Origin of the sequence: Kosakonia sp. S42 (assembly GCF_016624785.1) — a bacterium.
GTDB lineage: Bacteria > Pseudomonadota > Gammaproteobacteria > Enterobacterales > Enterobacteriaceae > Kosakonia > Kosakonia cowanii.
This window is the reverse complement of record NZ_JACVTW010000030.1, coordinates 1-42874: the sequence shown is the minus strand read 5'-3', so window position 1 is coordinate 42874 and position 42874 is coordinate 1. Positions and strand designations below refer to the sequence as shown.

Below are 42874 nucleotides of genomic sequence, written 5' to 3'. Positions count from 1 at the left end.
ACCGGGTGCCTTACAGCCAGACGCTCTACTTTCTCGACGGCGACAACCGCGGGCAGGTGGCCTGGATGAAGCAGCAGCTGGACAGCGCGACGGATTTCAAAATCATCCTGGTGAAGGGAAACATCAAGGAAACCAGCGATGCCCTGAACGAGCGCATCTACTTCGATCAGGCCGGTGTCCTGACCACGAAGTTCGGTTTTGAGCACACCCCGGCGCGTATCACGCGTGACGGGCGGGTACTGAAAATTGAAGAAATACCTTTACCGGAGGTGAGTCAATGAATGGCACTTATTTTCTTATAGCTTACACAGTGTTGTTGACACCGCTGCAGGTATGGCTCATTGCCCGTATGGTCAGGGAAGAGGACCGTCGGCTGTCGATATGTGCCTCAGTGATTACGTTTCTTATCCAGTGTGTTGCTATTGCGATTCTCTGGAAAGACATCACAGCAGAACCCGTTCTCTTTATGTTGTCGTATATGTTTTGTCAGACACAGGTCATTTTCCAGATGAATACAGTGAGGGGATGGGGACCAAAAGATGTGTCCAGGCGTCCGCAACCTGGACTGTTCTCAGTCGTTAAGAATTCTCTGGTGTACGTCGTACCCTGGTGGCTTATGACCGGTTTAATGTTCAGGCAGCTACCCTGATAACCAAAAATCCAGCGCTCCTGTAAGCCCTCTTTTATTTCTGCCCGTGGTGACAACATGAATGTAACTCACTCGAACAGCAGTACCGGTCCGGTACCTGCCAAGCCGCTGCGTGTCAGCGGCAATCAACTGAAAGAGATTTACCCCGAACTTGATGGCTGGGCCAGTCATCTCGTGACCAAAGCCTTTGTGGGCTGGCAGCGCGCCACCGGCGTGATCGTCAAGGAAGCAGAGAAGCGCGATGAGCGGTTCACGGACTTTCTGATCAACGCCTTTCTCGATAAACAGCGGGAGAGCCGCGCATGAGAATTCTTTTCCTTACCGGCATGACCGTGATTCCATTTATTTACCTTTTACGCCTGCAGGCAGGAGGTGCTGATGTGAACTTTCAGCGCCTCCTGATTATGTGTGGGATATTCATCGCGGGTTATTCAGTGCTTTATTATTTTTGTGTAATAAAGGAAAAAAAAGTAAAGCAATGGCGCTATGGCACCCCTGTTGAAGCGTCGAAAAACGAGACGCTGACCGATCTCAGCACGGCCATTTATCTCTGGCAGGAAGGTGGTCTCAGTTCGATGCTCCGGATGCTGGAAAGTCTGGAGCGCGCACTTAATGACGCCGGTTATGCACTGACGAGTGAGACCGGGCAGCTGCCCGGAACGCTGTCGATGCGAGCCATGCCCTTCGCAGACCGGCAGCAGATTGCAGCCGCCCTTATCCGTGCCAGGGAACAATACTGGGCACCGGCGCAGACGGAGGAGATGGTGACGGACATTGTCCGGCAGAGCCAGAAAACCGGCTACGGCGAGAGGATGCTGGAAGAGCTGCTCGAAAGCCTGCGCAAGCGTGGCTGGCGCTTACAGCGGGTTGCGACACCGGAAAAACCCACCGCGCCGATGTTCTGGCAGCTGATTCTGGACGTGGAGGCCGATGAAGGCATCCCGTATGCCAGTATCTCCCGGGCGCTGGGCCGTATCGGCAGCACCTGGCGGGAAGACCGCTCACTCTTTTCGGTGGAAGCACAGACGGTCCGCGGCGAGTTTGAGCACAGTGGTATCGCCGGCAATGACGCCTCACCCGTCCGGTGGTCTGTCACTACCCGGCTCTGTACCGACGGCGCGGGCTTCTTCCCGCAGACCGGCATGATGGCACTCCCCCCGGCGCTGCAGGAAATAAAGGACGCCGCGCCAGCTCCGGGGCGTTTTGTTGCCCGGATCATCGTCCAGGGGACGGCTCAGGATGACCGGGGCACTATGGCAAACCTGCTGCAGAAGGCGGTTTTCAAAATAAACTGCGGGAGCGCGGAGGACGTTGAAGTTAACGGTGATGCCGGTTACGGATTCACGGCGCACGTTCCTGAAACCATGTACAAAACAGCCTGAAAAGGTGGACCCATGCTTAAAGACCCTGAACGGAGCGGGGCACACAGATTGATCATCTCTTCCGTCAGACATAACGCTGATTCCGATGCCTGCCTGAAAGAGATCCTCGGCGAAAACCCGCTCTACAAAACCTCTGTAGTCATCCGTGCCGCCATTGTCGGGCTGCGCCGGATGGACAAGACCGCGCGTGAGCAGCTGATTATCGAAGCCGCGCCAAACGACTGATTTCTCCTTTTATCCGCCCTCCCGCCGTCCGGTGGCCGTGGCATACCCCGCTGAGGCATAACATGAACCTTCCTGAATCTGTCGGGCCGGTGCCGGTTGTCCGCACACCTGACGGCTACTGGTGCCACCCCGCACTGACTGCATTTTACCGTGACCGGGACTGTGTCCCGCAGGCCGAATATGACCACTGGCTGGCGGACAACGGCCTGGAGGACACGCTGGTCTGTCTGGATACCGATGATGACACGCCGGCGGCGCAGGCATATGCCCGCAACGCCGATATTTCATACTGGACGCCGCCCGTCCCGCCCGGTGAGGGCTGGTTTACCGGCGCGATATTCGACAGCGAGGATGAGGGTCCCGCCTGTATCTGGCTGCGCCGCCGGGAGGTGCCATGCGACGCAGGCTGAGGGCGGTCTTCTTTCTGCTCGGTATTGTCCTGGCCGGCACGGCACTGCCCGTGTCGTCCGCCAGTAATGCCGGGGAAGGGCGCTGGGTGAACCCCATCACGGACGTGTGCTGGAAGTGTCTGTTTCCCATGACGCTCGGCAATATCAAGCTGGCCTCCGGGCCACAGCCTGACACCAGTAACCCGTCCAGTCCGCTGCAGATATGCCCGGTCGGGGTGCTGTACCGCGTCGGGCTGGCCATTGGCTTCTGGGAGCCGATGGCCATGACGGACGTCACCCGCGAGCCGGGCGTGATGGTCAACATGGGCGGATTTAAAATCGATCTGGGGCGTACCGGGACCGGCACGGCCGGACAGAGCGACAGACCCGCTGCCGGCGCGTTCTACCATGTTCACTGGTACAAATACCCGCTGATATGGTGGCTGAATATCATCACCAGTATCGGCTGCCTGCAGACCGGGGACATGGATATCGCCTACCTCTCCGAGGTCGATCCCCTCTGGAATGACAGTACGCTCTCGATGCTGATTAACCCGGAGGCCGCGCTCTTCGGTAACCTGGTGGCACAGGCCGCCTGTTCGGCAGATGCCGCTGCCGCGTCCGCCGGCCTGCCACTGTCGCCGCTGTTCTGGTGCGCCGGGGCACAGGGGTCGATGTATCCCCTGACCGGGTATACCTCCGGGGAATTTTCACCGCTGGAGACGTCAGTTCTGGTGACCGAGCGCATGGCGTTCAAAATGCACCGGGAAGGACTGGTCTGGAACTCGATCGGTGCCAACAACGCCGTCTGTAACCAGTACCCGTCCCCCATTATTCCCAAAGAGCGCTGGCGCTATCAGATGGTGAACATGCTGCCGGAGGCGTCCAACTGCCACCCGTTCGGGGCCAGTACGCAGCTCTGGGGCACGTCCCACAACTCCCCGTCGTCGAAGAAAAACTTCGGTTATCTCCTCTGGCGTAAACGTAACTGCGTCTTTCTCTGAGGTCTTCCATGAAAAATACTCTTTTCCGGGCGCTGCTTGCCGGCAGCCTGGTGCTCTGCCATTACGCCGCAGCCAGTGAGCAGGCTGACGTTTCCGCCCGTGACCGGGCGTGGATGAAACAGCAGCAGGATAATTTACAGGCTTTCAAGGACACGCTGTCCGGGCAGACGATGACGCTGCCGGCGCAGCAGCAGGACCTGATGTCGCGTCTTCAGCAGGGGATCGCGGCAGAACATCCTGACGGTGAGAAAAAGACCTTTCCGGCCATTTACTTTGTCAGCCTGGGGCTGCCGCGCGAAGGCCTGGTGCCGATGCTGAAGGATGCTAACCGCTTTAACATTCCGGCCACCCTGCGCGGGCTTCGCAACAATGATTTCCGCCAGACCGCGGCGGCCATGTTTGAGCTGGCCAGAGAGGACAAGGACATCGGCGTTCAGATAGATCCGACGCTGTACAGCGACTATCACATTACCGCTGTACCGGCGCTGGTTGTCACCTGTCCGGGGCATTACGACGTCATTCGCGGCAGTCTCCCGCTGCAGCAGGCACTGGAGAAGGTGGCGTCTGACGGCGACTGTGCCGCCACGGCACGCCAGCTGCTGGAGGCCGCCCGATGAAACCGGTCATTTTTCTTCTGGCGCTGTTTGCCAGTGGCCTGGTCCGTGCGGATGCGAATCAGGATGCATGGAGTGCCGGGGCCGGCTTTGGTAAGGGGCAGGCCTCACAGGGCACCTCGTCCCTGAAAAATCCCGGCACGGTGCAGGGCAGCATTCCGGGCTATACCGCCAGCCCGCCCGAAACGGGCTACTACGGCGGCGTGTCAGGCGGCGACGGTGGCCTGAACAGTAAAGGCCAGCAGGCGCTGCAGAACAGCGGGGCCGGGCAGGCCGTCATCGATGCCGGCACGAAAAACCCGCTGCCGGTGATTGACCCGAAAGCCCCCTTCATCACCGCCGGCAAGAACGCGGAAGGCGCTGCCGACAACATCGTCAACGGCACCGGTAATCCGCAGCAGTGTCAGCCGGGCACGGTCACGAAATCCGTGTTCGACAAATACACCTGCGAGCGGGATGTGTGGGTTAACCAGAGCTGTAAACGCAGCGCGACCGTTGAGGTGGATGGCAGCGGCACCACCTGGGAAACGAAGACGGTGGAGTATGAAATGAGTCAGCAGCCGGTGCAGGAGATCAACGGCATGAATATCGCCACTATTGTGCCGACCGTCAGTGGCGAGATTGTCCGCGCCACATACACCTGGTCAGACCGGTTAGGGAACAAGCCGCGCTTTTACATGACCATTTATGTCCTCGGGGCGGAAATTCCCTGGCACAACAAGGGCAGCGCGCAGGATGTGGCGTTCACTCCGGTTCCTGCCACGCTGACGGCCGGCGTGGCATTCACCTCAAAACATCAGCACAGCATTCACTCCGGGTCAGGCAGCCAGACCTTCAAGAACCGGCATGTGCAGCTGAAAATTTCCCTGGTCATCAGGGTGAAAAAAACCAGCAGCGTACCGAAAGTGGTCTGGCGTGAAACCTGCGGCTTCGACAAGAACGGTGCCGTGCCGGTTTCCAGCGTCTGCACCGTGCCCGGCGGTAACCGCCCCGTGGTAATCGACGGCGAGACGCAGCAGGTTTACAGCGACTGCTGGGAGTATGAAGACCAGTACCTGCAGAAAACCGGCTCAAACGGCACCTGCGCTTCGCTGATGAATAACCCGGCCTGCACCGTCACAGGAACGCAGTGCCAGACCGGCACCGGCGCTTACTGTGAGCATGAGGTGGTGAACTACGAGTGCCAGCGCAACTTCTCCTCCACCGGGCTTATCTGCGGCGGGACGTACTTCTGCCAGTCCGGGAACTGCAGTGACACCGATGGCGCGGGTGACAGCGGGTTTGATACCGCCGTGGCCAAACTGGCCGGTCTCGCCTCAGCCGCCGCCGATGTGAAGGACGATCAGATAAATGTCAAAGCCTTTACCGGCAAGGCGATGAGCTGTCGTAAGGCGTTTGCGGGCTTCTCCAACTGCTGTAAGGACAGCGGCTGGGGACAGGATGCCGGGCTGTCCGCCTGTAATGACGATGAGCTGGCGCTGGGGAAAGCAAAAGCGAAGAAAATCACCGTCAGCGTGGGCGAACGCTGTGACCATGAAGTCCTCGGCCAGTGCGTGCAGAAAAGCAAAGTGTACTGCGTCTTTGACGGCAAGCTGGCGCGCATCATTCAGGAGCAGGGACGACGCGATCAGCTGGGTGTCGGTTTCGGCAGCGGCAGCAGCCCCAACTGCGGCGGCATCACCGTTCCCCAGCTGCAGGGCATCGATTTCGACCGTATCAACTTCGCTGACTTCTACGAGGACCTGATGGCTAACCAGAAAGTCCCCAACTCGTCGGTGATGGTGCAGCAGGTGAAAGACCGCATCGCCGCGCAGGTGAAACAGACAGGAGGCACAAAATGATGCGCCGCTGTATTTCCCTGTTGCTGATGCTGATGGTACTCCCGGCATTCGCTGAGGAGATTGTCACGCCGGCACCGCCGTTCACGGGCTGGTCCTGGTACAACGAGCCGAAAAAAGCCCCCGCGCCGCCGCCGGTTCAGCCTCAGCCTCAGAAGCCGCGCGTGCCGGACCTGAGCAACATGACGGCGCAGGAGCAGGCGAAGGTGCTGCGTCAGTACACAATGGAGGCGCTTAACCGCGCCATCCTGTACCCGACGCGGGAGAACACGGCCACGTACCTCAAGTGGCAGAAGTTCTGGACCGACCGCAGCAGCATGTTCAGTCAGTCGTTTGCCGCCGCGCAGCTGACGCACCCGGAGCTGGACTACAACCTGGAGTACCCGCATTACAACAGCATGGCACCGCTGGTACAGTCCCGCGATCAGGCGCAGCGTCAGGAGGCGATTGCGAAGATGGGGCAGCAGTACGGGCTGTTTTACTTCTACCGGGGCAGTGACCCGATCGATGCGCAGATGGCCGGTGTGGTGGCCGATTTTGCGAAGATAAACCATCTGTCCCTTATTCCGGTCTCGGTTGACGGGCAGGTGGCACCGTCGCTCCCGGACAGTCGCCCGGACAACGGGCAGATACAGGCCATGCGCATCACGCACTTCCCGGCACTGTTTCTGGTTGACCCGCGCAGCCGCAACTTCCAGCCGCTGGTCTACGGCTTCATGACCCAGGATGACCTGGCGAAGCGCTTCCTGAATGTGTCCACCGGCTTTAAACCCAACTTCTGAGGAGTCTCCCGTGAATAAAATCCGGATCGCCGGAAACGTGTTGTCGGGGCTTCAGGCGGTGTTTTTCTGCTTTATCACTGCCCCCGGCATCTTACTGCTGGCACTGATGCTGTCCGTTCCGTCGCCGTCGGCGTTTTTCGTCAGCGCGGCGAGAACGTTCAGCGAGACAGTGCCCGTGACACCCGCACACCCTGTCAGCCATGACTGCGCGGTGGTGCCACTGGATGACCCGTGGCCGCGACCGTGTCTGCAGCCCGTCACGCCTGAGTCAGATTTCATCCTGAAGGGCGATCGGTTCCTGGTGAAATTTTACCTGCTTATCGCGCTACTGAATTTTCCCGTGTGGTGCCTGTTAAACATGCCTTCATCTGTTAACCGGCGTGAAGGTCACTGACCCTTTCTTCTGAGGATTACCCATGAGTACATACCGCGCTGCCCGGAGCCTGCGCGCCTGCTGGCGTGCTGCCTGGTTCAGTTTAGTCACCGCGCCGTCACTGGTTCTGTTCTTCCTCTTTATGCTGCTTACGTTCAATAACTCTGTTACCGGTACGTTTCTGGATGCCGCCCGCGATATGGTCGTGGACGCCCCGCCCGGAAAAATATGGGACTGTGCGCCGCCCCTCAGCGCGCCCGTTGAAAAGGTTATGCCACAGGGGAACGGTATCGCTGCAGCGCCGCCGGACGTCAGGTGTGAGCGCGCGGCCGTTGATGCCATTGCCTGGCAGAAAAATGTGGATCGTCTGATACGCAATTTGTATGTGACCGTTGCGTTTGCCGGCGCGTTTTTCTGGTGGTTTTTGGGCAGTAAGCCTGGCGTTCCGGAGGCCGCTGAGTGGGCAGGCCGGAAGGTGAAATCATTGCGTAAGACTTTGCAGGAGAAGGAATAGCACCATGAAACCATTGTCCCTCTGAGATTCAACTTTCAGCTGACACCGCTCTGCATGCACTGAGTGCCGGTCGGTGTGCTGTCTGTTTCTCCTGTTCAACACTCATTTCGTTACCTGCTAAACGAGGCATTTCATGAAACTTCCTCAATGGTTTTCCTGGATACTGGAAAACTCGCTCCTGTTTTTCTTCCTTTATCCTGCCGGACTGATGCTCAGTATCTGGCTGTCTGAATACGTTTCATATGCACTGACCGATACAGCCACTCTCTGGCAAGTGCGTGATGCCTACGCTGAGATGTGCCCTGTCAGCCATTCGGGGTGTCTTGCTCCCGAAGTGGTCGTGCCCGTCACCGTGTCAGAAAATATCAGTGCCGTCCTCATTACAGTGAAAGAACAGCGCCTGTGGGTGCCGTTATGCGTCATCGAAGCACTGCTGCTTGCCGGCGGCCTCATTCATCTTCTGATGGCAAAGAAGAATAAAAAAACGGCAGAGGTGAAATGATGAAAGCCCTGTCCCTGTCTGAGATTGTCGTCATTTTCTTTGCCGGCATCATGTTCAAGTGCCTCAGCGATATCACCGGGGCATACCCCTGGCTTACCCAGTTAATGTGCCTGTGGGGAGGCTATCTCCTGATGGCGCTCTCTGCGCTGCTTCTGGCCGGTAACAGGTGGTGGCACTGGCGACACCGCCATGATGTTATCCCGGAGGTGCAGGATGAAAAGTAATGCCCTGACCGCGCTTTTACTGCTGTTTCCCCTGCTGGCCAGCGCCGGTGCGCGGGATGAAATTGCCGCCCTCGATGCGGCGAAAATCACACAGCAGCAACCCGCGACGGAGACGCCGGCAAAACCGGCCGACCCGCAGAGCCTGATGCAGCTGCCTGACGGTCGTCGCGTCAACATGGCGGATTACGCAGTGGTTGTCTTTATGCAGGCGCACTGCCAGTACAGCGCGAAGTTTGACCCTGACCTGAAGCACTGGGCTGACCAGCACAATATCCGGGTGTATCCCTACACGCTGGATGGTGGTGGCGATGCGTCGTTTCCGGTGCCGCTGATCCCCCGCAAAAGCGATCCGGCATCGCCCCTGGCGGACGAAATCATGACGTTCTTTGGTAACGGGCTGCCCATTGCCACGCCGACCGCGTTCATGGTTAACGTCCACACCCTGCGGGCCTACCCGCTGACACAGGGGGTGATGGACATCACCTCGCTGGAAAGCCGCTACGCCAGCCTGATTCAGGCTGATATGGACCAGATTGATCCACAGTCACTTCCCCCGCTGCCGGCAAACGCGCAGGTAACGCCTCAGTAATACAGACGGAAAACAGAATGATCACAACTATGTATGCACCGCATAAGGCGGACTGCTGTCCGCTCCCTGCCGGGCAGGAGGGCGTCCATGCTTAAGACACTGATAACGGCCGGATGCGTGTTTATCGCAGGGTGTTGTGCGCTGCCGGCACAGGCTGACGTAAACGGCGATCTCAACGGCTTCTTTGGCAGCCTCGGCTACAGCGGCAACGTCACCCAGGCGCAGGCGTGGCAGGGGCAGGCCGCCGGGTACTTCACCGGCGGGTCGGTTTACCTGCGTAACCCGGTCAAGAATGTCCAGCTTATCTCGATGCAGGTGCCCTCCCTGAACGCCGGCTGCGGCGGTATCGATGCCTATCTCGGCTCCTTCTCCATGATCAGCGGTGAAGAAATTCAGCGCTTCGTGAAGCAAATCATGAGCAACGCCCAGGGCTACGCCTTCGATCTCGCGCTGCAGACGATGGTGCCGGAGCTGAAGCAGGCGAAGGACTTCCTGCAGAAGCTGGCCAACGACGTCAACTCCATGAACATGAGTTCGTGTCAGGCCGCGCAGGGCATCATCGGCGGTCTGTGGCCGGTCACCCAGGTCTCCCAGCAGAAAATCTGCCAGGACATTGCCGGCGAAAGCAACATGTTCGCGGACTGGGCAGCCTCCCGTCAGGGATGCACCGTGGGCGGCAAGAGTGACAGTGTGACGAGCCGTGCCAGCGACAAGGACAAGGATCAGGTCCTGAAAAACAAAAACCTTATCTGGGATGCGCTCAGCCGCAACCGGCTTTTTGACAACAACCGCCAGCTGAAAGAGCTGGTCATGAGCGCTGTCGGCTCCATCATCTTCAACAAGGAAGGGCAGGTGACCATCCTGACGCCGCTGGTTGATAACCGCGACCTGGTCAAGGTGCTGATGCGGGGCGGCACGGCGAAGGTGTATGGCTGCGACGAAGAGTCGGTATGCCTGACGCCGGTGGTGGTGGATATCACTGTTCAGGAGCAGAACGGGCTGGTCACGCTGGTGAAAAACCTGATGCTTTCGATGCAGTCGAAACTGGTCAATGACACCCCGCTGTCGGATCAGGAAAAGGGGTTTGTGAACACCACCTCCGTGCCGGTGCTGAAGTATCTCACCAACGCCCAGAGTATGGGCCAGAGCGCGACGTATCTGCTGCAGGTCAGTGACTTCATTGCCCAGGACCTGATGATTCAGTACCTCCAGGAGCTGGTCAAGCAGGCCTCGCTCTCGATGGCCGGGAAAAACTGGCCGGAAGAAGCGGCCTCAAAACTGCGCGACAACGTACTCCATGCGCAGGGACTTCTGGCTGACATGAAACTCCAGTCAGCAGCTGACCAGAATGCGCTGGACGGCATCGACCGCAACATGCAGTACCTGCAGCAGCAGGTCTCAACCATCGTTTCCGGCTCATACCAGAGCAACTACAAGTGGGGGAACCCCTGATGCTTGAAATCTATACAATCTACGGTGGCGGGATGTGGAAGTCTGCGTTTGACGCGGTCGTCGGCATCCTCGGCACCGGGACGTGGAGCACCCTACTGCGTATCGCAGGCACTTTCTCGGTGCTCGGCGTACTGGCAACGTTCACCAGAAGCCGTAACCCGATGGTGTTCGTGCAGTGGCTGGCGATATTCATGCTGATCACCTCTGTGCTGCTTGTGCCGAAACGCTCGGTTCAGATTATTGATATCACCGACCCGGCGGCCGTGTGGGTGACCGATAATGTGCCGGTGGGCCTGGCCGGCATTGCCTCAGTGACAACCGGGATCGGGTACCGGGTTGCGCAGCTTTACGACTACATGATGGCGCGCCCGGACTCGGTGACCTACACCAAAACCGGCATGCTGTTCGGGTCCGGTATCGTGGCGGAAAGCAGCGACATCCAGACGCAGAACCCGGAGCTGGCGCAGATGCTGCCTGACTACGTGGAAAACTGCGTCATCGGCGATATCCTGCTGAACCACAAATACACTGTGAACCAGCTGCTGAACACCACTGACCCGCTGGGGCTTATTACCAGTAACCCCAGCCCGCTGCGGGGAATTTTCAAAACAACGTCGACGAACCGCGAGTTTCTGACCTGTCAGCAGGCCGCGTCGCAGATCCAGACGCTCGCAGGCCAGGACAGTCAGCTGACCAGCCCGACCTTCTCCATGCTCACGCAGCGCATCTTCGGAAACCGGATGAACGGGTCGGTGATGCTGGCCAACGCGATGAATGAAAGTTACGGCTTCTTCTACGCTGGCGGGATGAGTGCGGCGCAGATCATGAAAAACAACGTGACCAACTCTGCCATCCGTCAGGGTATCCGCGGCTTTGCGGCCCGCTCATCGGACACCGCGAACCTGCTGAATCTGGCCACCGAAAGTGCGGCCACGAAGCAGCGCCTCAGCTGGGCGGCAGGGAGCACACTGGCCACGCGGCAGTTACCGTTCCTGCAGTCACTCATGATGCTGATCCTGGTCTGCCTGTTCCCGCTGGTCATCGCGCTGGCAGCGGCAAACCACAGTCTCTTCGGGCTGAACACCCTGAAGCTGTATATCGGCGGGTTTCTGTACTTCCAGATGTGGCCGGTGATGTTCGCCATCCTCAACTACGCCGCGACATTCTGGCTGCAGACAAAAACAGGGGGAACCCCCCTGGTGCTGTCCAACCGGGATGCGGTCGCGCTCCAGCACTCCGATGTCGCCAACCTGGCCGGGTACTGCGCGATGTCGATTCCGGTGCTCTCGTTTTTCCTGACCAAAGGGGCGGCGGCAATGGGATCGCAGCTGGCAGGCAGCGTGATGAGCTCGATGGCGTTTGGCTCTGCCGGCGTGGCCTCCACCACGGCAGACGGCAACTGGTCGTTCAATAATATGTCGATGGACAACCTGAACCAGAACAAGATGGACACCAATATGGTGCAGCGTCTGGGACAGCAGACCTGGCAGGCCGATAACGGCTCAAGCCATACCCTGACCTCCAGTGGGCAGAATGTCATAGATGGCTCCGGTGCCATGTCCAACCTGCCGGTGAACATGCGTCTCAGCCAGCTGGCCAGCTCCGGCTTCCAGGAGCAGGCGCGCATGTCGCAGGTGCAGGCGCAGACGGCACTCGATGGCTACAACCACAGCGTCACCAGTGGCTGGTCACAGCTGGAGCAGGTGACTAAGCAGTCGGGCAGCACGGAAAGTCTCAGCAATGGCAGTGAAAACAGCCAGGCCGTGAATGCCACTCGCGGGGCGAATATGATGTTGTCAGCCGCAGAAAGCTATGCGAAGGCAAACAACATCTCCACACAGCAAGCCTATAACGATCTTATGTCGAAATCACTTGAAGGTAGTGTGAATGCAGGCGCAAGTATGAAAGTCAACAGTGGCGATCAGGCTCTCGGTATGGTTGGAAAATGGACCACGGGAGTCAGTGTTGAAGGGCATGCTGGAGCTGAGGTTAAAGGTACTAAAGGTAGTTCACATGGAACCCAGAACAGTAATTCCAATACGTCAGATATGCGTCATGATAAGAACGGGCAAATGGTTAATGACTTCAAACAGGGCATGGATATGGTGGCCAGCAGCCGTGTTAACGAGTCTGCGAGCCATTCCGAAAGTGCCGGCACCAGTAACGTACAGCAGCTTGCTGCCACGCTTAACGATGCGCAAAGCCAGTACCATCAGTTCACGACCAGTTCGACAAACAGCAACGAGTTCAGCCGTATGGCCACACTTGCTCAGAACGAGAGTGCATCGCTTGATACCAACTACACGCAGGAATTCGTGGACTGGGCTTCCAACCGCTACGGTGACAAGGCGCAGTCCATGCTGACCAGCGCCCCGACTGCGCGGGAGGCCGCGATGGAGTTTGTTAATGAACGCCTCAAGCCTGAAATTATGGGCGACTATGGGCAGGGGCGCAGCGATCTGCAGAGCGGCAATGAGCACGCCGCCTTCAGCGGTGAGCACATCGTCCGCACTGCCGGAGAACCGCAGCCGCTTAATGCCGCAATGTCTTCGCACGGTGGACAGTCTGAAGGCGGTACCTACAGCCCTGCATCCTCCGGCAATCAGCACTTTGCCAGCGAAAGCGGTAATCATTCTGTAATCGGTGGTAATCATGAGGCAGGCAGCGAAACGGGTGGCAGCCAGACCTATCGCAATGAAAGTGGCAGTGCTCCGTTAACAACCGGGCCGCAAGCTGCAGGTTCTGAAATCAGCGGTTACGGGAATACTGAGCATCGCAGTGTGTCAGGTGTTACCACTCCGGGGAGCCATGCACGCGCGAATGGTTCTGAAGAGCCGGTTACGAACAATTATTCAGGCAGATTCAGTGAGTCAGGCAGCAATGAGATACAACGTGGGGGCGGCAATAATACACAGCATCATAATACTGAGCAGCAGACGGGGCACAGCCAGTTAACGTCTCAGAAAACAGGGGGCAATCTTGAAAGCTCAGGCCATCAGGTACGCGGCAGCAAGGTGCCTGGTGAGGATATGCAGACAGCATTCCAGCAAAATCAGTCACGGCTTCAGGAGCAGGCAGGACAGGGCTTTGCGCCACAGGAAGAGATGCAGCAGCGCGTGGCAGCACAAAGATCTGCCAACGAGCAAAATATCAACAAATCTTCCGGGGAAATAGGCAAAAAACAATCCACTGTTCAGGCATCCAGTGATATATTAAAAGGAGAAGAATACAACGCGCAGAGTAAATTTGCTGATGGTTATGAAGGAGAAAAGGCACGTCAGAAATTTATTCCACAGCAGGCTGATTCAGATGATGTTAAAACCAAGCTTGAAGAAATGCGTAAGCAGGCTGGTAATGGAGATTAGCTATGGTAATTACTCAAAGTGATGTAAATGAAGATCTTCGTATGCTGATGCAGGATATAGAAGATGATTCCAGGCCTTTGGTTCGTCCTGTGAAAGCGTTAAAACTCAGCATGGCGTGGCCCTTAAGTTGTGCGCTTTGCTATGCAGTAGTAATTATTCTCGTCGCAATTAAATTCGAGCCATATGTTAATCATTTTGATAACAAAGTGAACGTTATCAATGAATATGGCTTCGCGTTCTTATTCGGTGGAATGAGTATTTTTTTTGCATTATTTATAAGTGCAATGTTATACGGGCCCATGCTGGCTTATCTCACTCTGAGCCAAAGCGTGCGAAAAAAATCCATTATTATTAATAGGTTTAAGCCTCTAGTAATTAAACTTGGACGTTTTTTCTTCATCTGCAATTTGAGCTTGGCAGTTATATGCATTTGGATACCAGACCTTCTGGTTGCTTCTCCTTTTGTATTCATGTTTTCCTTTTTGATTATGCAAGGCATAGTGAGTGCGGAAGCTACTCGCTATGGAGTTGGCTCATTTATGAGTAAACTGACTAAGCTTTCAAAGAAAATATAATATTTTCTAATAAAAGCCATCGAAGACCGGTGGCTTTTTATTTGCCACAACAACTCTCAGTCCCTTCAATACAATCCTAGATTTTCTCTATCTCAAACAATCAAAGATAATAAGGTATTTAAATGAAACTGAATAAAATTGCAGTTTGCGGTCTCGCTTTGTCTGTTTTTGCCCTTAGCGGCTGCGGTGCCATGAGCACAGCGGTTAAAAAGCGTAATCTGGACGTCAGAACACAAATGAGTGAAACCATCTGGCTTGAGCCTGCCTCTGAAAGAACGGTGTATATTCAGGTGCGAAATACGTCGGACAAAGATATGTCGGGGCTGCAGACAAAAATTGCCTCAGAACTCACCGCAAAAGGGTATCAGGTATCAGCCTCTCCGGACGCGGCGTATTTCTGGGTGCAGGCGAACGTGCTCAAGGCCGACAAAATGGATTTACGGCAGTCACAGGGCTTCCTCAGTTCTGGTTACGAAGGAGCAGTGACGGGCGCTGCCCTGGGCGCAGGCATTACGGGTTATAACACCGGCTCCGCTGGCGCAACACTCGGCGCAGGTCTGGCGGCAGGACTTGTCGGCATGGCGGCTGATGCGCTGGTCGAGGACGTCAACTACACGATGGTGACCGATCTGCAAATCTCCGAGCGCAGTAAAGCTGTCGTGACCACAGACAATGTGGCGGCGCTGAAACAGGGCTCATCCGGGGTGAAGCTGCAGAGCAGCACAGAGCAGGGCAACCGGGCGAAATACCAGACCCGTGTGGTATCAAACGCCAACAAGGTTAACCTCAAGTTTGATGAGGCAAAACCGGTGCTCGAGGCGCAGCTGGCCAGGTCCATCGCCGGCATTATGTAACACCGCTTTCCTCTCCGGGCCTCCTGCCCGATTTCACTGTTAACAACGCCTTTCCGGTTCCGCTTTCCTGTCGCGCGCAGCGCTGTCGGGTGCATTGCTGTATCCGGAAGGGCGCAACATGATGAGGAGCAATAGTGTCGGTATATATCCCGTATCGCAGGCCGGGTGGCTCAGAAGACCTTCTGGCGCTGATTGCGCTGGAAAGCGATCTGGTTCATGCCCTGGCCATTATCCGCCAGTCCGGAAGCGTTGAAGAGTATGAGCGGCTGGCGCTTGCGCCGTGGTGGGCCGGGTACGTTATGACCCTGGAGGGCCTGGACGCCAGTTTGTGGGACTCTGAAGCCTGCGCGGATGTGGCGTTGTCTGTCAGACATCTGGCCACTGAAATGGATGAACAGGCGTGGCGGACCGGCATCAGGGACGCAACGTATGAACTTAAACAGCAGGAGGAAGACTGGCATTATCGTTCAGTCTCATCGCCGTAACCCCTTTCTGCATGTCTTTCAGCCCGGCGCGTATGTGCCTTTCTCACCCACAGTGGATATTTCGCTTCCTCACCGGACAAACGGCTGCGCCGGTGTCCGGATTGCGGCGAGCGCTGCGGGTTTTAACGTCAACCTCCTGGAGAATTCTCCCGTGAATAAATCAGCCCTGAATAACGTTATTTCTGCCTGCTTTTTCCTCCTCATGCTTTCCGCATGGACTACGTGGCTCATGCTCCACTATGGCGCAGATGTGCTGCAGTGGATAATGGCAAACTCCACACTGTTCTCCCGCACCCTGGCACTCAGCACATGGCAACCCGAGTGGGCATGGACAAGCCAGCTGAACCTGGTTTGCTGGCTGCTTATTTTCACTACCGGCGGTCTGCTGGCGTCATTGCTGACCAGTCTTGCGCTCCGCACCATCAGTGATGTGCTGACGCTTCTCGCCCGACCGCTTGTGACCGGGTCCCGCAGGATATAGCCCGACAACGCCGGAGAATGTCCCGTCATGATTTCAGAAAACCGACAACCTGACCTGTCCGGGCTACAGAGCCTGATCCATCTTGAAAGCGCGCTGCTGATGGCGGCTTCCTGTCTGAACGTGTTTGGTTCGCTTCCGGATGAGAAGGACAAAACCCACATTGCGTACTGGGCTGGCTACGTATTCACCTTCTATGGTCTGGCATCCCGGGCGGGGCATTCACCCGGTTATACCGATGTGGCCACCGCTGTCCGTTCTGCGGCGGTGAGCATTAACGAACAGGACTGGGAGGACGGATGCCATCAGGCAGAGTTTGAGCTGAGCCAGCTGGCATAGCGCGGTCCTCCCCCGCAGTACCTGGTTAATCAGACCTGTTTCAACCTTTCTTCCCTGATAACGCACATCACCACACCGGTGATGCGATAACGGCCGGACAAAATCTATGAGCTTCAAAGGAAAAAACCTCACACAGGGCGGGCAGATGACCGCCTACCGCTGGCGCATGTTTCTGCAGGTGAACAACTGGATCGGCTACTGGGTATTCCTGTTGTTTGGTGCCATCACGGCATGCCTGTTCTTCTGGCTGACGCCCCAGGAAATGCTGGATAACGGCAGCTGGTACTGGTTTGCACGGGTCAACGAAAGTTTCATCGACCTGATGCCGGCCGGTCAGGGGAAGTTTTATGAGATCCATTACTTCTACGCGCCGACCAGTACCACCATGACGCTCAGAATGACCCTGCAGCAGATGCTGAAAGACCCGTACATGCAGTTCATGGGTGACAGGCTGGCGGGGCATCTGCAGACCGCCGCAGCGATAGCGGGTGTGATCAGCATGGCGGTCTTCGCCGGCGTCGCCTGGTACATCGCGCGGATTGGTAAACAGGAGAGCGAGGACGAATACCTCTCCGGCATGAAACTCACCGAGTTCGCACCGGAAGTCAATGCCCTGCTGCGTAAAAATGGCGAGCTGTCAGATTTGCGTGTAGGCGACCTGCACCTGGTTAAAAACGCCGAAGTGATGAATTTCCTCATACACGGCACCATCGGGGTGGGTAAGTCCACCGCAATCCGCTGGCTGCTGGATATCATCCGCCGGCGCGGCGATCGCGCCATCATTTACGATTCCGGCTGTACCTTCATTGAGACCCACTACAACCCGGACAGGGATTTCATCCTCAACCCGCACGATGAGCGCTGCGCCAACTGGCAGCTGTGGGAAGAGTGCGTGGATGTTATCGACTTTGAAAACTTTGCAACCAGCCTCATCCCCGTGGAAGGTGAGTCCGATCCGTTCTGGGTCTCCAGTTCCCGGACGATTGCCTCGGACCTTGCCATCCGCATGTCAGCAGATCCTGAGCGCAGTATCGAGAAATTCCTCAAAACGCTTCTGTCACTGAGCATGAAAAGCCTGCGCGAGTATCTGGCCAACACGCCGGCGGCGAACCTGGTCGAAGAGAAAATCGAGAAAACGGCCATTTCCATCCGCTCGGTCGTCACCAACTACGCCAAGGCGCTGCGGTTTCTCCAGGGGCTGGATGACGGCACGCGGCCTTCATTCACTATCCGTAACTGGATGACCAGCGAGCAGTACAGCGACAGCTGGCTGTTTATCTCCACCCAGGCCCGTCACCGCAAAAGCGTGCGCCCGCTGATTTCGATGTGGATGTCGATGGCCACCCTCTACCTGCAGAGCATGGGGGAGAACGCCGACCGCCGGGTGTGGTTCATTATGGATGAAGCGCCAAGCCTTCAGCGCATCCCCCAGTTTGAGGAGACGCTGGCGGAAGGGCGCAAGTTCGGTGGCTGTTTTGTCATCGGTATCCAGAACATGCCGCAGCTTATCAACTCGTATGGCCGCGAGGTGGCCAAAGCGATTTTTGACCTGCTCAACACGCGCATGTATGGCCGCTCACCGAGTGCAGAGGTGGCGAAAATGGTTGAGGAGGAGCTGGGGAATCAGCGACGCCGCGAGGCGCGCGAGCAGAACTCCTACGGCCTCGATCAGGTGCGTGACGGGATATCCCTGGGCAAGGACAAGGTCAGCCAGCCCATCGTTGATTATGAAGACGTCATGCAGCTGCGTAACCTGAAGTTTTATGTGCGGCTCCCGGGCGAATACCCGGTGGTGAAGCTGGCGCTGAAGTACCGCAACATCAAAAAAATAAACACCGCATTGCAGGAGCGCAATATCCGTGACGCCCTCAGCCCCGAGCTGGAGAAGGTCATTCGGGAGAACGAGCGCGATGCGGCCCTGGCCGGCCTGGTATTCCCGACCGGGGAAGAGCACCTGGAAAAAGCGGCGGCACAACCACAGGCACAGCCGTCAGGTCAGCCGGTCAGTCCGGCTCCTGCTGCCACGCCATCACAGCGGGTCCAGCCAGCCCGCAAGGACGCCGTACAGCCTCCGGCCGCAGAATCTGTTAACGCTGCTCCGCTACAGGTTACACGTCCTGAACCATACCAGCCCCGGCGTCCGGGTGTTGCCCATCTTCGTTCGGTTCCTGCAGAGACACCGCCGGAGAACCCGGCGACAGAGGCTGTTAATGATGCCCCCACAGCAATAAAGCCGTCTCCATTGCCAAAAACACCTTTGCACGAAACGCCTGCTTCTGCCTCCCCGGTAGAACTGCTGAACCGAATGCGTCGTAAGCCACTCGATGCTGATGCTGCAGAGAGTAATGAGAGTGAAGGCGGCGGAGAGGCACAGGAACTCAGGATGCAGGTCACGCAGCTGGAAAACGGCGGGCTGGAGCTGAAGACCACCGGCCAGCCCGGAACCGCGTCCGGACACCACAACGAAGACGGGAATACCCGCCAGCGGATGGAGCGCGAAGAGGAATATATCCTCGTTAACCGCCACCCCGAAGACCCCGGCTTTGATGAAGCCGATTCTGAACGCGATTATGACGGAGAACCCGAACGATGATGTCACCCGCCCCCATCGTGTCTGCCGGTGATGCGGCAGGCTACTACAGCAATAAAGACAACTACTATTTCCTCGGGCAGCTGGAGAGCGAATGGCTGGGTGAGGGGGCCAGCGCGCTGGGGCTGGAGGGGCCGGTGCGCAGCGACCAACTGACGGCCGTGCTCGAGGGCCGCCTGCCTGACGGCTCCCGGCTCGGTAAGGAGGTCAACGGTATCCACTCCCATCGCCCCGGCCATGACCTGACTTTCTCGGCACCGAAAAGTGTCTCCATCCTCGCCCTGGTGGGCGGGGATAAAGCCATGCTGGAAGCGCATCAGTACGCTGTGCGTGTGGCGGCAGGCTACGTTGAAAAACTGATCTCCGCGCGCGAAACCGTGGACGGCAAAACCTCCATCATCCCCACCGGGAAAATGGTGGCCGCGCTCTACACGCACGACACGTCCCGTAACCTCGATCCGCAACTGCACACGCACATGCTGGTTGCCAACATGACGGAGCTGAACGGCAAATGGAAGGCGCTGGCCACGGACTACATCCACAACGCCGGCTTTATCGAGACGGTGATGAAAATGCAGGTCACGCTGGGAAAACTTTACCGTACCGCGCTGCGTGAGCGCGTGGAAACCCTGGGGCATGAAATTGAGGAAGTCGGGCCACACGGGATGTGGGAAATTAAGGCCGTGCCGGAAGAGGTCCGGGAAGGGTATTCCTCGCGCGGCCGGGAAGTGCGTGGTGCCGTCGGTGCCGAGGCCACGCTGAAAAGCCTCGATATCGCCGCCAAGAACACCCGTAAAGCCAAAGTTGATCCCTCCCGTCTTCGCCTGATGGAGCGCTGGCAGACCCAGATGAAAGAGAAGGGCTGGGATATGAAAGCCTACCAGGACAGCGTGGTGCCGCGCGATGCGCCGGACGCCGGGGCGGTGGCCATCCCTGCAGCACACCGGCAACCCGTTCGTGACACCACGCAACCGGACGCAACGAAAGCGCCGTCGCCGGCAGAACGGCCTGCCCGTGATGAGCAGGCGACACGCAGTAACGGGCAGCGCGACGCGGAACAACCGGCCCGATCTGCAGAAGGGCGTGACCCGGCTGAGCCTGTGCCGGCACGCAGTATTCCGGCGCGGGACAACGCACCGGCGAGCGCAGGGCGGGGCGGGAGCGTGAAAACGGCCGATTCGCAGCAGCCCGACGTCCGTCAGGAGGTGACGGATGCCGTGCGCATGGCGGTCTCGCAACTGAGCGACAGCAAAACCCGGTTTACCTGGGGGGAACTGCTGCTGAGCACCACCGAGTTCAGCGACAAAATACCCGACGTGAAAGAAATCAAGCTGGCGCTGGATGAGGCGCTGAAGGAGGGGCTGATTGTGCCGCTTGATGCGGAGAAAGGCGTGTTCACCTCCCGCCATCACCTGCTCGATGAGCTCTCCATTCAGGCGCTGGGAAAGGAGCACCTCAGCGAAACGCACGTCGTCAGCTTTACCCGTCCGGCACAATACGCACCGCCCGCCCTTGAGCCTGTTGAGAAGGACGCCCTGGTGCTGATGAATGCCCCGAAGGGCGTGGCAGGTATCCGTGAACTGACGGAGCAGCTGGCCGGCATCTCTGCCGCGCATGGCCGCGAAGTAAAGGTGCTGGCCAGCTCGGCTGAACGTGCCATTTCACTGGCAAAATCAGACGTGCTGCGGGAACACATCACCGGGCGCCAGCAGCTGCTGAAGGGAGAACTGAGCCTGCGGCCACAGAGCACGCTCATTATTGAGGGGGCAGAGCGTCTGGGGCTGAAGGAAACGCTGATCCTGCTGGGTGAGGCGCGGGAAAAAGACGCCCAGCTGGTCTTTCTCGACAGCGCGGGGCGTCAGGCGAACGGGAATGCCATGTCCGTGCTGGAATCTGCCGGCGTGAGGCGCAGCCGCCGCACGGAGCCGTCTCCGGGTCTTGAGGCGGAGGTGGTCAGCATTGCTGACAAGCGCGATCGGTACAGTGCGCTGGCCACCCGCTTTGCGGAGCTGAATCCCGGCACGGAGCCGGTGACGGCAGTGGTGATTGGGCAGCGCGAGCAGAAGCAGCTGACCGGCCTTATCCGCGATGCCCTGCAGAACGCGGGGCAGCTTGAGCGTGACGGTGTCACCATTGAGGCGCGCACCCCGGTCTGGCTGGACAGCAAAACCCGCCGGATGACCGGCTCTTACCGTGCCGGTCAGGTACTGGAGGACCGCACGGAGCGTGAAGCCCGGCACTTCATTATCGACAGGGTGCATGAGGAGACCCGGATGCTGTCGCTTATCGACAGCGATGGGGTACTGGTCAGACAGAAAATCAGCAACCTGACCGCCGACTGGCGACTCTTCAACAGCGAGCAGCTGCACGTTGCCGGCGGCGACAAACTGATTGCGCTGGCCGCCGACCGCAGTGCAGGCCTGAAGGCAAAAGACAGGCTGATCGTGACCGGCATCAGCCCGGAGGGGATCGGGGTCATGCGGGACGGAAAGGCCGTCACGCTGCCGGCAGACAGGCCGCTGTATGTGACCCACGGCTACGTGGCCGGGCCGGGCAACCGTGACAACGACACCGGCGTGGTACTGGCCGCCCTCAATTCGCGGGATATCTCTGCCCGGACCATGAACTCCCTGGCGCAGTCCGGGAGCCGCGCGGAGATATTTACGGCCGAGACCCAGGACCGGGCGGAGGCACGGCTGCAGCGAATGCGTGTCGACAGCTCGCCGGTGCAGCTTGTGACGACACTCAGCGGTGAGGCCGACATCAGCAGCGCCGTCCGGACACTTCATGCCGGTGTGCTGAGTGACGCCGCGCTGGCGGTCCGGCGTGCCATTGCCGATCAGCAGTCCGTCACCCTCAACGAGCTGAAGCTGGCTGAGGCCGCGACGGCGTTTCATCCGGGTCTGACGGAAGTGACGCGTGAAATCAGTGCGATGATCAAAAACGGCGATCTGATCCGCGTCCCGAACAAAACAGAGCCCCTGCTGGTTGCCCGTGCGACCTGGGAGATGGAGAAAACCATCATCGGCGCCATTGTCGCGGGCAAGGACACCCAGTTGCCCCTGATGGAACAGGTGGATAATGCCCTGCCCGACGGCCTGACGCAGGGGCAGAAGGCGGCGGCGCAGCTGGTCCTCAACAGCCGGGATCAGTTTACCGGTATACAGGGGTATGCCGGGGTGGGGAAAACCACCCAGGTGCGCGCGGTGAAAAGCGCACTCGACACGCTGCCGGCATCCGCTCGTCCCGCACTGCATGGCCTTGCACCGACGCACCAGGCGGTGAAGGAGCTGCGTGCGGTGGGGATCGAGGCGCAGACGGTCAAATCCTTCCTCGTCGGGTATGACCAGATGAAGGCCGCCGGCGAAAAGCCCGACTTCAGCAACCGCGTGTTCCTTATTGATGAATCCTCGATGCTGGGCAACCAGGACACTGCCGCCGCGTATCTGGCCATTCAGGCCGGCGGGGGGCGGGGCGTGTCGATGGGCGACATCGATCAGTTTGAATCCCCGGAATCAGGGGCACCGTTCAGGCTGGTTCAGGAGCGCAGCCCGATGGATGTGGCCATCATGAAACAGATTGTCCGCCAGAAGGAAGTCAACCTGCGTGACGCGGTGCATGACGTCATTGATAACCGCATCGATGCCGCGCTTGAGCGGCTGAAGCATCAGCCTGCTGATCTCGTTGCCCGTCAGGAACCGGACTGGCAGCCCCCCGCTGAGGGACTGGCGGAGTCAGACAACCCGGTCAGTGACCTGGTGGCTGACTGGCTCAGCCGCACGCCGAAGGCACGGGACGAAACGCTGATTATTGCCCAGCTGAACGACGATCGCGCGGCCATTAACCGGGAGATTTTTGACGCACTGGACGCGCGTGAGGAGCTGGGTCAGAAAAAAATCAGCGTGCCGGTGCTGGAAAAAATTAAGCATACCCGGCATGAGTTCAACAAGCTGGCGGCCTGGGAGGCGGGGATGGTGCTGAAGCGCGGCGACACCTATCAGGATGTGGTGGCCGTCGATTATAACGGCTCGCTTGTTACCGTCCGGAACGAGAATGACCGGATCGCGATGGTGTCACCCCGCGAGCTGCTCACCGGCGACGTGGAGCTGTTTAAACGCAGCGAAAAAATACTCGCAGCGGGTGCCGTGGTGCGCTTCACCGTCACCGACCGTAACCGGGGTCAGGCTGCCAACCAGAAATTTACCGTTGAGAAGGTGACCGACAGCGGGGACATCGTGCTGCAGGGCGCGGACGGGAAAAAAACCATTAATCCCTCGCAGGTCAGGGCCGAACAGCATCTGGATTATGCCTGGGCCATCACAGGCTATGGGGCACAGGGTGCCAGTGAGGGGGCGGTACTGGCCCTGGAAGGGACGGAGGGAAGCCGCCAGGCGATGGCCCACAAACGTGCCTTTTACATTTCGTTATCGCGTGCAAAACAGCATGTGCAGGTCTACACGGACGGGACGGAAAAGTGGGTCAAAAGCATCAAGCGAACCGAGTACGATCTGAAGACGGCGCACGATGCCCTCAGCCCGCAGACAGAGCGCAAACAGGCGAAGGTCATCTGGGCGATGGGACAGCCTGTCGGAAAAACCGCGATAGGGCGCGCGTGGTCGCGGCATGAGGCGATGGGAGAGCATAACCTCACCGCAAGAGTGCTCCCGGCCACCCGGCGTTTCCCGGACCCGTCCCTGGCGCTGCCCCTGTATGACAACAACGGTCGCAGCGCCGGACTGGCGCTCGTCTCGCTGGTAGCCAGTGACACCGGTCGCCTGATGCGGGGTGACGTGCGTATGGTGGCCACCCAGGGCGCGACCGGGGCAGTCATGCAGCGCAGCCGCAGCGGGAACACCCATGTGGTACGCACGGCCGACGAGGCGTTTAAAGCGGTCAGGGAACACCCCGGGGACGGCGTGGTGTGGCAGACCGGCGACGAGAAGCCTTCACCGTGGATGCTGAAAGTCAGCCAGGGCGCAGCCCTGTCAGAAGAGGCTGCCCGTGCACAGACGATCAGGCTTGCTGAGTCAGAGGCCGTGACGGTGCCGGCAACCGCCCCCGCGCGTGACGATGAACCTGTTCCTGCCCGTGCCATTGAGCAGGCCATACAGGAACTGCGGGGACGCGATGAATATGCGATTGCAGAGGCACAGCGTCAGCAGGAGATGCAGGCGTATGAAGAGTACCAGAGCCGTATTGTGCTGCCTGAAGAAGAAAGTGTCGCGGATATTCGTCTCAGTATGAAAGACGACGCCACACAGGAGCGCCAGCCCGCACCTGACGGGAAGGACATTGCGCGCGTTGCCGGCGAGGAGCGCGAACATCAGGCGGATAAAGCGCGTACCGGCCCGCTGCCGGCACTGTCGCAGGATAAAGCAACCGGCGAGCGTGCCGTTGCCGGGCAGGTGGCCCGGGATCTTGCTGAGCAGCAGCGTGACATGCCGCTGCCACGCGAAATGCCTGAGCGCGGACGTGAGACAGAGCATCAGGAGCACGCCCCGCCACGCACCATTCAGAAAGAACGTTAATCAGGAGAGCACACGTGAACGTAAGAAAGGCAACAGCATCATTAGTTACAACAATCATATTATCTGTTTTCACCCCACTCCATGCAGCACCTGCACCGGCCTTCACGCCAGAGCAGGAAGCCCGCATCGGGGAAATAGCCGCTAATTATCTGCTGGCACACCCGGAAGTCCTGGTGCAGGTCAGCCAGAAGCTGCAGCAACAACAGCATGCGCGTGAACAGCTGGCCATGAGCCTGAAAGTCATGGATAACCAGGCGGCACTGCTCAGGGATGCTGACACGCCGGTGACCGGCCCGGCCGGTGCGAAAGTCGCCGTGATTGAGTTCTTCGACTATCAGTGTGTGTTCTGCAGCAGACTGGCGCCGGGGATGGAGCAGGTGATGAAAGCCCGCCCTGACGTACGTTACATCTTCAAGGAATGGCCGATATTTGCACCGAAGTGGGAGACGTCGTCCCTGGCGGCGCAGTACGGTATCGGGGTCTGGAAAGCGAAAGGCGCAGCTGGGTACCTGACCTACCACAACGGGATATATCACACGGGGCACATCGAGGGTGACCTGACGAGAGAGGATATTAAGGCGGCAGCTCACGCCGCCGGCGTGGATACGCTGAACGTCGTGGACCATGCCCCTGTCCTGGAAAAAAACGATGCGCTCGCGCAGGCGCTGGGGCTCACGGGTACGCCAGGCCTGATTGTGATGCCGGTGGAGAAGGCCTCACCTGACACCATCACTGTGTTTGCCGGGCTGGCGTCACCGGAGCAGATTCTGGCGGCGATCGAGAAAGCACAGCACTGACGCGCCCGGCCCGGCAAAACAGGATTTTGATTTTTCTCCAGGGAGCAGGCATGACAGCATTACTAACGGGATTAATAATTACGGATGAAAATATTTTGCGAGGTTCATTGCATGTTTGCCGTTCCGGAACTATTTTATGAAAGTTGTACAACCTGCCTGCATATGTGGTTGCCGGGCCCGGTAACGGGTAAGGCTCTTCTGAGAGTTAACCAATGAACACAATGACAGCCATATCACAAGACGCTCTGCACGGTAATCTGCATGCATTTGATGCAGAGCAGCAGGTTATCAGTGAGATAACCTTTGCCCTCCAGAGTGCAAAAACGGTGGTCACCAACAAGGACCTCATTCTGGCGCTGGTTGCGCAGCTGGAAACAGAAACGGATGTCATCCGGAATGATATTCTGCGTAACGCCCTTGAGATGATTGTCCACCGCACACCTGATGACCTTTAGTTTTTCAGTCTGATTTCCTGAGTTGTTTGCCATTACCTCCGGGAAACCGGAGGTTTTTTTCAGTGCAGTGCGTCATCTTCGGATGAGTCCCGTGTCTGAAAATAGTGTTCACCTGCGTCACTCTCCTGTTTTCCTTCATTCATTCTGGCCCTGACGTCTGATGACGCGGTGTCGAGGGCGTTTCGCACAGCCTCGCTGCTGGCCTGACTTTTCATAGCCGCCAGTTCATGCAGTAAGGTGGTAAAGGATATATCCTCACCGCTGTTCAGCAACGCTATCACAGCCTGACCAATAAGCTCGCCAGCAAGAGCCTCATTTCTGTCATGGTTCATGCCAGGTTCCTCCTTCATCATGGTTCCGGTCCGTACAGCATGAGGCCGGTGGTGAGCCAGAATGTTTCTCATCTGTGATTATCATGGATCAGATCAGTTTTCGTGACAACAGTCTTAATGCCTGACGGCAGGCCGCTCTGTCCTGGTTGTTGCGGGCCTGTTTTTCCCACAGCAGTACCAGTGTATACAGCGACTGCGGGCTCGCCCGCCGCCCCTGCTTCAGCAGATTCACTGCCGCTGCACCAATAATTTGCTTCGCCATATCGGGAAGGTCATGAACATTCCCGTCAGCGTGTTCTTCCACGCATTCATCCACACAGGCTCCTTTTCTGGTTATCCGGCTACATCTGCTCCGGGTGACGGAGGGTCCCTGCTGGTATATTCCGGGTTGAAAAATATCAGCGCAGACAGACCGCCCTTGACATAAGTGAGGGCAGACATCATGGCCGCGCGTCGGTGAATACGGGGCTCCCCGTCTGGCATAATACTGAGTTGCCGCGTAAGTGAGGCTTCTGTGACCGGCGTATTGCCGACGATGAGGCCAGAAACGGCACTTCCCGGGACTGCATTACCGCAACACCGGCTCCCGTTTATTCCGGCGCCCAAAAAGACTCCTGCGGCAGGTGCTGCACAGTGAGGCTTCAGAGTGAAGAGTCCGACTGCAGCAGCATCCGGAGAAGCGTCCCGTACACCACTGTATCACCTGTATCAGGACCACACTCCATAAGCAGTGCCAGCTGCAGACTCAGCGTATAGCGGGTTACCGTCTGTCCGGCTCGTAACATATCCGTGACAACCTGCCCCAGAAGGCACTCCTGTTGTACACGAAATATTTCTGAAGGACACTCACCTACAGACAGAGCATTGATTTTATTCTGAGCCATTTGAGCATCCTTCCCCCGCAGTCAAAATTAACGAGACGCTGAGACAGTGTAGAGAAAATGTATGTTGATAGCCAGAGAGCAAGTCCTGACTGAACAGGGCACGTTCCTGTGCCTTTAATAGACGCATCAGTGTTTTCGGTGCGCCACTCAGCCATCACTGGCCTTATCAGGATAATTTTCCTTCACCTTATCACTGTTATCTTCCTGATTAGCGCTGGTCCGGGCGTGCCCCTCTGTCTGACGGGCATTGCCAATACTGACGACATTGCCCGGACGAACCGGGGCGGGCGGGTGTATCGACTGCAGTATTCCGCGGGCCTGCCACAGGCTGACCAGATGTTCTTCATCGGCTTCCTTCTCAGCCAGGCATCCGAGCATATATATCAGAGATTCACGGGTGATCTCTTCCTCACTGAAGATATGACTGATTACGGCTTCGCCAATGGCACTGTAGCCTTTTTTATCTTCATCAGAAATTGACACCAATATATTCCTCCTCTTGTCAGGTGCAGGGTGCTGAGCCCCATGAGTTAAATTTAAAACCGGAAATGCTGTCTGCATATTAATTATAAAAGCCGGTAATGCCGGTATTTTTCTTTTGAGAAATTTCCGTAAATTAATATAATTTCAGTTTCAGTTTCAGTTTCAGTTTCAGTGTTTTTGTTAATTTAATAAATTCATTGCTTTAAGATATGTTCTCTGAGGGGATAATAATCATGATGCTGGCTGGGTTGTGGAAGGTGTTAATAAAACTATACGATAAATTGCCCTGAAATCAGAGAGAAAAGGAGGGGGTATTTACCGCTTCGAATGTCCTGTTAATATTCAGGAATATCTGAACTATCCGTATGATTATATCAGAGATGTTTCCTGTTAATCAGTATTTTTCCATGCACCGGACGGTACCTTGTCCCATAGACGCTGGTGCGTCAGTTCCGCCCGCCGGTGGTCTGAGCCACTCCTCATCGTGTCAAGCTCCTGGCCTGTGAGTTTATCCCGCAAACGCTAAAATACTCTCTCCAGCGTGTCTGCCGATGTAAACTTCCTTAGGTTGGTGTGGTGTGGCAGACCGGCGACGAGAAGCCTTCACCGTGGATGCTGAAAGTCAGCCAGGGCGCAGCCCTGTCGGAAGAGGCTGCCCGTGCACAGACGATCAGGTTTGCTGAGCACAAGCGTGACATGCCGTTGCCGCGCGTTATGCCTGAGTGCGGACGCGCGATAGAGCATCAGGAACACGCCCCCCACGTAGCATTCAGAAAGAACGTTAATCAGGAGAGCACTCATGAACGCCAGACAGGTAACACTATAATTAGTTACAACAATCATATTATCAGTTTTCACCTCACTCCATGCAGCACCTGCGCCGGCATTCACGCCAGAGCTGGAGGCCCGGCTCGGGAAATAGCCGCTGAATATCTGCTGGCGCACCCGGACGTTCTGGTGCAGGTCAGCCAGAAGCTGCAGCAACAACAGCATGCGCGTGAGCAGCTGGCCATGAGCCTGTAAGTCATGGATAACCAGGCGGCACTGCTCAGGGACGCTGACACGCCGGTGACCGTCCCGGCCGGTGCGAAGGTCGCCGTGATTGAGTTCTTTGACTACCAGTGCGTGTTCTGCAGCAGATTGGCGCCGGGCCTGTCCAGCCCGACAAAAGCAGGATAACGTCCTGCCTTTACCGGGTTACCGGTTATCTCAGATGTACTGTTATGTATCTGTCGTCCGCACAGGCTCTGTTCCCATCAGGTAGAGTCTGGTTATCTGGCCTATTGTTGTCTATCAGGTATGACGCCCGCTATTCACTAATTACTGCCCTTCACACCTCGTTCACTTACCCATAAATTCGGATATTCCATTTTCCTTGCTAGCGTGCCGGTACTCTTAAATCGAGAATGCTGTTATGAGGCGATTTGATAAGTGGGCAGGAGGAATCCAGAAATACCTGTCTGTTTAAACAGGCAGGCATAAGAGACTTACAGCTCTGACGGCCAGTTATCCAGCACCCGCTGGCGCACCGCTTTCGGATACCCCTGCTCAAAGGACGCATGCAGATGACGGGTGGTCTGCAGCGTATCAAACACCACTTTTGCCCCAAGACCTGCCACATACTCCTCCTCTTCATAGCACTGCGGCAGGCGGATCACGCGCTGATCGTCAAACACCACGCGGCGGCCAACCGGGTGGACGCGGGTTGAGAGGACCCACACCACTTCGCGAAGGTTGGTCGGATCAAAATCATCATCCACCACGTAGACCTTCGGAATAAACACCATCGCGTCGGTCTTAAACAACACCTCGCCTATGCGCTGGGCTAGGGCTTCGCTGGTAACGCCCGGTATGAGCTCGCGCCAGTTCTGCGGCACTACCACAAGCAACCAGTGGACGGTCGAGTCTTCCGGGATCCAGGCGGTGACAATCGGCAGCTTCGCGTCGCGCAGATACGTCAAAGCATCGGCGGCCAACCCCATCGCCCACAGGGTATGCGACTCATCGGTCGGGCGGCCAGTGATCGACATCGGCCAGATCGGATCGTCCCGGTGGGTAATGGTCTCGACGTGGAAGGTCGGCTGGGCAGAAGAACCATTGCCAAGATAGCCGCCGTACTCGCCGTACGGGCCTTCCTGACAGTCGCGATTGATGGACACATGGCCTTCAATCACGATCTCTGCCGTGGCAGGCACGTCCAGATCGATACTGACCGCCTTTACCACCGGCACCGGCTCGCCCGCTAGGGTGCCGATGTAATCCGCCTCGTCAGCGTGGGCCGGGATCGGAATGCCGGAAACGCAGGAGATCGCCGGAGCCGGGCCCTGCACCAGGGCGTAAGGCATCGGCTGGCCGAGCTTAACCCACTCAGTCCAGATCTGGCCGATATGCTGGCTCGGGACAATCAGCCCCACCATCCGTTTGCCGTCTACCTTCATCACGCGGGCGATGGACCAGTTCACCCATTTTCCGTCCGGCGTTTTGACGATCAGCGTGCCCCAGGTGTTGGCATAGCGACCGCCATCCTTGTCGTGGGCAAAGGGGATCGGGAAGCGATCGAGGTTCGCCTCTTCACCGCGCAGGATGTTCTGATGACACAGGGCATCCGTAGAAGCCACCCGTACCGGGGGAATGCCGGGCTTATGACGCGCCGCCGACAATGCTTCGACGATCTGCGGCCCGGTGGACGCCGGAGCCAGGCCGAGGGACATCGCCACGCGGGCATAAGGTATCTCCTGACGGAAGGAGAGGCTGGCCGGGGCACCGAACAGACGGAAACCGGGGGCTACGCCTGCCACCTTATGGAACAGCGGGGCAGGGGACTGGATCTCATAGCTGCGGCGGGTAATGGCGCTTGGCTCAAAATCACCGTCCACTTCGCGGGTCACGTGCATGATGTCACCCATGGCGTCGAGGGCATCGATATAACTGCGTAAATCACCGTAATAGTTCATCAGGCTCTCCTTAAGCCGTAGGAGTGGAGTGAGGTTCACCCCAGCGTTTTGTTAAAGCGTTATCCATGCCGAACTGATCCAGAATGCGCGACACAAAGTGGTTGATGATGTTGTCAGTGCTTGTGGGGTTGTTATAGAAGGCAGGCATCGGAGGCAGCATCATGGCCCCGGCGCGGGTAAGGGCGAGCATGTTCTCCAGGTGGATGGCGTTGAGTGGCGATTCACGCGGCACCTGCACCAGCTTGTGCTGCTCTTTCAGGGTCACGTCGGCAGCGCGGGCAATGAGGCCATCGGCGTAGCCGCAGCGGATGGCGGCGAGGGTTTTCATGCTGCACGGCACTACAATCATGCCGTCAACGCGAAAGGAGCCGCTGGAGCTGGCCGCCGCCTGATCGTGCTCACTGTAAGTCTTCGAGGCGAGCGCAATAACCTCCTGTACACTTGTAGGGCGTTTCCAGTTGAATGGTGGCGTGCGCCCATTTGGAGACGATCAGATGTGTTTCGACCTCCAGATCCTTCAGCGCGGCCAGTAAACGAACGCCAATTGCAGCGCCAGTAGCGCCAGTCATGCCTACAACAAGCTTCATACGGGTTCTCTGAATGTATGCTTTCATGTATAGTTTGAGTTAAAACTGTTTTTACTCAAACTATATGTTTGCCGTTTTCAGGAGTCAAGAACGTCGATGGCAGAAAATCGCGACTTAATCCTTGCCGCGCCCCTGTGGCCGCACGGCGATTGTTCATTAATGCACCTGATGCGCCGTGCAGGGCAGCATTCCACCACCTGCTGGAGCCAGTGCGTCAATACCGGGTTATCTGCCGTGCAGTACGCCATACTGGTAGTGCTGGCTGAAGAAACAACCTGCAACCAGCAAACGCTGGGAAGCCGCGCCGGATTTGATAAAGCCACCGGTACTTACGTGATCTACCGGATGACCAAAAGCGGGTTACTGACGGTAGAGACCGACCCCGCCAACCGCCGCCGCAAGCTGGTCTCTATGACTGCAGAGGGCGAGTTGATGCTTGCCCGGATGATTGAGCAGGCCAAAACCGCCGAGAAGATGATTACCGCTGGTCTGAATACCCAGGATATCGCTGACCTGAAGCGTCTGCTGAGCAAGCTGGGGGGATTGCAGGAGCCTGATGACTATGCCTCCAACGAAATTGCCTGACCGTGAACCGAAGCCCGATCTGACTATCGGCTTTCTGCTGATGAAGCACTTTACGCTGGCCTCGGTGGCGGGGCTGGTGGAGTCCCTGCGCTTTGCGGCGGACGAGTCCTTTCCCAGCCGGCAAATCTTCTGCCGCTGGGAGTGGATGACATGCGATGATCAGCCCATTACCGCCAGTTGCGGCCTGCCGGTGTCGCCCACCGCAAAGCTCGATTTCTCGAAAGAGTGGGATTACTTTGTGGTCGCGGGCGGGCTGCTGGAAGAGACCCGGCATTCACCGGAGTGGCTGTTGCAGGCCCTGCGGAACTTGCATGCCTGTAATATCCCGATCATTACCCTGTGCAGCGGGGCCTTTGTCGCCGGTAAGGCCGGGCTGCTGGACGGTCGCCACTGCGCGATCCACTTCACCACCCGGGACGAGTTCCGGCTGCGTTTCCCGAAGGCCATTCCGGTGATCGATAAAACCTACATCAAGGACGGCGGGATTATCTCCTGTCCAGGCGGGACGGCGATTGACCTGGCGGCGGATCTGATCCGCCAGCACTGCGGGCTGGTGCGCTCGCAAAAGGTGCTGAAATATCTGCTGGTGGATGAGATGCCCACGCCGAAAACGAAGCATAAAGCGTCGCTCAGCGAACCCGACGTCTACGAGAATCCGCTGGTCACCAGGGTTATTGAGTTTATGAAGCACCATCTCGATTCGCCAGTGCCGCTGGCGGAGGTGGCAGAGTTTGCCGGAGTGACCTTCCGCCAGCTTAATCTGATCTTTACCCGGTGTACCGGCCACTCGGCGGCGGTTTACTGGCGGCGGATGCGCCTTGAGCAGGCTCGCAAACTGATGGTCGACTCCAGCAACAGCATTAACGCCATTGCCACTGCCACCGGTTTTGCGGATGCCTCGCACCTGATCGCCTGGTTCCGTAAACAGTACGGAGAAACCCCCAACTCGTTCAGAAAGCGACGCAGGGAAGTGGAGAAACTGGTGAAAGAGTAAAGGGCCACACGGCAAAAGTGCAGGCCCATTTTTTTAGGCCGGGTAAGCGCATCGCCACCCGGCAAAACAGCTCTCTACAGCATATGACGCTTTACCATCGGCCTTGGCGCACTCGCTTTCTGTGACGAGGTGTCATCCAGCGAAGCCGCATCGGCCAGGCTGCGGGCGTTGGTTTCCGGTGCCAGCCACCAGGAGACGGCTAAGCCCACAAAGGTGATCGCCGCGGCGATATACATGGTGGTGCCGATCCCCAGGCTCTGCAGCGAGGCGGGCACCAGCCAGGTCCCGACCGCGGCGCCAATGCGCGACAGCGAGGTCCCCACGCCAACCGCACCGGCACGGATTTCCGTCGGGAAGATCTCGTTCGGATAGACCAACTGCAGCACCTGAGCCCCGCCGATGAACAGCGCGTATGCACCAAACATCAGCAAAATGATCATTGACGGACCGTCACGCAGCAGGCCCAGCAGCAGCAGCGCCAGTCCTGACCAGAGAAAGCTTTGCAGCAGCAGCTTGCGGCGGCCCAGGGTGTTCACCAGCCGGGTGGCGATAATGCAGCCGACCACGAACAACAACGTGATGGCAACCGAACCGTAGGAGGCCCACCTACCGCTCAGGTGCAGGGCATCCAGCACTTTCGGCGCAAAGGCATACACCGCAAACACCGGGATCACTGAGCAGGTCCAGAAGATGCTCACGAACGCCATGCGTTTGCCGTAACCCGAGTGCAGCAGGTTGTAGAAGGAGAGGTTTTTGCTTTCTGCTTGCTCTGGCAGGTTGCCCAGGCCAAAGTCAGGGCCATACACCCGGCGAATGATCGCTTCGGCTTCGGCATGACGGCCTTTGCTGATCAGCCAGCGCGGGGATTCCGGGGTGCCAAGACGCACCAGGAACAGCAGCGCACCAATTATCGCGGTGCTCGCCAGGGTCAGACGCCACGCATCCGGGCCGCCAAAGTGTAGCAGCGCTTCGCCGCTCATATAGGCCGCAGCGGCACCGGCAAACCACAAGATGGTGAGGGTCGCCAGGCACGGCCCGCGGTTTTTCTTCGGCAGAAACTCTACCAAGAAGGCGGTCGCCACCGGGTACTCAATACCTACCGCCATGCCGTTTAAAAAGCGCAGGGCAAACAGCATCTCGCCGCTCTGCACCCAGTATTGCGCCACGGAGCAGACCACAAACAGCGTCGGACCGACGAAATAGAGCATCTTTCTGCCCAGCCGGTCGGTGAGGGTACCGCCGATAAAGCCGCCAAAGAAGATGCCGATCAGCGCCGAGGCGGCAATCAGCCCTTCCCAGAAGGCGGTCAGCCCCAGGGCCGGGGAGACCTTCATCATGGCGATGCCGATAATGCTCAGCACATAGCCATCGACAAAGGAGCCGCCGCCGGAGCGCACGGTCAGCAGGCGATGAAAGCGGTTGAGTGGTACATCTTCAACAGAAACGGTATTTGACATGGTAACTCCTGTCTTTCCCCGCTATCGTTGAATTAATGGGTGAAAGCAGGAATAAACAGTATTAGCGATGAATGTTTATTCAGGCCGAGCGAAGCCATACCCGTTAATTACGATTACGGAATAAATATAGGTCTAAGAAGGTTTAAGCGTTAAATAAGAGCGTGCGTTATTTCGCGTAAATCATGGCAAATACACCTCCGCTGCAGGATGGTCGGATAAGATGTTATTTATATTTATTATGTTGTTACTGTGTCTGTTATTTTTAAGACGCTTCGTCAGATAATCGTTTGACGGCAACCGTGCGCGTCGACCACCAGCAGATCAGCGATCCGAGGCTGACCATCGCCGTGCCCTCCCAGAAGGCCAGGGTCAGGTGCGAATCCAGCATAAAAGCAGCCAGCACCGCTGAGATGATCGGAATGAAGTACGACGCCGCCGCCAGCACCGTAACGTTGCCGTGCAGGATCCCAACGTTCCAGGCGGCATAGCCAAAGCCCATCGCCATTGCCGCCAGTATCAGGCTGATCCATGCGTGCCACGACAGAGTAAATCCCGGCTGGGGCGAGGTGAGATATTTCACCCACAGCGTCAGCGCCGTTAAGATAAAGAACAAGGTGATACCGTTATTTCCCTGAGCGATACGTTGGGTAACCACGCAATAAATAGCCCAGATCACCGCCCCGCTGAATGCCAGCCCGTAACTTAACGGATTATCCATAACGTTATTCATCATCTCCGTCAGCGAAAATCCACCGTCGCCGCCTAATACCCGGCCTATTCCGACGATGGCTAAAATCACCCCGGGAATAATTAACGGACTGGTTTTCTGCCGGTTAACGATCACCGCCAGTAAAATGGTCATGCTCGGCCAGAGATAATTCACCATCCCCACTTCAATCGCCTGACGTCCGGTATGGGTAAAGCCCAGCGACAGCGACAGGCACAGCTCATAGCAAACGAACAGCACGCTGCCGATGATGAGATAGCTCAGCGGGAACTTTTGGATCTTCGGAAAGCCGATGGTAAACAGCAGCAGCACCGCGCTACAGGAATAGATCAACGCCGCCCCGCCCACCGGGCCAAAGCCTTCGCTCACGCTTTTGATCAGGCCGACAATCGCGCTCCAGAGCAGGATGGCGATCAGGCCGATGAGTGTCGCTTTCTTATGGGGCATACCCTGTACCTCTGTTTACATTCTGGTCACAATCCGGGCTTCCGGTGTGCCACTTTGTTAAATTCTGGTTAACTGCAGCATTAAAACTATGCTGCCGGAAAGACACTGTAAATACGTATCAGCGGGGGATAATTTGGGAATGTGATCGCTATCGGAAATCATATAGAAAATTACTACGACAAAATAATGCATTTATTTTGTTGATTTTTAATATTTAATTTTTTCACGTTTGTCAAAATCTTCTGTTAGTGCGTATTTACTTTGTATTCTCCTTGTATACAAAAAATATTCACTCATTGACCTTTTACCTCCCCCTGTGCAAATTTTTAACAAACGCAGTGCATCAGGCTTGCGTAGCAGACTGTGATGGTCGTGAATTCTCCCTGGAGGTTATCGTGTTGACATTTGAAGGTATCTACACCCCGGCAATTACCCCTTACGCAGCCGATGGCAGCATTGATTTTGCGCGCTTTTCCGACGTGCTGGAGTCGCTGATCGAGGCCCGCGTTCACGGCATCATCATCGGTGGCTCTACGGGCGAATATTACGCCCAGAGCCCGGAAGAGCGTAAAGCGCTGGTAGAACACGCCCGCCAAGTGATTGGCACCCGCCTGCCGCTGATTGTCGGCACCGGCGCAATCCGTACCGAAGATGCGGTGGACTACGCCAAACATGCCCGTGAGCATAAAGCCGATGCCATCCTGGTAACCTCGCCGCCGTACGCCCTGCCGACCGAGCAGGAAAACGCCCATCACGCGCTGACCGTGGATAAAGCCGCCCAGCTGCCGATCATGCTCTACAACTACCCGGGCCGCATGGGCATCACCATGGGCGAGACCTACTTCCGCGAAGTGAGCCGCTCGTCGAACGTGGTCGCCATCAAAGAGAGCTCCGGCGATTTCAACAATCTGCACCTGCTGGCCTGCAAGTTCCCGGACATTGCGCTCTCCTGCGGCTGGGACGATCAGGCTCTCGAGTTCTTCGCCTGGGGCGCGCAAAGCTGGGTCTGTGCCGGTTCCAACTTTATCCCGCGTGAGCACGTGGCGCTGTATGAAGCCTGCGTGGTGGAGAAAGACTTTGCTAAAGGCCGCAAGATCATGGCTGCGATGATGCCGCTGATGAACTACCTCGACGGCGGCAAGTTCGTGCAGTCGATCCGTTACGGCTGCGAGCTGAACGGTCTGACCTCCGGCACGGTGCGTGCGCCGCTGCAGGATCTGAATGAAGAAGAGAAAGCGCAGCTGAAAGCGGTGATTGCCGATGTGAAACGCAACGTCGCTGCGGCGCTGTAAGGAGGCGATATGAGTCAGCTACATACCCTGGATGACGTAACGGCCATCGCCCGGGAGCTCTCCCTGTCGAGCCAGGCCTTTATCAACGGACGCTTCGTGGCCGCGCAATCCGGCAAAACGCTGCCGACAACAAATCCGGCCACCGGGGAGACCCTCGGCCACATCGCCGCCTGCGACATCACCGACGTCAACGCGGCGGTGGCGGGGGCGCGCAGCGCCTTCGAGGCCGGAAGCTGGAGCAAGCGGGCGCCGGGCGAACGCAAGGCGGTACTGCTGAAACTGGCGGCGCTGATGGAGCAGGAGATCGACCAGCTGGCGGTGCTGGAGAGCCTCGACAGCGGCAAACCGGTGAGCGAATGTCTAACGGTAGACGTGCCGGAAACCATCCACGTGCTGAAGTGGCACGCGGAAGCCATCGATAAACTTTATGACCACACCGCCCCGGTCGGTAACGGTGCGATGGCGCTGGTAGTGCGCGAGCCGATTGGTGTAGTGGGCTGCGTCCTGCCGTGGAACTTCCCGCTGCTGATGCTGGCCTGGAAAATTGGCCCGGCGCTGGCGGCTGGCTGCTCGGTCATCGTCAAACCGGCGGAGCAGACCTCGCTCACCGCGCTGCGCGTCGCAGAGTTGGCCTTTGAGTCAGGCATCCCGGCGGGCGTGCTGAATATCGTCACCGGCACCGGCAAAGCCGTCGGAGAGCCGATTGGCCTGCACCGGGATATCGACATGGTGAGCTTTACCGGCTCCACCGCTACCGGACGGCGCTTCCTGCACTATGCGGCAGAGTCCAACCTCAAGAAGGTGGTGCTGGAGTGCGGCGGTAAAAACCCGGCTGTCGTCTTTGACGATGCGGGGGATCTGGCGGCCGTGGCTGGCTACGTGCTGAACGGCGCATTCTGGAATATGGGCGAGAACTGTTCCGCCACCTCGCGCCTGCTGGTGCAGGAAAATGTGAAAAAGGCGCTTCTGGCCGAGATGGTAAAACAGATCGGCGACTGGCCGATGGGCAATCCGCTCAATCCCAACAACCGACTGGGGGCAATGGTCTCGACGGAGCATTTCAGCAAGGTGAGCGGCTATCTCGACACCGCCCGCCAGGAGGGGCTGCGGATGGTACAGGGCGGCGATACTGAGCAGGGCGTTTATGTCCAGCCGACCATTATCGACGGCGTGACGCCGGAGAGCGCGCTGTTCCGGGAGGAGATCTTCGGCCCGGTGCTGTGCGTCACCACCTTTAAAACCGAAGCCGAGGCCATTGCGCTGGCCAACGATACAGAATACGGTCTGGCCGCGTCGGTCTACACCAGCAGGCTGAACCGGGCCATTCGCGTCTCGCGCGCCATTCGTGCCGGTACGGTAACGGTGAATTGCTTTGGGGAAGGTGACGCCACCACGCCGTTTGGTGGCTACAAGCAGTCAGGCTTTGGCGGGCGAGATAAATCTGTCTTCGCCCTCGACCAGTACACCGAACTGAAGACTCTCTGGATTGATCTCTCTGAAGATGACGCCTGAAGCCGTTTTTAACGGTCTGGAAGAGAGAATTCATTTCTATTTTTGTCTTCTGGTGGCGGTTGGCCTGTCGAGAAAGCAGGGACGCATTGGCTCAAACCGGCAGAAAAATGCCTTTATTATGAAGTGGCTAAAAAATGCCGGGCAGCTGCGGTCATTTCGCCAGGTTGCCGGCAGTGAAATTGCCTGGCTGCGTGGGGAGATCCTGCGTCATACACCGGACCGGGATCCAGAGCCCCTCCTGAGGCTGATCTATCAGACTGCCAGGGAAATGCGCAGAGCATGACTGGCGTGGCTGATAATTTTGCTGTTGCGCATCTTTATCTGTAGGTTAAGCAACATCATAGTTAAGCATCACAGGTCGACTTTCAGGAGGCGTCAATGAGAACGGGAAAGGTAGCGTTGTATGAGGATCTCAAGCGCCATATTCTGACCATGGAACTGGATCCGGACGAGCTGTTGGATGAAGCCGCGCTGACCGCACAGTACGGCCTCTCCCGCACGCCGGTACGCGAAGTGTTCCAGCGCCTGGCGGGGGAAGGTTATCTCGAAATTGTTGAAAAACGCGGCGTGCGGGTGATCCCGATGAGCCACTCGACGCTGCGCAATTTCTTCCTGGTGGCACCGATGATCTACGCCGCCACCGGACGCCTCGCCGTGCAGCACTACAAACCGGCGCAGTTAAAATCGCTGAAAGAGACGCAGAAACGTTTTCGCAAGGCGGTACAAACCCGCGATGCCGAGGCGCTGGCGCTGGAGAACAACCGTTTTCACGAGATCATGGGCGAGATGGCGGCCAACCCCTATCTGCAGCCGAGTCTGGGACGTTTGCTGATCGACCACTGTCGTATCGGGCGTACCTTCTTCCGGCCGCAAAACGAGGATATGGAGCGCCGTTTACAGCTGGCTGCGGATCATCACGACGCCTTTATCGTTGCCATTGAGGCGCGTGACGAACAGGCGGTGGTGGATCTGGTGTTTGAGCACTGGGAGCTGTCGCGGGAGAACATGGAAATCTTCATCGCGCCGCAGGGGCTGAAGGCTGATAATTTCGCGCCATTCCCGGAGGGCGATAACACCTGATCGCCTCAATCTAAGGCCTGCCTGCGCCCGCTGACAGGCCCTCTTCTCCCGTTCTTTTATATCTTCTGACGCCCCGCTGCGCCGACTTTTGCACGTCTTTTTTATCATCTACGTAACTATTTTTATACCTCATGTATACATTAGATATACATCACATATTCATTTAATCAGGATGGCTAACATTGATCCCACTTAGTTGCCGGATCCTGCGGTGACGTGACGAGAACATAATCAGAGCCTACCGGAGTAACCAACGTGCAAAAAATCACTTCTCTGCCTGCTGACGACGCCCTGCCGGGTTGGTATCACACCAGTCAACCGCGAACCCCGCGTCCTGCCCATGTCGGGCAAAAGCATGCCCGCTGGGCGATAGTCGGGGCCGGATTAACCGGGCTGGCGGCAGCTCGTCAGCTGGCGCTGAACTTCCCGGATGATGAAGTGGTGCTGATTGAGGCGCAGGATGTGGGTTACGGCTCCTCCGGGCGCAACGCCGGTTTTTCCATTGATGTCCCGCACGATATCGGGGCGAAGGACTATATTGGCGACGTGACAACCGCCAATCTGATCCTCAAGCTTAATACTCTCGGGCAGAACTATCTGCGTGAGATCGTGAAGCAGCACGGTATCGAGTGCCAGATGACCGATTCCGGTAAATACCAGGCCGCGGTAGGGGAGAAGGGGATCGCCATCCTGGAGGCCTACCGCAGCGGGCTGGAGAAAATTGACCGTCACGCGGAGATGATCTCAGGGAAGGATTTGCCGGATCATATCGGCACCTCTTACTACCAGCAGGCGCTTTATATTCCGGGCACCATTCTGCTCCAGCCCTCGGCGCTGGTGAAAGGGCTGGCGGACAGCCTGCCATCTAACGTGACCCTGTATGAAAACACGCCCATTACCGCTATCGACTATGGCGACAAAGTGACGCTAGTGCATGATCAGGGGAGCATCACCGCCGATACGCTGATCCTGGCGAATAACGCCTTTGCATCTCACTTTGGCTTCCTACGCGGTCGCCTGCTGCCGACCTTCCTTTATGGCAGCCTGACCCGTCCCCTGACCGCCGACGAGCAGGCGCAGCTCGGCGGCAAGCCGGTATGGGGGGTTATTCCGGCGCATCCGTTTGGTAGCACCGTGCGCCGCACGGTCGATAACCGCATCCTGATGCGCAACAGCTTTAGCTTCCATCCTGACGGTCGTCCGCGTGAAAAACAGCTAAAGCACAATATCGAGACCCATCGCAAATCGTTCGAGCGCCGCTTCCCGATGCTCAGCAAGGTCGATTTCGAATACTCCTGGAGCGGGGCCATCTGCCTGTCGGACAACCACGAAGGCTTCTTTGGTCAGCTGGCACCAAACGTCTATGGCGCGCTGTGCTGTAACGGTCTGGGGATCACCCGCGGCACCGCCACCGGCAAACTGCTGGCGGATATGATCGCCGGGGAGCACAACGAGCTGATCGATTTCCTCGTGGCCTCGCCGGGCCCGAACAGAATCCCGCCGGAGCCGTTCCTGTCAATTGGGGTGAAATCGGTGCTGAAGTGGGGCCAGTTCCGCGCCGGACTGGAGGTGTAGCATTCCGTGAAAACGCCTGATGGCGCTGCGCTTATCAGGCCTATGGGTTTCCAGGTCAGATAAGCGCAGCGCCACCCGGCACTCTTACTGAATGCCTTACAGCCCAATATCGATAAGATTCGGGTGATCGCTAGACGTCTACCCAGCGGCCAGTGATAGAGTTGCTCGAATTCCTTGCTTGGCGTGCAGCTTGTTATAAGGCTGTTTGTGGGATTTAGTGGCTTCGATCTAATTGTCCTGTAACTGTACCCATTACTATTCTGCACCTGACAAACCACATCACCACGAGTTTGTTAAATATGTTATACCTACGCCGGACGCCGATTGGCCTGAATGGCCCTGCTATCGCCGGGCATACCATTGGCACCGGCATCGTGCTGGTAACGACAACATTAGAGCGTTTGAGCAGTTGCCTGGCCTCACGCCGGGAGACTGGATTAACTGACCGCTGACAAAATGCGTGACAATGACAGTCCGTTTTGTGCCAGAAGCGGATGTTGCTAATAACAGTCTGAATGGATCTACGGGGAACAGGTCAGTTTAGGTGGATGTCCTCATGGGTGATATGAGGACATTCATGATTGAGTGGTGCGTTCTTCAGTGGGGGGCTGTCACTATCTCTTTGCCTCGAAAGCAATCTTAAGGGCTAACCCTGCCAGTACAGTACCCATTAACCAACGTTGTATTTTTATCCATGTAGGACGACCTGAAAGGAAACCAGCTATTGAACCTGCCACCATGACAATCATGCCATTTACCATCAGGCTTACAGCTATCTGGATACATCCAAGCGCCAGTGATTGACCAAGAAGGCTGCCGTGACCCGGTTGAATAAATTGCGGAAGCAATGACAAATACATGATGGCGATTTTAGGATTAGCGACGTTAGTAATGAAGCCCATCATGAACAGTTTGGTAGGGGTATCAATCGGCAAATCTTTAACACAAAAAGCGGATTTTCCACCGGGCTTTAAAGCATACCAGGCGAGATAAAGAAGGTAAGCGGCGCCGCCAAAACGAAGTAAATCGTAGGCATAAGGAATAGCAAGCACAAATGCCGTTATGCCCAGTGCGGCGCAAAGCATATAAAATACAAAGCCAAGCGCAATTCCACTCAGGGAAATAAGCCCGGCACGTTTCCCCTGGCAAATGGAGCGAGAAATTAAATAGATCATGTTTGGGCCGGGAGTTAATACCATTCCTAACGCAACCAGGCCAAACGTAAGAAAATGTACGTAATCAGGCATGACTTATCTCCAGAAAATAAGTTATGCCCAGACGCGCGGCTCGCAATAACCCTTGCTTCCCGATAGTGATCTATCTTTAAGCGTCAGTAACATGAGCACATTTACTATAACACAATTTCAACAACACATGGCTCTGCAAATTATAAACATTAACTGCTGAGGCAGTGCGCGGTTTCCTCTGTTCTTTGGTTACGTCCGCCGAAATGAGCGCGAATGCACGTTGTGTGCCGTTATATGATGAATTAACCGCTTATCTGAGTCCGGGATGCTCATTGCCCAGGACACTTCGTGATGAGTATGGGTTTTGAACTTTCCCTCTTCACTCAAAATTGCCTCTAAGTTCCAGCCGCGCTGAGGACCTGCTGTGGTCCAGTGCATCACTTTTATGTTAGAAGAAAGCATTCATTAAGATCACTTGAGGATAAGCAGAATGCTTCTGGAAAAGCTCAGGTTGCTGGAATGCAGCCTTCACGGTGAAAGGCGAAACAATCGGGAGTGGCTTGAGCGGCTTCTCCATCCTGAATTCCTGGAAATAACACGTTCAGGCGTTATGGTTGACCGTTCAGAGACGATCACGTCGCTATTAAACGAGAAAACTGCATCGCATATTATCAGCAGCGATTTTCGCCTCACAGAAATGGGGGAAGGTTGCGTCATACTTCACTGTAATGCGCCCCTAAAGTTAGACACCAGATCGAAAACTGAGGGCGCATGG

The 42874-nt window shown here is 57.2% G+C and carries 43 protein-coding genes and 2 pseudogenes; 35 read left to right on the top strand and 10 right to left on the bottom strand.

From position 1 onward, the window contains the following. From IAE50_RS21615 to IAE50_RS21495, 25 genes and pseudogenes are all read left to right on the top strand, one after another. A pseudogene (locus IAE50_RS21615) lies at window positions 1-281 on the top strand (type-F conjugative transfer system protein TraW); the annotation flags it as partial. 425 nt (window positions 282-706) lie between these two features. Continuing rightward, a complete protein-coding gene (locus IAE50_RS21610; RefSeq protein WP_094419030.1) occupies window positions 707-955 on the top strand; it encodes a hypothetical protein in 249 nt (82 codons plus the stop codon). Next, window positions 952-2031, top strand: coding sequence for a hypothetical protein (locus tag IAE50_RS21605; RefSeq protein WP_200581250.1), 1080 nt, complete (start codon window positions 952-954; stop codon window positions 2029-2031). Before IAE50_RS21610 ends, IAE50_RS21605 begins: the two co-directional genes overlap by 4 nt. Window positions 2032-2043: 12 nt before the next feature. Continuing rightward, the gene (locus IAE50_RS21600; RefSeq protein ID WP_094419028.1) at window positions 2044-2256 is read left to right on the top strand and encodes a hypothetical protein; all 213 of its coding nucleotides are present in this window, start codon (window positions 2044-2046) and stop codon (window positions 2254-2256) included. 62 nt (window positions 2257-2318) lie between these two features. Continuing rightward, window positions 2319-2666: a hypothetical protein gene (locus IAE50_RS21595; protein ID WP_200581249.1), complete on the top strand. Its 348-nt coding sequence runs from the start codon at window positions 2319-2321 to the stop codon at window positions 2664-2666. Further along, window positions 2651-3649, top strand: a complete 999-nt coding sequence (traU, locus tag IAE50_RS21590) for a conjugal transfer pilus assembly protein TraU (protein ID WP_200581248.1) — start codon at window positions 2651-2653, stop codon at window positions 3647-3649. The genes IAE50_RS21595 and traU overlap by 16 nt, the downstream gene beginning before the upstream one ends. Window positions 3650-3657: 8 nt before the next feature. Continuing rightward, window positions 3658-4266, top strand: coding sequence for a type-F conjugative transfer system pilin assembly protein TrbC (gene trbC / locus IAE50_RS21585; protein ID WP_200581247.1), 609 nt, complete (start codon window positions 3658-3660; stop codon window positions 4264-4266). Further along, window positions 4263-6104, top strand: coding sequence for a type-F conjugative transfer system mating-pair stabilization protein TraN (gene traN / locus IAE50_RS21580; protein ID WP_200581246.1), 1842 nt, complete (start codon window positions 4263-4265; stop codon window positions 6102-6104). The genes trbC and traN overlap by 4 nt, the downstream gene beginning before the upstream one ends. Then, entirely contained in the window at window positions 6101-6883 is a 783-nt protein-coding gene (traF, locus tag IAE50_RS21575; protein ID WP_200581245.1) for a type-F conjugative transfer system pilin assembly protein TraF, read from the top strand. The genes traN and traF overlap by 4 nt, the downstream gene beginning before the upstream one ends. A 10-nt stretch (window positions 6884-6893) precedes the next feature. Further along, complete coding sequence (locus IAE50_RS21570) at window positions 6894-7277, top strand: hypothetical protein (RefSeq protein WP_200581244.1); 384 nt, start codon at window positions 6894-6896, stop codon at window positions 7275-7277. A 22-nt stretch (window positions 7278-7299) separates the two neighbouring features. Next, a complete protein-coding gene (locus tag IAE50_RS21565) occupies window positions 7300-7770 on the top strand; it encodes a hypothetical protein (RefSeq protein ID WP_200581243.1) in 471 nt (156 codons plus the stop codon). A gap of 133 nt (window positions 7771-7903) precedes the next feature. After that, window positions 7904-8272, top strand: a complete 369-nt coding sequence (locus IAE50_RS21560; RefSeq protein WP_200581242.1) for a hypothetical protein — start codon at window positions 7904-7906, stop codon at window positions 8270-8272. Beyond that, on the top strand, window positions 8269-8496 hold the full coding sequence (locus IAE50_RS21555) for a hypothetical protein (RefSeq protein WP_225975686.1): 228 nt from the start codon (window positions 8269-8271) through the stop codon (window positions 8494-8496). Before IAE50_RS21560 ends, IAE50_RS21555 begins: the two co-directional genes overlap by 4 nt. Next, window positions 8486-9085: an F-type conjugal transfer protein TrbB gene (gene trbB / locus IAE50_RS21550; RefSeq protein ID WP_042712769.1), complete on the top strand. Its 600-nt coding sequence runs from the start codon at window positions 8486-8488 to the stop codon at window positions 9083-9085. The genes IAE50_RS21555 and trbB overlap by 11 nt, the downstream gene beginning before the upstream one ends. Window positions 9086-9172: 87 nt before the next feature. Continuing rightward, complete coding sequence (gene traH, locus IAE50_RS21545) at window positions 9173-10537, top strand: conjugal transfer pilus assembly protein TraH (protein WP_200581241.1); 1365 nt, start codon at window positions 9173-9175, stop codon at window positions 10535-10537. After that, window positions 10537-13902, top strand: coding sequence for a conjugal transfer mating-pair stabilization protein TraG (gene traG, locus IAE50_RS21540; protein WP_200581240.1), 3366 nt, complete (start codon window positions 10537-10539; stop codon window positions 13900-13902). Before traH ends, traG begins: the two co-directional genes overlap by 1 nt. A gap of 2 nt (window positions 13903-13904) precedes the next feature. Beyond that, window positions 13905-14477 (top strand): hypothetical protein, encoded by a 573-nt coding sequence (locus IAE50_RS21535; protein ID WP_200581239.1) that lies wholly within the window; start codon window positions 13905-13907, stop codon window positions 14475-14477. 122 nt (window positions 14478-14599) lie between these two features. Further along, window positions 14600-15331 (top strand): complement resistance protein TraT, encoded by a 732-nt coding sequence (traT, locus tag IAE50_RS21530; RefSeq protein WP_200581238.1) that lies wholly within the window; start codon window positions 14600-14602, stop codon window positions 15329-15331. A 134-nt stretch (window positions 15332-15465) separates the two neighbouring features. Continuing rightward, complete coding sequence (locus tag IAE50_RS21525; protein ID WP_200581237.1) at window positions 15466-15816, top strand: hypothetical protein; 351 nt, start codon at window positions 15466-15468, stop codon at window positions 15814-15816. Continuing rightward, window positions 15761-16297, top strand: coding sequence for a hypothetical protein (locus tag IAE50_RS26145; RefSeq protein WP_234467280.1), 537 nt, complete (start codon window positions 15761-15763; stop codon window positions 16295-16297). The genes IAE50_RS21525 and IAE50_RS26145 overlap by 56 nt, the downstream gene beginning before the upstream one ends. Before the next feature lie 27 nt (window positions 16298-16324). Further along, window positions 16325-16633, top strand: coding sequence for a hypothetical protein (locus IAE50_RS21515; RefSeq protein WP_200581236.1), 309 nt, complete (start codon window positions 16325-16327; stop codon window positions 16631-16633). 106 nt (window positions 16634-16739) lie between these two features. Next, window positions 16740-19226 carry a type IV conjugative transfer system coupling protein TraD gene (traD, locus tag IAE50_RS21510; protein WP_200581235.1) on the top strand — a complete coding sequence of 829 codons (2487 nt, stop codon included), beginning with the start codon at window positions 16740-16742 and terminating at the stop codon, window positions 19224-19226. After that, window positions 19223-24751 (top strand): MobF family relaxase, encoded by a 5529-nt coding sequence (mobF, locus tag IAE50_RS21505; protein ID WP_200581234.1) that lies wholly within the window; start codon window positions 19223-19225, stop codon window positions 24749-24751. The genes traD and mobF overlap by 4 nt, the downstream gene beginning before the upstream one ends. Window positions 24752-24765: 14 nt before the next feature. After that, a complete protein-coding gene (locus tag IAE50_RS21500) occupies window positions 24766-25548 on the top strand; it encodes a DsbA family protein (RefSeq protein ID WP_200581233.1) in 783 nt (260 codons plus the stop codon). A 212-nt stretch (window positions 25549-25760) separates the two neighbouring features. Continuing rightward, a complete protein-coding gene (locus IAE50_RS21495) occupies window positions 25761-26003 on the top strand; it encodes a biofilm development regulator YmgB/AriR family protein (RefSeq protein WP_200581232.1) in 243 nt (80 codons plus the stop codon). Between the two features lie 59 nt (window positions 26004-26062). On the opposite strand, the gene IAE50_RS21490 is transcribed toward IAE50_RS21495, so the two are convergent. The 4 genes from IAE50_RS21490 to IAE50_RS26140 form a co-directional block, all read right to left on the bottom strand. Further along, complete coding sequence (locus IAE50_RS21490) at window positions 26063-26356, bottom strand: hypothetical protein (RefSeq protein ID WP_200581231.1); 294 nt, start codon at window positions 26354-26356, stop codon at window positions 26063-26065. A gap of 67 nt (window positions 26357-26423) precedes the next feature. Then, window positions 26424-26651: a hypothetical protein gene (locus IAE50_RS21485; protein WP_200581230.1), complete on the bottom strand. Its 228-nt coding sequence runs from the start codon at window positions 26649-26651 to the stop codon at window positions 26424-26426. Between the two features lie 715 nt (window positions 26652-27366). Further along, the gene (locus IAE50_RS21480) at window positions 27367-27702 is read right to left on the bottom strand and encodes a hypothetical protein (protein ID WP_200581229.1); all 336 of its coding nucleotides are present in this window, start codon (window positions 27700-27702) and stop codon (window positions 27367-27369) included. A gap of 390 nt (window positions 27703-28092) precedes the next feature. Beyond that, window positions 28093-28221, bottom strand: a complete 129-nt coding sequence (locus IAE50_RS26140) for an Hha/YmoA family nucleoid-associated regulatory protein (RefSeq protein WP_255563714.1) — start codon at window positions 28219-28221, stop codon at window positions 28093-28095. A gap of 93 nt (window positions 28222-28314) precedes the next feature. On the opposite strand from IAE50_RS26140, the gene IAE50_RS26785 reads away from it, so the two are divergent. Together IAE50_RS26785 and IAE50_RS26780 are read left to right on the top strand one after the other, a co-directional pair. Beyond that, the gene (locus tag IAE50_RS26785; protein WP_375287843.1) at window positions 28315-28725 is read left to right on the top strand and encodes a hypothetical protein; all 411 of its coding nucleotides are present in this window, start codon (window positions 28315-28317) and stop codon (window positions 28723-28725) included. A 3-nt stretch (window positions 28726-28728) separates the two neighbouring features. Then, window positions 28729-28881 carry a hypothetical protein gene (locus IAE50_RS26780; RefSeq protein ID WP_375287841.1) on the top strand — a complete coding sequence of 51 codons (153 nt, stop codon included), beginning with the start codon at window positions 28729-28731 and terminating at the stop codon, window positions 28879-28881. Window positions 28882-29189: 308 nt separating this feature from the next. On the opposite strand, the gene IAE50_RS21465 is transcribed toward IAE50_RS26780, so the two are convergent. After that, window positions 29190-30656 carry a UbiD family decarboxylase gene (locus IAE50_RS21465; RefSeq protein ID WP_200581228.1) on the bottom strand — a complete coding sequence of 489 codons (1467 nt, stop codon included), beginning with the start codon at window positions 30654-30656 and terminating at the stop codon, window positions 29190-29192. A gap of 10 nt (window positions 30657-30666) precedes the next feature. Next, a pseudogene (locus tag IAE50_RS21460) lies at window positions 30667-31243 on the bottom strand (UbiX family flavin prenyltransferase). A gap of 96 nt (window positions 31244-31339) precedes the next feature. Between IAE50_RS21460 and IAE50_RS21455 the strand changes: the two are divergent. Further along, entirely contained in the window at window positions 31340-31828 is a 489-nt protein-coding gene (locus tag IAE50_RS21455; protein WP_200581227.1) for a MarR family winged helix-turn-helix transcriptional regulator, read from the top strand. After that, window positions 31800-32822, top strand: a complete 1023-nt coding sequence (locus IAE50_RS21450) for a GlxA family transcriptional regulator (RefSeq protein WP_375287838.1) — start codon at window positions 31800-31802, stop codon at window positions 32820-32822. The genes IAE50_RS21455 and IAE50_RS21450 overlap by 29 nt, the downstream gene beginning before the upstream one ends. Before the next feature lie 74 nt (window positions 32823-32896). On the opposite strand, the gene IAE50_RS21445 is transcribed toward IAE50_RS21450, so the two are convergent. Both IAE50_RS21445 and yddG read right to left on the bottom strand, forming a co-directional pair. Then, complete coding sequence (locus IAE50_RS21445) at window positions 32897-34279, bottom strand: MFS transporter (protein WP_200581226.1); 1383 nt, start codon at window positions 34277-34279, stop codon at window positions 32897-32899. A 262-nt stretch (window positions 34280-34541) separates the two neighbouring features. Continuing rightward, window positions 34542-35453, bottom strand: a complete 912-nt coding sequence (gene yddG / locus IAE50_RS21440; protein ID WP_094420692.1) for an aromatic amino acid DMT transporter YddG — start codon at window positions 35451-35453, stop codon at window positions 34542-34544. A 395-nt stretch (window positions 35454-35848) separates the two neighbouring features. On the opposite strand from yddG, the gene IAE50_RS21435 reads away from it, so the two are divergent. From IAE50_RS21435 to IAE50_RS21410, 6 genes are all read left to right on the top strand, one after another. Further along, on the top strand, window positions 35849-36745 hold the full coding sequence (locus IAE50_RS21435) for a dihydrodipicolinate synthase family protein (protein WP_200581225.1): 897 nt from the start codon (window positions 35849-35851) through the stop codon (window positions 36743-36745). 9 nt (window positions 36746-36754) lie between these two features. Beyond that, the gene (locus tag IAE50_RS21430; RefSeq protein WP_200581224.1) at window positions 36755-38257 is read left to right on the top strand and encodes an aldehyde dehydrogenase; all 1503 of its coding nucleotides are present in this window, start codon (window positions 36755-36757) and stop codon (window positions 38255-38257) included. Then, the gene (locus IAE50_RS21425; protein WP_094420686.1) at window positions 38247-38540 is read left to right on the top strand and encodes a hypothetical protein; all 294 of its coding nucleotides are present in this window, start codon (window positions 38247-38249) and stop codon (window positions 38538-38540) included. The genes IAE50_RS21430 and IAE50_RS21425 overlap by 11 nt, the downstream gene beginning before the upstream one ends. Before the next feature lie 95 nt (window positions 38541-38635). Next, window positions 38636-39337: a GntR family transcriptional regulator gene (locus IAE50_RS21420; protein ID WP_200581223.1), complete on the top strand. Its 702-nt coding sequence runs from the start codon at window positions 38636-38638 to the stop codon at window positions 39335-39337. Between the two features lie 255 nt (window positions 39338-39592). Next, window positions 39593-40912, top strand: coding sequence for an FAD-binding oxidoreductase (locus IAE50_RS21415; RefSeq protein WP_094420682.1), 1320 nt, complete (start codon window positions 39593-39595; stop codon window positions 40910-40912). Window positions 40913-41211: 299 nt separating this feature from the next. Beyond that, window positions 41212-41364, top strand: coding sequence for a hypothetical protein (locus tag IAE50_RS21410; RefSeq protein WP_157737665.1), 153 nt, complete (start codon window positions 41212-41214; stop codon window positions 41362-41364). A 162-nt stretch (window positions 41365-41526) separates the two neighbouring features. Here the strand turns inward: IAE50_RS21410 and IAE50_RS21405 are convergent, their stop codons facing one another. Next, window positions 41527-42159 carry a LysE family translocator gene (locus IAE50_RS21405; RefSeq protein ID WP_200581222.1) on the bottom strand — a complete coding sequence of 211 codons (633 nt, stop codon included), beginning with the start codon at window positions 42157-42159 and terminating at the stop codon, window positions 41527-41529. 388 nt (window positions 42160-42547) lie between these two features. Then, window positions 42548-42676 carry a hypothetical protein gene (locus tag IAE50_RS26520; protein ID WP_255563713.1) on the bottom strand — a complete coding sequence of 43 codons (129 nt, stop codon included), beginning with the start codon at window positions 42674-42676 and terminating at the stop codon, window positions 42548-42550. Window positions 42677-42874: the final 198 nt, after the last annotated feature.

Bases quoted from the DNA above. Each gene is read 5' to 3' on its own strand.
- traG (WP_200581240.1), top strand. From the start codon at position 10,537: ATGCTTGAAATCTATACAATCTACGGTGGCGGGATGTGGAAGTCTGCG.
- IAE50_RS21455 (WP_200581227.1), top strand. From the start codon at position 31,340: ATGGCAGAAAATCGCGACTTAATCCTTGCCGCGCCCCTGTGGCCGCAC.
- yddG (WP_094420692.1), bottom strand. From the start codon at position 35,453: ATGCCCCATAAGAAAGCGACACTCATCGGCCTGATCGCCATCCTGCTC.
- IAE50_RS21595 (WP_200581249.1), top strand. From the start codon at position 2,319: ATGAACCTTCCTGAATCTGTCGGGCCGGTGCCGGTTGTCCGCACACCT.
- IAE50_RS21605 (WP_200581250.1), top strand. From the start codon at position 952: ATGAGAATTCTTTTCCTTACCGGCATGACCGTGATTCCATTTATTTAC.
- IAE50_RS21410 (WP_157737665.1), top strand. From the start codon at position 41,212: ATGTTATACCTACGCCGGACGCCGATTGGCCTGAATGGCCCTGCTATC.
- IAE50_RS21450 (WP_375287838.1), top strand. From the start codon at position 31,800: ATGACTATGCCTCCAACGAAATTGCCTGACCGTGAACCGAAGCCCGAT.
- IAE50_RS21515 (WP_200581236.1), top strand. From the start codon at position 16,325: ATGATTTCAGAAAACCGACAACCTGACCTGTCCGGGCTACAGAGCCTG.
- traT (WP_200581238.1), top strand. From the start codon at position 14,600: ATGAAACTGAATAAAATTGCAGTTTGCGGTCTCGCTTTGTCTGTTTTT.
- IAE50_RS21495 (WP_200581232.1), top strand. From the start codon at position 25,761: ATGAACACAATGACAGCCATATCACAAGACGCTCTGCACGGTAATCTG.
- IAE50_RS26520 (WP_255563713.1), bottom strand. From the start codon at position 42,676: ATGGAGAAGCCGCTCAAGCCACTCCCGATTGTTTCGCCTTTCACCGTG.
- traH (WP_200581241.1), top strand. From the start codon at position 9,173: ATGCTTAAGACACTGATAACGGCCGGATGCGTGTTTATCGCAGGGTGT.
- IAE50_RS21490 (WP_200581231.1), bottom strand. From the start codon at position 26,356: ATGATGAAGGAGGAACCTGGCATGAACCATGACAGAAATGAGGCTCTT.
- IAE50_RS21560 (WP_200581242.1), top strand. From the start codon at position 7,904: ATGAAACTTCCTCAATGGTTTTCCTGGATACTGGAAAACTCGCTCCTG.
- IAE50_RS21445 (WP_200581226.1), bottom strand. From the start codon at position 34,279: ATGTCAAATACCGTTTCTGTTGAAGATGTACCACTCAACCGCTTTCAT.
- traU (WP_200581248.1), top strand. From the start codon at position 2,651: ATGCGACGCAGGCTGAGGGCGGTCTTCTTTCTGCTCGGTATTGTCCTG.
- IAE50_RS21405 (WP_200581222.1), bottom strand. From the start codon at position 42,159: ATGCCTGATTACGTACATTTTCTTACGTTTGGCCTGGTTGCGTTAGGA.
- traD (WP_200581235.1), top strand. From the start codon at position 16,740: ATGAGCTTCAAAGGAAAAAACCTCACACAGGGCGGGCAGATGACCGCC.
- IAE50_RS21420 (WP_200581223.1), top strand. From the start codon at position 38,636: ATGAGAACGGGAAAGGTAGCGTTGTATGAGGATCTCAAGCGCCATATT.
- IAE50_RS21565 (WP_200581243.1), top strand. From the start codon at position 7,300: ATGAGTACATACCGCGCTGCCCGGAGCCTGCGCGCCTGCTGGCGTGCT.
- IAE50_RS21425 (WP_094420686.1), top strand. From the start codon at position 38,247: ATGACGCCTGAAGCCGTTTTTAACGGTCTGGAAGAGAGAATTCATTTC.
- IAE50_RS26780 (WP_375287841.1), top strand. From the start codon at position 28,729: ATGGATAACCAGGCGGCACTGCTCAGGGACGCTGACACGCCGGTGACC.
- IAE50_RS26785 (WP_375287843.1), top strand. From the start codon at position 28,315: ATGCTGAAAGTCAGCCAGGGCGCAGCCCTGTCGGAAGAGGCTGCCCGT.
- IAE50_RS26145 (WP_234467280.1), top strand. From the start codon at position 15,761: ATGAACTTAAACAGCAGGAGGAAGACTGGCATTATCGTTCAGTCTCAT.
- traN (WP_200581246.1), top strand. From the start codon at position 4,263: ATGAAACCGGTCATTTTTCTTCTGGCGCTGTTTGCCAGTGGCCTGGTC.
- IAE50_RS21610 (WP_094419030.1), top strand. From the start codon at position 707: ATGAATGTAACTCACTCGAACAGCAGTACCGGTCCGGTACCTGCCAAG.
- IAE50_RS21555 (WP_225975686.1), top strand. From the start codon at position 8,269: ATGATGAAAGCCCTGTCCCTGTCTGAGATTGTCGTCATTTTCTTTGCC.
- IAE50_RS21430 (WP_200581224.1), top strand. From the start codon at position 36,755: ATGAGTCAGCTACATACCCTGGATGACGTAACGGCCATCGCCCGGGAG.
- trbC (WP_200581247.1), top strand. From the start codon at position 3,658: ATGAAAAATACTCTTTTCCGGGCGCTGCTTGCCGGCAGCCTGGTGCTC.
- IAE50_RS21535 (WP_200581239.1), top strand. From the start codon at position 13,905: ATGGTAATTACTCAAAGTGATGTAAATGAAGATCTTCGTATGCTGATG.
- mobF (WP_200581234.1), top strand. From the start codon at position 19,223: ATGATGTCACCCGCCCCCATCGTGTCTGCCGGTGATGCGGCAGGCTAC.
- traF (WP_200581245.1), top strand. From the start codon at position 6,101: ATGATGCGCCGCTGTATTTCCCTGTTGCTGATGCTGATGGTACTCCCG.
- trbB (WP_042712769.1), top strand. From the start codon at position 8,486: ATGAAAAGTAATGCCCTGACCGCGCTTTTACTGCTGTTTCCCCTGCTG.
- IAE50_RS21465 (WP_200581228.1), bottom strand. From the start codon at position 30,656: ATGAACTATTACGGTGATTTACGCAGTTATATCGATGCCCTCGACGCC.
- IAE50_RS21600 (WP_094419028.1), top strand. From the start codon at position 2,044: ATGCTTAAAGACCCTGAACGGAGCGGGGCACACAGATTGATCATCTCT.